Origin of the sequence: Pseudomonas sp. NY15364 (assembly GCF_048068235.1) — a bacterium.
Classification (GTDB): Bacteria; Pseudomonadota; Gammaproteobacteria; order Pseudomonadales; family Pseudomonadaceae; genus Aquipseudomonas; species Aquipseudomonas mendocina_D.
Genome location: NZ_JBLUPX010000024.1, coordinates 1 through 54,808 on the forward strand (window position 1 = coordinate 1; position 54,808 = coordinate 54,808).

A 54,808-nucleotide genomic window follows, 5' to 3' on the forward strand; every position below is an offset into this window, starting at 1 on the left:
TTGCCGATCTTCACCTTGGATATAGCCCATAAACGACAATGCCCCTATCGACCGATAGAGGCATTGTCTTCACCTTGCACTCAGACTGCTAGGTTTTCACACAGTCTGCTGGGCCGGTTTTTTAATGTACGCGAGAGATTGCGTGTTACTGATCGAACTCGTCCCAGCCGCCCATTTCCTTCCAGCGATTGACGATGCCGCAGAACAGCTCAGCGGTCTTCTCGGTGTCGTAGCGCGCCGAGTGCGCTTCTTTACCGTCGAACTCGATACCAGCGGTCTGGCAGGCTTTGGCCAGCACGGTCTGGCCATAAGCGAGACCGGCGAGGGTCGCGGTGTCGAAGCTGGAGAACGGATGGAAGGGATTGCGCTTGATACCGCACCGCGCCACCGCGGCATTGAGGAAACCGAGGTCGAAGCTGCTGTTATGGCCGACCAGGATCGCGCGCTTGCAGCCAGCCGATTTGATCGACTTGCGCAGGCCCTTGAAGATTTCCCCCAGCGCGTGCTCTTCGCTCACTGCCATACGCAACGGGTGATCGAGCTTGATGCCGGTGAATTCCAGCGCGGCTTGTTCGATATTGGCGCCTTCGAAGGGTTCGATGCGGAAGAAGTGGGTGTGATCCGGATACAGAAAGCCGCTCTCGTCCATGGCGATGGTGGTCGCGGCGATTTCCAGCAGGGCATCGGTGGCGCAGTTGAAACCGCCGGTCTCCACATCCACCACAACCGGCAGATAACCGCGAAAGCGCGCTGCCATGGGCGTGCGCGGGCCGGACGGCAGGCTCGGCTCGAGTTCGTCGTCGTAGTTGTCTTCGCTCACGCCTGAGCCTCCAGCAATTTCCAGCGCAGGGTTTCACCAGCGCGCAGCGGCACGACGCTGTTGTCGCCCAGCGGCAGAGTGGCCGGTACGGTCCACTCTTCGCGCACCAGGGTGATGCTGTCGCTGTTGCGCGGCATGCCGTAGAAGTCCGGGCCGTGGAAGCTGGCGAAGGCTTCCAGCTTGTCCAGCGCGTTGCGCTGTTCGAAGGCTTCGGCATACAGCTCGATGGCCGCATAGGCGGTGTAGCAGCCAGCGCAGCCGCAGGCGGCTTCCTTGGCATGCTTGACGTGCGGTGCCGAGTCGGTGCCGAGGAAGAACTTGGCGTTGCCGCTGGTGGCGGCGTCGAGCAGGGCTTCCTGGTGCACGTTGCGCTTGAGAATCGGTAGGCAATAGAAGTGTGGGCGAATACCGCCGACCAGCATGTGGTTGCGGTTGTACAGCAGGTGATGCGCGGTGATGGTGGCGCCGACGTTGGCCGAGGTGGCCTCGACGAACTGCACCGCGTCGCGGGTAGTGATGTGCTCGAACACTACCTTCAGTGTTGGGAAACGCTCGACTACACGGGTCAGGTGCTCATCAATGAAGGCTTTCTCGCGGTCGAACACGTCGATCTCGGCGCGGGTCACTTCGCCATGCACCAATAGCAGCATGCCGACTTCGGCCATGGCTTCGAGGGCCGGGAAGATCTTGTCGATGCTGGTGACGCCCGAGTCGGAATTGGTGGTGGCGCCGGCCGGATAGAGCTTGGCGGCATGCACGAAACCGCTGGCCTTGGCCGCACGCACGTCCTCGGGGCTGGTGTTGTCGGTTAGGTAGAGCACCATCAGCGGCTCGAAGCGGCTGCCAGCTGGGCGTGCAGCGAGAATACGCTGGCGATAGGCATCGGCCTCGGCGGCATTGCGTACCGGCGGTACCAGGTTGGGCATGATGATGGCGCGGCCGAAAGTGCGCGCGGCATCGCCGACGGTGTGTGGCAGCACCGCGCCGTCGCGCAGGTGAATGTGCCAGTCATCGGGACGCAGGAGAGTCAGGCGGTCGGACATGGAGGCTTCCAGGCGGGTAAAACGTGGCCGCATGGTAACTGAAAAGCGCCTGTTCGCGCTCGCGCCGACGCGACAATCGCACGCAGGGTGTCAAGTTTCCGCGCGCCTGACCGATACCCCATGAGAATGCCGTGAACCGCCGTGGAGTCGACCGTGCGTGCGCCCAATTTCCTTCTGATCAGCCTGCTGGCTGGCATGCCCTTGTGCCTGCCAGCGCATGCCATCAGCTTCCATACGCGGCTGGAAAAGGTGGAGTGGACGGTCGAGGGCGATCAGTTCGAATGTCGCCTGAGCCAGCCGATCAGCAATTTCGGCAGTGGCGAGTTCGTGCGTCGTGCCGGTGAGCAGGTCACCTTCCGCCTCAAGGCGCGTGAGCGCTGGATGGGCGCCGGCTCGGCAACCCTGCTGGCGGCAGCGGCGCCCTGGCAGCCGGGGCGCGGTGATATCAACCTGGGCGTCGTCAGCGTCGGCAACGGCGAAGTACCGTTCAACAGCTCGCAGGAGCAAGGCGCACGCCTGCTTACCGGCCTGCTGGAAGGGCGTAGCCCGGTGGTGCGCCATCGCACCCTCAATGGTGGCGATAACCTGGAAGTGCGGCTGCTGCCGGTCAAGTTTCACAAGGCCTATGATGATTACCAGGCCTGTACCGCCAAGCTGCTGCCGGTCAATTTCGATCAGATTCGCCAGGCGCAGATCGGCTTTCCCGGTGGCGGCATCGATCTCGATCCGATGGCCAAGGCCAAGCTCGATATCGTCCTCGACTTCGTCAAGGCTGACCCCACCATCAACAGCTTCCAGATCGACGGCCATGCCGACAACAGCGGCAATCGCCTGACCAATCGTGACCTGTCACGCCGCCGCGCGCTGGCCGTGCAGGAGTATCTGGTGGCCGGCGGCATACCGGCCGAGCAGATCACCATGCGCTTTCACGGCGAGCGCTACCCGCTGGTGCCGAACAACAATGAAGCCAATCGCGCCAAGAATCGCCGTGCGACCCTGCGCCTGGATCGTATGCCCGCGTCGGACGCCCCGGTACAGAGCGCACCGCAGACCGCTCCACCAAGCCCCCCGGTTGACCCGGCCGGAAGTACGCCCTCCTAGCAAAAAAGCCGATTCTTCCCGTCGCTTCGTCATCACAAGCTGTCGCGCCCCTGTAAATTGAGGCGCGAGGCCAGTAGAATCACGGGTTTTACCGTACAACCCGTGGAGTGATGGCATGGCGGACGTCAAAAAGGTAGTTCTGGCCTATTCCGGTGGCCTGGACACCTCGGTGATCCTCAAGTGGCTGCAAGATACCTACAACTGTGAAGTGGTGACCTTCACCGCCGATCTCGGCCAAGGTGAAGAGGTCGAGCCGGCCCGCGCCAAGGCTCAGGCAATGGGCGTTAAGGAAATCTACATCGACGACCTGCGCGAAGAGTTCGTCCGCGATTTCGTCTACCCGATGTTCCGCGCCAACACCGTCTATGAAGGCGAGTACCTGCTGGGTACTTCCATCGCCCGTCCACTGATCGCCAAGCGCCTGATCGAAATCGCCAACGAGACCGGCGCCGACGCCATCTCCCACGGTGCTACCGGCAAGGGCAACGACCAGGTGCGTTTCGAGCTGGGCGCCTACGCGCTGAAGCCTGGCGTGAAAGTCATCGCCCCGTGGCGCGAGTGGGACCTGCTGTCGCGCGAGAAGCTGATGGACTACGCCGAGAAGCACGCCATCCCGATCGAGCGCCACGGCAAGAAAAAATCGCCGTACTCCATGGATGCCAACCTATTGCACATCTCCTATGAAGGTGGCGTGCTGGAAGACACCTGGACCGAGCACGAAGAAGACATGTGGCGTTGGACCAAGTCGCCGGAAGCGGCGCCGGACACCCCCACCTATATCGAGCTGACCTATAAGGCCGGTGACATCGTCGCCATCGACGGCAAAGCCATGACCCCGGCCACCGTGCTGGCCGAACTGAACCGCATCGGCGGCGAGAACGGCATCGGCCGTCTGGACATCGTCGAGAACCGCTTCGTCGGCATGAAGTCCCGTGGCTGCTATGAGACCCCCGGCGGCACCATCATGCTCAAGGCCCACCGCGCTATCGAGTCGATCACCCTCGACCGCGAAGTGGCTCACCTGAAAGACGAGCTGATGCCGAAATACGCCAGCCTGATCTATAACGGTTTCTGGTGGAGCCCGGAGCGTCTGATGCTGCAACAGATGATCGACGCCTCCCAAGCCAATGTGAACGGCGTGGTCCGCCTGAAGCTGTACAAGGGCAACGTCATCGTCACCGGCCGCAAGTCCGACGACTCGCTGTTCGACGCCAACATCGCGACCTTCGAGGAAGATGGCGGCGCCTACAACCAGCAGGACGCGGCAGGCTTCATCAAACTCAACGCTCTGCGTATGCGTATTGCTGCAGGCAAGGGCCGCAAGCTGGTCTAAGCTCAGCCACCTGCGCCACAAGAACCCCGGCCATGTGCCGGGGTTCTGCTTTTTACGGGAGTGAATCTGATGAGACTGCTGCATACCATGCTGCGCGTCGGCGATCTGGACAAGTCCATCGCCTTCTACACCGAAGTACTGGGCATGACCCTGCTACGCCGTAAGGACTACCCGGATGGGCAGTTCACTCTGGCCTTCGTCGGCTACGGCGACGAGGCGCACAACAGCGTGATCGAGCTGACCCACAACTGGGGCGTCGATAGCTACGAGCTGGGCACCGGCTACGGCCATATCGCTCTGGAAGTCGAGGACGTCTACAAGGCCTGCGAGGACATCCGTGCGCGCGGCGGCAAGATCACCCGCGAGCCCGGTCCGATGAAGCACGGCACGAGTATCCTGGCTTTCGTCGAAGACCCGGACGGCTACAAGGTCGAATTGCTTTCGCCATCGCGCCGCGACTGATCGACAGATACTAAAAGCCCCGCAATTCGCGGGGCTCTTTCTGTGCGGCTCGACGTTCAGATATCGAAATCGTATTCGGCCAGCTGCTTGTGCAGGCGACGCTCTTCGAGGAAGTTGTCGATGATGCGGCGCTTGGTCAGGTTGGTCTTGGCGACTTCCACCGCAGGCTCGGCATCGTCTGCATCGTCCGCGACAAAGTCTTCGTCCAGCTCGAGGTCTTCTTTGTCTGTGCTCATTTCTTCCACTCCAGGCCATTTACTGGGGCCAATGGCGCACCTTATAGCGGCAAAAATTGAGCGGGTAAAAAAGATTTTTTCAATCAGAGGATCGCCAGATTCTATGGTCGATCAATCGTCGGAGGTTTTCGCCTTGTACTCGCACAGGTCTTCGATGCGGCAGGCGCCACAGCGCGGTTTGCGTGCGGTACAGACGTAGCGCCCGTGCAGGATCAGCCAGTGGTGGGCGTCGAGCAGATAATCCTTGGGCACGAACTTGAGTAGCTTCTTTTCCACCTCGACCACGTTCTTGCCCGGCGCAATGCCGGTGCGGTTGCTGACGCGGAAGATGTGCGTGTCCACGGCCATGACCAGTTGGCGAAACGCGGTGTTAAGCACCACGTTGGCCGTCTTGCGGCCGACACCGGGCAGGGCTTCGAGATCCTCGCGATTGTCCGGTACCACACTGCCGTGCTTCTCGATGAGCATGCGGCAGGCCTCGATGACGTTCTTCGCCTTGCTGTTGTACAGGCCGATGGTCTTGATGTACTCGGAAAGCCCCTCCACGCCCAGCGCATGGATGGCCTCTGGCGTATTGGCCACCGGAAACAGCCTGGCCGTGGCCTTGTTGACGCTGACGTCGGTGGCCTGGGCCGAGAGCGTCACCGCCACCAGCAGCTCGAAGGGCGTGCTGTAGGCCAGTTCGGTTTTCGGCTCGGGGTTGTCTTCGTGCAGGCGGCGGAAGATTTCCTGGCGCTTGGCAGCATTCATTCGATGACTCCGGTAACGCGAACGCGGCGGCTTTGGGCGGGTAGCTCGGGCGCGGCGGCCTTGGCTCGCTCGGCGGCGATCTGATCGATGCGGTTTTTGCAGGCGATTAGCAGGCCCAGAACGATGAACGCGCCCGGTGGCAGGATGGCCAGCAGGAAGCCGCGGTAATCGTGCACCAGGGTGAGTTTCCAATCGGCGGCGATGGGCCCGAACAGCAGGTGCATGTTGGCGAACAATGCGCCGGTACCGAGCAGCTCGCGGATAGCGCCGATCAGCACCAGTACGGTGCCGAAGCCCAGGCCCATCATCAGGCCGTCGTAGGCGGCGCGGGCCGGGGCGTGCTTGGCGGCGAAGCCGTCGGCGCGACCGAGGATCACGCAGTTGGTGGTGATCAGCGGGATGAAGATGCCGAGGATCTGGTACAGCTCGTAGGTGTAGGCCTGCATTAGCAGTTCTATGCAGGTGGTCAGTGCGGCGATGATCATGACGAAGGCGGGCAGACGCACAGCGGTGTTGACCACGCCGCGTACCAGCGACACGGCGGTGTTCGAACACACCAGCACCACGGCGCTGGCCAGGGCCAGGCCTAGGGCGTTGACCGTGGAGTTGCTCACCCCAAGTAGCGGGCAGAGGCCGAGCAACTGCACCAGCGCGGGATTGTTCTTCCACAGACCGTTGAGGCTGATTTCGCGATAACTGGTCATTGCTCGTCCTCCACCTGGCCCAGCAAATGGGCGCGGTGCGTGTCGAAGTAGCGCAGGGCGCCGTGCACGGCCTTGACCACGGCGCGCGGGGTGATGGTGGCGCCGGCGAACTGGTCGAAGTCGCCACGATCCTTTTTCACCGCCCAGCGCTCTTCGCCAGGGTCGTTCAGGGATTTGCCCTCGAAGCTGCGTATCCAGTCGCTCTTGGCCAGTTCGATCTTGTCGCCCAGTCCTGGGGTTTCCTTGTGGCTGAGCACGCGCACACCAGCCAGGCGGCCATCGGCGAAGATGCCGACCAGCAGGTGGATGGCGCCGCTGTAGCCGTCCGGAGCGGTCACCGGCAGGATCAGCGCGCTGGGCTCACCTCCCTTGAGTGCCAGATAGGCCGACTGCGGGCTGCGATGTCCCAGCTCGGGGGCGTTTAACTCGATGCGGTTATCCAGCAGGTGATTGTCGTAGCTGCCGGCCGGCAGAATCTCGGCCAGGGCGCGTACCTGAGCTTCGCGCTCGGCATTGGCGATACGCTCGGCTGTGCCCTGTTGCAACAGGGCGACGGTGCCGACCGTACCGATGGCGAACAGACCGAGAACCAAGGCGTTCTTCAGCATCGAGCGGCTGATTTCCGGCAGCATGCTCATTCTCCCAGCTTGAAGCCGCTATTGGGCTTGCGGTGGCCGTAGCTGCGCGGCCGGGTGTAGTAGTCGATGGTCGGCGCCGCCAGGTTCATCAGCAGCACGGCGAAGGCCACTGCATCCGGGTAACCGCCCCAGGCGCGGATGACATAGACCAGCACGCCAACGCCGATGCTGAACACCAGGCGTCCGCGATTGCTGGTAGCGCCGGATACCGGGTCGGTGACGATGAAGAAGGCGCCGAGCATGGTGGCGCCGGTGAGCAGGTGGAACAGCGGCGAACCATTGGAATCCGAACCGCTGCCGTTCCAGAACAGCAGGCTCATGACGAACAGCGCAACGAGCATGCCCACTGGCGCATGCCAGGTGATCAGGCGTTTATGCAGCAGATATAGGCCGCCGGCGAGGAAGGCCAGGTTGACCACCTCGCTGCCGGCACCACCGAAGTGGCCGAAGGCCGGGTTGGCGGCGCGCAGCTCGTCGATGGTCAGGCTCTTGTTCACTTTCAGCGCGTCCAGCGCGGTGGCCTGGGCCCAGCCATCGGGCAGGTTGGCAATGCCGAGGATGTGTTTGAGGCCGTCCAGCGTGGCGACGCCGTGTGGCGCAGGCCAACTGGTCATTTCCACCGGGAAGGAGATCAGCACCACCACGTAGCCGACCATGGCCGGGTTGAAGGGGTTCTGCCCGAGCCCGCCATAAAGTTGTTTGCCGAAGCCGATAGCGAAGCCGCAGGCGATCAGCGTCAGCCACCAGGGCGAGTAGGGTGGCAGGGCCAGGGCCAGCAGCACGGCGGTGACCAGGGCACTGTAATCCTTGAGGAAGAACGCGATCGGACGTTTGCGTGCCGCCAGCAGCGCAGCCTCGAAGCCCAGGGCGCAGAGGCTGGCCCAGACCAGATTGAACAGGGTGCCAGCGCCGAACAGCCAGGTCAGGGCGAGAATGCCCGGCACGGTGGCCAGCAGCACCTGCAGCATGACCTGCTGGGTACGGTTGCTGCCCGTGGCGTGGGGCGATGTGATGCGGGGCAGGGCCATCGGCGCTCCGGGGCGATTGTTACGGTTGGTAGTCGGCCAGCTTGCGCTCGGCATCGGCCAGGCGGGTACGTGCATGCTCCAGTGCGTCGGCTGCAGCGTTGTCGTCACGCTCCAGCTTGCGCAGGTCGGCTCGGGCGAAGGCCACTTCGGTCTTCAGTGCTTTCAGTTCGGCATCCACGCCGGGGCGTTCGGTGCGTACCAGAACCGGTGCCGGCTTGCCCGAGGCCGCTTCGGCGGCGTGCAGCGCTTGTTCAGCGGCGGCCAGGGCATCGCGCAGCGGTTGCAGTGCGGTGTCGTCGCTGCTGGCCTTTTCTGCCTTCTTCAGTTCGGCGCGTTTCATCGCCAGTTCGATCTTGGCTCTTTTCAGCACATCGTCGCCGGCGGGTTTGGCGGCTGGTGCCGGCGCCTGGTTCTGCAACTCGGCCAGGGCTTTCTCGGCGGCTTCGAGCTGCTGGCTTACACGGGCGATCTCTGTCTGCTGGTCGTCGTCCGGGTTCTCGATCTTTTCCAGCTTGCGCAGCTGGGCCTTGAGCATGGCGGCTTCGATCTTGGCCTTTTTCAGCGCTTCGTCACCGGCGGGTTTGGCCGCGGAGGCGGGTGTCTGGCTCTCCAGATCGGCCAGGGCCTTCTCGGCTGCTTCCAGTTGCTGACGCACGCGGGCAATCTCGGTCTGCTGCTCGTCGTCCGGGTTCTCAATTTTCTCCAGCTTGCGCAGCTGGGCCTTGAGCATGGCGGCGTCGATCTTGGCCTTCTTCAGCGCCTCGTCACCGGCCGGCTTGGGCGCGGAGGTAGGGGCAGCTGCCTGTGCGTCTGCCAGGGCCTTTTGCGCGGCTTCGGCAGCGGCGCGCAGCTCGCTGACCTGCGCCTGCAGTTCCGGCGTGTCGTGAGCGGCCAGCTGTTTTTCCGCCTTCTTCAGCGCGACCTGGGCCATGCTGGCTTCGATCTTGAGTTTCTTCAGCGCTTCATCAGCCGGCGCCGCTGCCGCTACAGGTGGTGCTTCGGCCTGCGCTGCCTTGGCGCGCGCAGCTTTCTCGGCGCGGGCCTTGCGTTCGGCTTCCTTCTGCTCCTCGGCGCGGCGCAGGCGTTCCTGGCGTTGCTCGAAGCGCTGTTTGGAGTGTTCGGCCTTGAGTTGCTTCTGCTCCAGCTCGCGGATTTCCGCCTTGGCCACACGGTAGTACTGCACCAGCGGGATGCTCGACGGGCAGACGTAGGCGCAGGCGCCGCACTCGATGCAGTCGAACAGGTTGTGCGCCTTGAGCTGTTCGTGCTCCTGGCCCAGAGCGAAGAAGTGCAGTTGTTGCGGCAGCAGGCTGGCCGGGCAAGCCTCGGCGCATTCGCCGCAGCGGATGCAGGGCATGGCCGGCGGTGGTGGCGGCAGTTCGGCGGCGGTGCTGGCCAGCAGGCAGTTGCTGGTCTTGATCAGTGGCATCTCGAGGCTGGGTAGGGTGAAGCCCATCATCGGCCCGCCCATGATCAGGCGATTGATCTTGCTCGGGTCGAGCCCGGCGAACGCCAGCAATTCGCCTACTGGCGTGCCGATCAGCGCCTCGACATTGCCGGGTCGCGCAAGCGCTTCGCCGGTGAGCGTGGTGATGCGCGAGATCAGCGGCTTGCCGAGCAGCACGGCGTCGTGGATGGCCACACAGGTGCCGACGTTCTGGCAAAGAATGCCGATATCGGCCGGCAGGCCGCCGCTGGGCACCTCGACGCCGGTGAGAATCTGGATCAGCTGTTTCTCGCCGCCGGACGGGTACTTAGTCGGGAACACCCGCACCTGATAGTCGCGGCCGGCGCAGGCAGCACGTACGGAGGCGATGGCCTCGGGCTTGTTGTCTTCGATGCCGATCAACACCTGCTGCGGCTGAATCAGGTGGGCCAGCACCTCGATACCAGCCACCAGCTCGGCGGCGCGCTCGCGCATCAGCACGTCATCGGCGGTGATATAGGGTTCGCATTCGGTGCCGTTGATGATCAGTGTGTGGATCTTCTGCGTCGGCCGCGCGGTGAGCTTGACCGCCGTGGGGAAGCCGGCGCCGCCCAGGCCGTTGATGCCGGCCTCGCGGATCAGCGTCAGCAGTTCGGCTGGCTCAAGGCTGCGGTAGTCGGCTGGCGGCGTCAGCTCGATCCACTCGTCCAGGCCATCGCTGTCGATGACGATGGCCGGCGCCAGCATGCCGGAAGCATGCGGATAAGGCTGTTCACCGATAAAGGCTATGGTGCCGGAAGTCGGCGCATGCAACGGCACACTGACGAAGCCATTGGCATTGGCGATCTTCTCGCCCTTGCGCACGCGCTGGCCGACCGCCACGCAGGGTTCGGCGGCAGCGCCGATATGCTGAGCGAGCGGCAACAGCAGGCGCTTGGGCAGCGGGGCCTGCTGGATCGGTGTGCGGTTGGACAGCTCCTTGCGCTCGGCTGGATGGATGCCGCCGGGGATTTCCCAGAACTTTTCCTGCGCCGTCATGCCGCCTGCTCCCGGTCACTGGCGATCAACTGGCCGGGTGCCAGCGGCTTGTCCCATTTCCAGCTTTGTACGGTGCTGCCAACTTCGATCATGTCGATGCAGTCCACCGGGCAGGGTTCGACGCACAGGTCGCAGCCGGTGCATTCGCTGACGATCACCGTATGCATCTGCCGCGCTGCGCCGACGATGGCGTCCACCGGGCAGGCCTGGATGCACTTGGTGCAGCCAATGCACTCGGCTTCGCGGATAAACGCGACCATCTGCGGCTTTTCGCCTTCCACCGCGTCCAGTGGTTCTGCTTCGACGTCGAGCAGATCGGCCAGGGCGGCAATGGTGGCTTCGCCGCCGGGCGGGCATTTGTTGATCTTGTCGCCGCCGGCGATGGCTTCGGCGTAGGGCTTGCAGCCGGGGTAGCCGCACTGGCCGCACTGGGTCTGCGGCAGCAGGGCGTTGATCTGCTCGGCAATGGGGTCGCCCTCGACCTTGAAGCGCACGGCGGCGAACCCGAGGATGGCGCCGGCGATCAGGCATAGCGCGAGCAGGGCGAGGACGGCGACCAGAACCAGGCTCATAGCTTGATCAGCCCGGAGAAGCCCATGAACGCCAGCGACATCAACCCGGCGGTAATCATGCCGATGGCCGCGCCCTGGAAGGATTTGGGTACGTCGGCGATGGCGATGCGCTCACGCATGGCGGCGAACAACACCAGCACCAAGGAGAAACCCAGGCCGGCGGCGAAGCCGTTGACGGTGGCGGTGATGAAGGTGAACTCGGCCTTGTTGGCGTTGAGCAGGGCGACGCCAAGAACGATGCAGTTGGTGGTGATCAGCGGCAGGAAAATGCCCAGCACGCGATAGAGCAGCGGGCTGGTCTTGTTCACCACCATCTCGGTGAATTGCACCACCACGGCGATCACCAGGATGAAGCTGATGGTGCGCAGAAACTCCAGGTCCAGCGGTTTGAGCACGTACTGCTGCACCAGGTAGCTGCACATGGCCGCCAGGGTCAACACGAAGGTGGTGGCCAGGGACAGGCCGATGGCAGTTTCGATCTTCTTCGACACGCCCATGAACGGGCACAGGCCGAGGAACTGCACCAGCACGAAATTGTTGACCAGGATGGCGCTGACCATGATCAGGACGAGTTCGGTCATCGGTTTGCCGTCGAATGCACAAAGGCCTTAGGAAAAGGGCGCCTATTATCGGGAAGCGCGTAGATGCAAACAAGCCGGCAGTGGCCGGCTTGTTCGACAGCATAAGCCTAGCGTGTGCTTACTTGACGCGCTGGCCTGGCTTGGCGCCGCTGTCCGGGCTGAGCAGGTAGATTTCCTCACCACCGGGGCCGGCAGCCAGGACCATGCCTTCGCTGACGCCGAACTTCATCTTGCGCGGTGCCAGGTTGGCCACGTACAGAGTCAGGCGACCTTCAAGCTTGCTCGGGTCCGGGTAGGCGGACTTGATGCCGGAGAATACGTTGCGTTTTTCGTCACCGATATCCAGTGACAGACGCAGCAGCTTGTCGGCACCTTCGACGAATTCGCACTTCTCGATCAGCGCGATGCGCAGGTCGACGGCGGCGAAGGCGTCGAAGTTGATCTCGGCTGCCAGCGGATCTTTGGCCAGTTCGCCATTACCCTGAGGTTTGGGCGCTTCGGCGGCGAGGTCTTCCTTGGAGGCTTCGATCATGGCTTCGATTTTCGGTTGCTCGATGCGGGTCAGCAGCGGGTTGAACGGATTCAACTGGTGGTTGGCCAGCGGCAGCGCCAGGTCGGCCCAGGACTGAGGCTTCACATTGAGGAAGGCTTCTGCCTCGGCGGCCAGCTTCGGCAGCACCGGCTTGAGCATGATCACCAGTTGGCGGAACAGGTTGATACCCAGCGCGCAGATCTGCTGCACCTCGGCTTGCTTGCCTTCGACCTTGTTCAGTGCCCAGGGCGCCTTGTCGGCGATCCAGGCGTTGGCGCGGTCGGCCAGCGCCATGATTTCGCGCATGGCGCGGGAGAAGTCACGCGCCTCGTAGGCATCGGCGATACTCGGCGCGGCGGCCTGGAAGGCATCCCACAGCTCGGGTTCCGGGTTGGCGGCGACCAGCAGGCCGGCATTGCCCTTGTGGATGAAACCGGCGCAACGGCTGGCGATGTTGACCACCTTGCCGACCAGGTCCGAGTTGACCTTCTGCACGAAGTCCTCGAGGTTCAGATCGAGGTCGTCGACGCCACGGCTCAGCTTGGAGGCGTAGTAGTAGCGCAGGTATTCCGGGTTCAGGTGATCCAGGTAGGTGCGCGCCTTGATGAAGGTACCGCGCGACTTGGACATTTTCTGGCCGTTGACTGTCAGGTAGCCGTGCACGTTGACCGCGGTGGGCTTGCGGTAGCCGGCGCCTTCGAGCATGGCCGGCCAGAACAGGGCGTGGAAGTTGACGATGTCCTTGCCGATGAAGTGATACAGCTCGGCGGTCGAGTCCTTGCCCCAGAACGCGTCGAAATCCAGCGCCGGGCGTTTGCTGCAGAGGTTCTTGAAGCTGGCCATGTAGCCGATCGGCGCGTCCAGCCAGACGTAGAAGTACTTGCCCGGCTCGCCGGGAATCTCGAAGCCGAAGTAGGGGGCGTCGCGGGAGATGTCCCACTCCTGCAGACCGCCGTCGAGCCACTCGGCGATCTTGTTGGCCACTGCTTCCTGCAGCGCGCCGGAGCGCGTCCACTGCTTGAGCATGGCTTCGAAGTCCGGCAGCTTGAAGAAGAAGTGCTGCGATTCCTTGAGCACCGGCACCGCGCCGGAGATGGCCGAGCGCGGGTTCTTCAGCTCGGTCGGCGAATAGGTAGCACCGCATTTCTCGCAGTTGTCGCCGTACTGGTCCTCGGTGCCGCATTTCGGACAGGTGCCCTTGATGAAGCGGTCGGCGAGGAACATGCCCTTCTCGGGATCGAAGTACTGGGTCACTGCGCGAGTGGCGATATGCCCCTTGTCGCGCAGCGCCAGGTAGATGGACGCCGACAGCTCACGGTTTTCCTCGGAGTGAGTCGAGTGGTAGTTGTCGAAGTCCACGCCGAAGTCGGCGAAGTCGGCCATATGCTCGGCACGTACGCCATCGATCAGTTGCTCGGGCGTGATGCCTTCTTTCTCGGCGCGCAACATGATCGCCGAACCGTGGGCGTCGTCGGCGCAGACGTAGATCGCCTGATTGCCGCGCAGTTTCTGGTAGCGCACCCACATGTCGGTCTGCACGTACTCGAGCATGTGGCCGAGGTGGATGGAGCCGTTGGCGTAGGGGAGGGCGCTGGTAACGAGAATCTTGCGGGCTTCGGTCATGGTGATCGGCTGCACTGGTAAATCGAGGGAAGTCGGCAACTATAAAGCAGCGGCAGGCTGCAAGCCACCTGCTGCAGGCAAGCATGCTCGATATGCCGCGCATGGTGCGGTGCTGCTGCTATGATGCCGGCCTGTTTTTCCGCTGCCTTCTGGAGTTCATGCATGAGTGCCGTCACCCGCGAAGCGGTCGAAGCCTGTCTGCGTCAGTTCACCGACCCCCATCTCGATCAGGACCCGGTCAGCGCCGGTTGCCTGCGTGAGGTTGACATCCAGGGCGCGCGTGTTTCCGTACGTCTGGAGCTGGGCTATGCCGCTGGTTTGTTCAAGAACGGTTGGGCGCAGATGCTGCAGATGGCGCTGGAAAATCTCGATGCAGTCGAGAGCGCGCGGGTGCAGGTCGACTGCGTAATCGACTCGCACCAGGGCCAGGCGCAGGTGCCGGCCCTGGCCGGTGTGAAGAACGTGATCGCCGTAGCCTCGGGCAAGGGCGGGGTGGGCAAGTCCACCACCGCTGCCAACCTGGCGTTGGCGCTGGCGCGTGAAGGCGCGCGGGTCGGCATTCTCGATGCTGATATCTACGGCCCCAGCCAGGGCATCATGTTCGGCATCGCCGAAGGCACGCGCCCGCAGGTCAAGGATCAGAAATGGTTCGTGCCGCTCGAGGCCCATGGTGTGCAGGTGATGTCCATGGCCTTTCTCACCGACGACAACACGCCGATGGTCTGGCGCGGGCCGATGGTCAGTGGCGCTTTGCTGCAGTTGATCACCCAGACCGCCTGGAACGATCTCGATTACCTGGTGGTGGACATGCCGCCGGGCACCGGCGATATCCAGCTGACCCTGTCGCAGAAGGTGCCGGTGGCTGGCAGCGTGATCGTCACTACGCCGCAGGACCTGGCGCTGCTCGATGCCAAGAAAGGCGTGGAGATGTTCCGCAAGGTGCACATCCCGGTGTTGGGCGTGGTGGAAAACATGGCCGTGCACATCTGCTCCAACTGCGGCCATGCCGAACACCTGTTTGGCGAGGGCGGCGGTGAGAAGCTGGCTGCGCAATATGGCGTCGAGCTGCTGGCCTCGCTGCCACTGTCGATGGCCATCCGCATGCAGGCCGATGACGGCAAACCGACCACGGTGGCCGACCCTGAAAGCCAGATCGCCATGATCTACCAGGACCTGGCGCGCAAGGTTGGCGCACGTATCGCCCTGGCGGGTAAGCCGGCGATGCCGAGCATCGAGATCAGCGAGGACTAAAAGCAGCCGCGCAGCGGCATCTGATGACCCTCTCCCATTTATGGGAGAGGGTGCCCGAAGGGCGGGAGAGGGTAGGCAGGCGACTCGTTTCTGGCTTGGCGATTTTCCGATCGCCCGCTTACGTGGGCATCCTGCGCAGCTCTACCACCCGACTTAGTTCAAGCGTCGGAGTATCGAATTTGTAGGAGCGGCGCCCCGCCGCGAATCAGAGCGGCGCACATTTAAAAAACTCGCCCCGGGGCGGGGCTCCTACGAAAAGCTGCTTTGCCAGCCTTTCCTGCTTCTGTAGGAGCGGCTGGGCGGCATTCCGCTTCAGCCGCGATCGCGGATAAATCCGCTCCTACAGGGCGTGCAAACACCCATAAAAAAGCCCCGCACTAGGCGGGGCTCTTTTCAAGCAGGTCAGCTCAGGTTAGACAACCTGAACTTCCTCAGCTTGCATGCCTTTCTGACCACGGGTGGCCACGAAAGTCACTTGCTGGCCTTCTTTCAGGCTCTTGAAACCATCGCTCTGAATGGCTTTGAAGTGTACGAAGAGGTCGTCACCGGATTGCGGGGTGATGAAGCCGTAGCCTTTCTCATCGTTGAACCACTTAACGGTGCCAGTCTGACGATTGGACATGTGATGTCTCCTAACAAAAGTAATAGCAGCCCTGGAAAAGCCCAGGCCGGGACTGAGTGCAACGAGTACTAGGAGTCGGACGATGTTTGGATCGAGATCTAGGCATCAAGTAGCGATTCGCGGTGACACATGCAGCACAGTGGGGACACCATACGTGTTTTTATCGCCAAGTGCGAATAGTCGATGCACCTTTTTTGCAAATAATCTCCGGCGCTGGAGGCTGCGCTCTTTGAAGCGTGGCGCCTGCATCGGTAAGATGCGCTCACTTTTCTTGCAATAGCCCACTCAGGACACCTCGCCATGAGCATCAAATCGGACAAGTGGATTCGCCGCATGGCCCAGGAACACGGCATGATCGAGCCCTACGTCGAGCGCCAGGTACGCGGTGCCGACGACAGTCGCGTCATCTCTTACGGTGTTTCCAGCTACGGCTACGACGTACGCTGCGCTGATGAATTCAAGGTGTTCACCAACATCCATTCGGCCATCGTCGACCCGAAGAATTTCGATGAGAAGAGCTTCGTCGACATCAAGAGCGACGTTTGCATCATTCCGCCTAACTCCTTTGCTCTGGCCCGTACCGTCGAATACTTCCGTATTCCGCGTGACGTGTTGACCATCTGCCTGGGCAAGAGCACCTATGCGCGTTGCGGCATCATCGTCAACGTCACGCCGCTGGAGCCGGAGTGGGAAGGCCACGTGACCCTGGAGTTCTCCAATACCACCAACCTGCCGGCGAAGATCTACGCCAACGAAGGTGTGGCGCAGATGCTGTTCCTGCAGTCCGACGAGGCTTGTGAGGTGTCCTATCGCGATCGCGGTGGCAAGTACCAGGGGCAGACCGGTGTAACCCTGCCCAAGGCCTGATCGAACCTCCTGATGCGAAGAAGCCGGGCATTGCCCGGCTTCTTCGTTTCTGCCCTCTGCGATCAAGGCACCAGCGGCAGCTCGCGCTTGTGGCGGGTGGCGTCGTAGGTGCGCACGATGGTGGCATAGGCCTCGACGCTGACGGTCTCACCATGCAGGAAGGCGTCGATCTCGGCATAGGTCACGCCATGGGCTTCCTCATCCGGCTTGCCCGGGCGCAGCTCTTCCAGGTCGGCGGTGGGCGTCTTCTGCACCAGGTGCTGCGGTGCGCCCAGGTGCTTGGCAATGGCGCGTACCTGGTTCTTCACCAGGCCGGATAGCGGAGCGAGGTCGCAGGCGCCATCACCGAATTTGGTGAAGAAGCCCATCACTGCCTCGGCGGCATGATCGGTGCCGATCACCAGGCCGTTGTTGGCGTTGGCGATGGCGAACTGGGCGACCATGCGAATGCGGGCCTTGACGTTGCCCAGTACGAAGTCGCGTCGGACATGGCTTAGTTGCTCCAGGTGGCTGACCTGCTGGTCCAGGCCGTGGACGCTATCAGCAATGTTGACTGTAGTGTTCTCGTCGGCACGGATGAATTGCAGTGAATCCTGTGCGTCATGCTCGTCATGCTGGGTGTTGTGCGGCAGACGCACGGCGATGAAGCGATAGGCGCTATCGCCGCTCTCGGCGCGTAATTCCTCGACCGCGAGCTGAGCCAGACGCCCGGCCGTGGTCGAGTCGACGCCACCGCTGATACCCAGCACAAGCACCTTGAGGCCGGAATTCTTCAGGGTGTTCTTGATAAAGGTCTTGCGCCGTTCGATTTCGGCGCTCAGCGCTGCCTCATCGGCGAACGGCGGCACTACGTCGAGAGCGGCGGCGATTTCGGCTTGGCGGTTGCTCATGTCTGGGTCCTCACTGGGTCACGCGAAAGACGTGTTTCAGGTAACTGACGAAATTCTCGTCGCGGCATTGGGTCTTGCCAGGCGTATCGGAAATCTTCGCCACCGGCTGACCATTGCAGGCGGTCATCTTGATCACGATGTTCATCGGAGTGACGCCAGGGATGTCGCAGGTCAGGTTGGTGCCGATGCCGAAGCTTACGTGGATTCGCCCGGAAAGCGCACGGTAGAGCTGCAGCGACTTGGGCAGGTCGAGCCCGTCGGAGAACACCAGGGTCTTGCTTTTGGGGTCGATGCCGAGTTTCTCGTAGTGGGCGATAGCTTTTTCCGCCCATACCAGTGGGTCGCCGGAGTCATGGCGCAGGCCGTCGAAGAGCTTGGCGAAGTACAGGTCGAAATCGGCCAGGAAGGCATCCATGGTGATGCAGTCGGTCAGGGCGATGCCAAGTAACCCGCGGTATTCGCGCACCCAGCAGTCGAGTGCGGCGATCTGGCTGTCGATCAGGCGCGGGCCTAGTTGCTGGTGCGCCATCAACCATTCGTGGGCCATGGTGCCAATGGGCTTGAGGTCGAATTCGCGGGCCAGGTGCACGTTGCTGGTACCGACGAAACGCCCGGGGAAGTCGCGCTTGAGGATATGCACCGCCTGCTCCTGCACGCGGTAAGAGAAGCGCCGGCGAGTACCGAAATCAGCCAGCTGGAAGCCGGCCAGTTCGCTCGGCGAGGCTTCGGCCTTGAGCCAATCGAGCTTCTCGTACAGGCGCTCGGCGGCCTGTTCGAGCAGCACTTCGCGGTAGCGATAGCGGTTGCGCACTTCGCTGACGATGGCCAGCAGCGGTACTTCGAAGAGGATCACGTGCAGCCAGGGACCGCGCAGGCGGATGTTCAACTGGCCGTCTTCGATGTTGGTGTGCACGTAGCGCAGGTTGAAGCGGAACAAACTCAGAAAGCGGATGAAGTCGGGCTTGATGAAGGGAATGCTGTCGAGAAAGGCGAGCTGGTCGACGCTTAGACTCAGCTCGCTGAGACGTTCGATCTGGTAGCGAATCTCGGCCAGGTAGGGCGTCAGATCCTCGCTGCTGCGGCAGCGGAACTCCCATTCCACTTCGGCGTTGGGGTAGTTGTGCAGCACCGCCTGCATCATGGTCAGCTTGTAGAAGTCGGTGTCCAGCAGGTTCTGCACGGTGCGCTCGGCGAAGATGCTCTCGCTCATCGCAGGTTCTCCTTGGCGAGGGTGTCATCCAGCTGTTCCAGGCTGGTGGCAAGTGTGATGCCCTGTTCGCGCATGGCGATGCAGGCGGTTTCGGCCGTTTCGCTGGCAATGGCTCGGCAGGCCGGCAGATGCACGATCACCTCGAAGCCGGCGCGGCGCAGCTGCAGGGCGGTGGTCTTGACGCAGTAGTCCAGGGCCAGGCCGCCGACCAGAACGAGGTCGACTTCATTTTGCCGGAGAAACTCGATCGCGCCCGTGCTGCGCTTCTCGGCCAGGTCGTGATAGCAGGCACCGTAGGGGTGCAGGTCCGGTTCGACGCCTTTCCACACGAAGTAGTCGTAATCCAATGGCGCGGGCAGGTCATCGAGCAGTTCGAAGCCGGGCGTACCAGGCACGCAGTGGCTGACCCAGGTCAGGTCTGCATTGGCCAGCGGCAGGGGGCGCAACATCTCATCGTGTTTATCGACGACCCAGGCCGCTTGCGGGCTATGGGCATCCTTGCTGCCGATGCGCAGCTGGGCGCGTGCGGCCAGTTGGTTCAGCGCAGGGACGATGGTGTCGCCCTCGGGCACCGGTAGCTCGTTGGGGCACAGTGGGGTAAAGCCTTTCTGAGCGTCGACGTCGAAGCTGGCGATCTTCATGGTGCGCCTCCTTCTCTTGGGTGAGTGACTACATATTTCATCTGATGAAATATGTAGTCAAGTGTTTTCGCCAAATCCTGCGTGAAAAAATATGAGTTATTGGTCAAGATGAAATAAGTACATGAGGGAGCAAGCAACAGGATGAGTGCAGTTGAGGTGCTGGCCGGGGTGGATATCGTCGCTCTGCGTCTGAGCGAGGAGGGGACGCTACAGGTGCTTTTGTTGCGTCGCCAGCGTGAACCTTACGCTGGGCAATGGGCGCTGCCGGGCGTGCTGGTCAACGGCCGTTGTGCCGATGCCAGCCTGGACGCCGCCGCTGCCCGTGCACTGGCCGACAAGGCGCGCCTGCAACCGCAGTATCTGGAGCAGGTGGCGACAGTTGGTAATGGTGTGCGCGATCCGCGCGGCTGGTCGCTGAGCACCTGCTATCTGGCGCTGTTGGCGTCTGATGCGGAGCCACAGGATGAAAACCTGCGGTTCGTCGAGTTGGCGGGCGTCATTGCAGGGGAACAGGCATTGCCGTTCGACCACACGCAGTTGGTGCGTCTGGCGGCTGAACGGCTGCGGGGCAAGTCGGTCTACAGCTCGCTGCCGCTGTACCTGCTGGCAGCGCGATTCACCGTGACCGATGCGCTGACGGCATTTCAGGCGTGTCTGGGTGAGCCTGTGCAACACACCACCTTGCGCGGGAGGCTGGAGCGGATGAAGGCGCAAGGCTGGATCAGTGATACCGGCGAGAAGAATTACCCGAAGATGGGGCGGCCGCAGAATCTGCTGGCGCATAGCCCGCACGCGGGTGAGGCGTTTATCTTCGACCGCAGCCTGCTGGCTTAGCAGACGTTCTCTGAATTGCAGGCAAAAAAATAGGCGCCAGAGGCGCCAGGGGAGCATTTCAATCGATGCATAGTCTCTGAACCTGCTTTGTCCGAGAGGTTCCATCCGGTGATGGAAAAAAGCCATCTTTTTCTTCGGGCAAAAGAAAAGGCGCCAAGGGCGCCTTAAAACGATGATCTATGGAGTAAGTCGAATATTCAGAGTGGGGCGCTGAGGCAAAGGTTCAGCGCCGCCCGACGAACGGTCATTACTTGGCCGGCATCAGCAACAGGCGCTGGTTGCCATAGACCTTGTCCAGATTTTCCGCCTTGAACGGGAAGCTCATGTAGCCGCCCTTGAGCCATGCCTCGATGCCGTCGGCGTAGTGTGGGCTGGCTGGGTTGCCCGACTGCCCTGAGCTGTTGACGCCGACCAACGGCTCGTCGGCGGCAAAATCCACCACGATACGCATGGCCGGGATGAGGAAGGTATTGAAGTCCTGGCCCCAGGCGTAAGCAGAGACGTTCAGCGTGCTGTGGTCGCCCCCGGCCGGATAGGGGCCGCGATCCAGATAACCTTTCAAGGCGTTGATGCTGCTGCGTTGACTGGCGCTCATGTAAGGCGCCATGCGCGTGGTATCGGTCACCCACTCATAGGTGTGCAGCTTGCCCCACTGCCAGTTGCGCCGCTCCGTGCCCAACCGGCTCTCCAGCAACTCGATGCTGGCGGCCAGGCTGCGCGCGAGGATAGTCGGTTTGTCTTCCTGCTCTGGCGTGCGGGTGTCATTCCAGAAGGGGCTGTCGGCACGGCCGAGCAGGTGATCGGCCTGCGCCGAGTAGGAGGTGTTGGCGGCTTGCACCAGCGCCTGCCAGGCCGGGCTGTCTTCCGGGCCCAGTTCGTCGAGGAAGATATGCCGCGCACTCTCATGCAGGAAGGCGCTGTAGATGGCGGCATCAGCAGAGCTGGCAGCGAGCTTGCCGTCGAACGCCAGCAGGCGTTTCAGCGCTTCGTCGGCACGTGCGCGTTGTCCAGCCGGCAGGGCGGCGATGGCCTGGCGCAACGAGTCGTGCATGGCCGGGTCGTTGAACATGGCCTGCAATTTGGCGACGAAGGGCGAGGTCTGGTCATACTGCATGGCGATCATGCTGCGGCCATCGTGACGACCGTTGCCGGCCAACTCGGCAATGCGCTCGGCGCGCTCCGGGTAGTACCAGGAGCTGGACAGCTGCATGCCGTAACCGGGTGGCACGCTGCGCTCATTGGCCGTACCCAGCCAACCTTGTGGCGGGTCCTGATCGTAGGGGTGGAGCATCGGGTCAGCGAAGCCATCCCAGGCGTAGCGTTCGTCCCAGCCGGGGGAGGGCAGCAGGCCACGACCTTCGCGGCGGTTCGGGTAGCGGCCGGTGACCTGCCAGCCAATGTGCTGGGCGTCGGCGAAGACGATGTTCAGCGGCATGGCGCGGATTTCCCGCGTCGCTTCGAAGGCCTGGTCCACAGACTGCGCGCGCGACAGGTCGAAGAAGGCGTCGAGGCTCTGGTCACGTTCGAACTGCGTGGTTTTCAGCGCCAAGCCGTAACCGCTCTGTAGAGTCAGGGGCTGCAGCATATGCTTGCGTTCGCCCAGCACCGAGTTGAGCAGCGGGCCGTTACGGGTCTCGTAAAGCGTTTCGCGAATCGGGCGTTGGCCCTTGATGAAGAAGGTATCCTGGCGTTCGGCGACCGGCAGCCATTTGCCGTCTGCCTGGTACATCAGGCGGCTGCCTTCGCGTTTAATGCGCTCCAGATAAATGTCCTGGTTGTCACCCATGACCATGGTCATGCCCCAGGCCAGCTTGCCGTTGTAGCCGGCGACTACTGCCGGTACGCCTGCCAGGGAGATGCCCGCGGCCTGGTACTTGGGCGAGCGGATCTGCACGAAGCTCCATAGCGAAGGCATGCTCAGCGGCAGGTGTGTGTCATTGGCCAGCAGGCTCTTGCCGCCACGGCTGCGCTGCGGGGCGATGGCCCAGTTGTTCGAGGCGGCGACGCCGAGCATGTGCTGTTCGGCGATCTGCGCTGCGGTGCGGGAAATTGCCTGCAGGCCCGGTAGCTGGCCCTTGAGGTCGAGACCGGCGAGTTTTTCTGCTTCGGCGAAGGGCAGCGGCTCGTCTGGGTAGATCGGCAGCAGCCAGGGCAGCTTGTCGGTGCCCACGCGCTGGGCCATGGTCAGCGCGGCGATCTCTTCCTGCATGTTCACCGCCAGACCGAAGTTGAGCAGGCAGAACAACAGCACCGAGTCCTCGGGCTTCCAGTACTCGGGACGGTAGCCGGATTCGGCCAGATCCATCGGCAGGCGATCGCGGTAGCGGAACAGATAGGCGTTGACGCCGCGCGAATAGACTTCGAAGAAACGCTTCAGGCGTGGCGAGGCGTCGGCGTAGAGAATTTCCGCACTCTTTTTCAGGTTGACCGCGCGCATGAACCGGTCCATTTCCAGCACGCCGGGTCCTGCCATTTCGGCCAGGCGGCCCTGAGCTAGCAGACGCATGCCGACCATCTGGCTGAGACGATCACCCGCATGCACGTAGCCCAGGGTAAACAGGGCGTCGTGGAAATTGCTCGATTCGATCAGTGGCATGCCGAGGGCATTGCGTCGCACCGATGCACTTTCTGCCACGCCCTGAATGCGCTCGACGCCGCGCGTCGGTGGCACGCTGTCGGCATAACGGCTATTAAGCAGGGACTGGCAGCCGGCGAGGCTGGTCAGTGAGGCGGCGAGAGTCAGGCAGGCCAGCGTGCGCATGGCGAATTTCCTTGGTGTGCGGACGGTCGAGGCCGGTCACGCAGGGACCGGCCACAAAGGCGCCAAGGTAATGAGGCCAGTGGAGCCTGGCAAGAGGCCTCAGACGCTCGTTTGAGGCTTCTTCAGCCCTTCATCGAGTAACCAGCGCGCGGCGCTGCGTGCGGCGGCCTTGTGCTGCAGTTCCAGCTCGTTGAAGCGTTTTTCGAAGCGGCGCCGTTCGGCCTTGTCCAGCGCTTTCCAGCCCGCATGCGTGGGTACTTCGGCGGTCGCCTCGAAGAGCAGATGGAACACCTGGCAACGGCTGTCATTGCTCAGGGCACTGTCATAGTTATCGAGCAGCACCTTGATGCGAATGGCGCCTTCGATCAGCGGCAGTTGCTCGTCGAGCAGGCTGCTGGCGAGAATGTTCAGATCGCCGCCGATACGTTGTTGGCGTTCTTGCTGTGCTTCGTCGCGCACGCGCTGGTTTGCCCATACGCGGCGCCACAGGTGCCAGGCATAGGCGGCCAGCGCCGCGATCAGCAGCAGGCCGGTCAGGAGCAGGGTGAGGCTCAGAGCATCCATGCGCGGTTCAGGCGCCGTGGCACTTCTTGAATTTCTTCTCGCTGCCGCACGGGCAAGGATCGTTACGGCCTACATCCTTCAACGCGTTGCGCACGGGCTCCTGATGGCCGTGGTTGCAGTGCGGGCCGTGCACATGGTCGTGATCGTGATGATCGTGGTCATGGTTGCAGTCAGGGCCGTGGACGTGGGGTTGGTTGCTCATGGTGTTACTCATGCAGGTTATTCGGGGATGAAATCGCCGGGAATTATCTCTCCATTACGCGCCATGTGCACGCTGCGGCCGAATAACATACCGGTTTTTACCTGGCCCTTGAGGCTATAGCGAATTGGCTCGTTCGGTTTTTCCAGCGCTTTGACGATCTGTCGCACATGACGCCAGAGGTTGGTGCGCACCGGTACTTCGAAAGTGTGACGACCGTGAGCGGGCACGGTGAACCACTCGTTGGAGTAGCCCTCGGCCAGTTGGATGCCGTTTAGATGGACGTTGTAGTCCAGCCCACGCACCGGCAGGCTCACGCCGTTGGGATTGTCGATTCGAAAGCGCAGGCGGAACTCCTGTTCGAGCAGCCTGGCCTTGACCACATCAACTTTGATGAGTTGGACGTCCGGGTCCTTGAAGCCACCTGTCATCCAGGTGGAGCATCCTGTCAGGCCTGAAAGCAGGCCAAAAAACATCAATAGGCTGATAATTCTTATCATTTGCGCCTGAGAAAGCATTTCATACCCCCGTTGCGGCTCAGTGTAACAAGCAAGCGCTTGGCTGCAACGGGTAAGCACTCATTATTTTCAAGGAGTTAGTGGGGTGGTCTGGTGCTGTCGAGGTTCGGGAGAGCATGAATGAGAAGCCTGCAGTGTCGGGGCAAAGGAACCTGCGCCATACTGAGCGGCGAATAGGACAGGAGTGTGACCATGAGTCGCTACGAGATCGCCTTCTCCGGGCAATTGGTGCCGGGCGCCCAGCCGGAGCTGGTCAAAGCCAATATGGCCAAGTTGTTCCAGGCCGATGCTCAGCGCGTTGCCCAGTTGTTCTCTGGGCGTCGCATCGTGATCAAGAACAACCTCGATGCCGCTGCCGCGGAAAAATACCGTGCGACCCTGGAGCGGGCCGGCGCTCGGGTCGAGGTCGTCGATATGGATGTGGTGATCGAGGAGATCGAGCTGGCTCCGCCACCGCCCGTACAGTCGGGACCTGCGCCGGTAGTCATCCCCGCTGCGACAAGGCCGGGTCGCCTGCAGGTCGCTCCACGAGATGAGTACATGGCCGCGTTCAGTGATGTGGATGCCCCGGATTTCGATATCGCTCCGGTGGGCAGCAATCTGCAAGACGCCAGACCCGACGCTGCAGCACCACAGGTTGATCTTTCGCAGTTCAGTCTGGCCCCTGTCGGTAGCGATATGGGGCAAGCCAAGCCTGCAGCTCCGGCTCCTGCGCCGGATACTTCGCACCTGAAACTGCAGGATTGATTGTCCTGCAGGCAATAAAGCGCCGTGAGCTGCCCAGGCAACCACGGCGTTTTTGCGCTCAGGGCTGCTAGCCCGCCTTGCACTTGGCCGCGGCCTCTTCAGGTTTGAGGTTACGCACGCTGGTGAAGAACAGCTCGCAGGTTTGCAGTTTCTCCGTCACCTGCCATTTCTCTGTGCAGGTATTGAGCGTCTGCTGCGGATCAACTGTCGGTTGCCGGCCCATGTTGGCCTGCCAACAGGCGGCGCTCAGGTCCTGCCCCATGACCTTGATCCCGGCTGCGTTGGCGGCAGCCTCGCTGCCCTTGTCGTTGGCCGGATCGGCCGCATACCAGATATAGCTTGGATGATTGGCGCCGAGCACGGGGACCTGCTGTCCAGGCCTCGCCTCTATCTGGCCGAGGCCCAGCACCGGCAGATTCACTCCGTATTGCTGAGTGATCCAACTGCGCACCGGCGCACCAAAGGCGACCATCGGCAGGCTGGTATTTCCCGGGCCGACGCTGAGCTCGCTGACCATGCGCCGTTGATAGCTGGTGAAGTAGCCATAGACGCCTTCCAGAACACTGCCGGCACTGGCTGGGGCGGCAATCGGAGCGATGTCGACGATGGTCTGATAAGCGGGTGTGTGTTCTGGTTGTACACCATTGAAACTGAGCAGAGAGGCCCAGCGGTCTGTGGTGCTCGAACGCAGGTAATCCTGAGCCTGGGTCAGTGAGTAGTCCGGTGGGAAGTGCAGCAACTCGACGCTCTTGCGGTTCTCCAGGGCCATGCCCAGGGGCAGGAAGAAGTACCAGTTGTACTGCCATTTACCGTCACGATTCAGCTGGCTGGCGCCCTGATAGGCCAGGTCACCGGTATCGAGCAATTGCAGCAGCGGCTTGCCATAGTCCGTTGGCGCGCCGTCGAAGATGGCATGAATGCGCTCCCCGTTGCGTGTTACGCGCACGTTGGCCTGGGGGTAACCATCGCGCGTCAGGCACTGTTGCAGGTAGTGTTCAACCGTCTGTTCCAGCGTCCAGTCGCGGTAGCAATCACGCTGCAGTTGTTCGGGTAGGCGAACAGGCGACTGACGCGCTGGCTGTCACCCAGATCCAGCGTTTCCCCTTGCAGCCCGCCGGGCTGGTTGGCGCAGCCTGCTAGCAGGCTGGCCAGGATAAGAGCGATACCACTTTTCTTGTGCATGGCTTTCTCCTTGTTGAGTGTCCTCGCGGGGCGTTTCAACTGAAGCAGAAAGCAGGATTAACGCCAATCAGGCACTCAGGTAGGGCGCACAGCACTTCTTGAACTTTTGCCCACCCTGGCAGGGGCACGGGTCATTGCGTCCGGCCTTCAGTGGCGCCGTCGGGTCGAGAAAGAACCAGCGTCCGTCCACCTGAACGAAAGCGGAGCATTCGCGGTGACGATGTTCGCCGTTGTCATCGTGCCAGCGGGCGACGAAGGTGACCTGGGCGTGTTCCGGCTTGCCGCCGAATACCTCGCTGCCTTCGACTTCCAGGCCCAGCCAGGTGCTCTGCGCACTCCAGGCAGCCATCGCGTCGTGGTCGAGCGCCTGTTGCTGGGCAGGCAAAGTGGTGGCGACCAGATAGTCCACCAGGCCCAGGACATAAGCGGTGTAGCGCGAGCGCATCAGCAGTTCCGCGCTGGGGGCGTGGGCCCCCGCATGATAGCGACCGCAGCACTGGCTCAGCAGGTTGCCGCTACCGCAGGGGCAATTGGGATCGAGTGGGTTCATCGCTCTACCACCAGTATTTGCCGAAGTTTTGTGGATTAGCCCAGAATTTTGCGTTCAACCAGTCGGGAACTTGCTTGTAATCAAGCAGATCATAGGTGAACAGATGCAGGGTCTGTCCCTCGCGCTGGAACTGTTCACTGGCTTGCAAAGCCAGGGCGAAAAGATCGGTTTCCTGCCAACCACATGCCTTCAGGTCGAGTAATACGGCGACCCGGCTGGCATTGAGGTTGCGGATGCCGCCCAGTAGTTGCAGTCCATCGCGTTTGGGTAAGTGCTCCAGACAGTCGACCAGAATTGCCAGGTCGAAGCGCTGCGCGGCCAATTCAGGCGCCAGGGGGGCAGCAGGTGCGGTGGTGACCTGACACTGCGGGTGGGCGCTGTGAAAGGCGCTGACTGCGGGTAGTTCGCTTGCCCCGAGCAACAGCAGTTTCTCGGGGGTATAGCGGGCAAGCAGTGCCGCAATGGCTTGCTGTGGAGTACGGGTGCTAAGGCTGGCGGTCATCGAACTTCCTCGAAAAGTCTGCAAAGACTAACGTGGTGTCGGTATCAGGCCTAGAGTGAGAGAAAATTATCCGCAGAAGCTGCTATAGCTGGCGGATTGTACAACTCCTGTCTTTACTACTATCGAGTCGGTTTTGGGCCGATGAACATTGGAGACCTAAAGTATGAGTATCACAAGGAACGCAGTACCCCTGATTCTGGCTAGTACCCTGCTGACCGGCTGTGCCGGCTTGCAGAAAACCGACTGGCCCACCTGCGCAGCTGTAGGCGGTGTGGGTGGTGCGGCGTTAGGGGCAATCGAAAGTTCTACCTGGGCAGGTGGTGGTGCGCTGGTGGGTGCCGGTATGGCCGCAGCCTATTGCTGGGTACACGGTGCTGAAGCGCAGCAGGTTGCCGTCGTCGAAGAAGAGGTCATGGTCGAGGAAGTCGCCGTGGCTGAGCCAGCCGAAGCCGTTCGTGTCGAGCTGGATGTCAAGTTCGACTTCGACAAGGCTCAGGTCAAGCAGGAAAGCTACGGCGATATCAAAGCCCTGGCTGACTTCATGAAACAGTACCCGCAGACCAGCACCGTGGTTGAAGGTCACACCGACTCCGTGGGCAGCGATGCTTACAACCAGGGTCTGTCCGAGCGCCGTGCCAGTGCCGTTCGCGACGTTCTGGTCAACCAGTACGGTGTCGAGTCCGGCCGTGTGCAGGCGGTAGGCTATGGCGAGAGCCGCCCGGTTGCCGACAACGCCACTGCTGATGGCCGTGCCATCAACCGTCGCGTAGAAGCCGAGGTCGAAGCTCAGCCGTAAGGCGCTTCGCTCAACCGGATAAGGCGTCACCCGAAAAGGCCCGGCCGATTTTCATCGGTCGGGCCTTTTCTTGTGTGGAATCTGCCGCTGACCGCGGCTTGCGCGCAATCTTCCTTGTACCTGCCCCTCCTCGCTGATAGTGGGCCGCGCCCATGACGGATGCAGCGGGGCACTCTGGCGTTCGCGGGTGATAAACAAAGTCGTTAAAAAATATTCGTCGCTCTGGTGGTCATTGTTGCGAGGGGGTAACGTGCAGCGCTAATTAGAAAATAGCTGCGCAAGAGGGCGGGGATGAAAACATTGTTGACGATGGGCAAGGCGCTGGCCTTGGCCTTCTGGCTGGTATTCGGGGCGGCGCTGGCCAAGAGTTTCGGTACCCCGTTCGAACAACTCGTCTATGTGCTCGCGGCCTTTCTTGCGTTGCTGCATGGCGTGCAACTGTGGCTGTTTTCAGACCTCCTGTCCGGTCGCGCTAGCCCCTGGCTGGATCGTCTACAGGTCCTGCTGTTCGGCATTTTCCATCTCTACCCGCTGAAGGTAGAGCACAAGTCCGAATGCATGGCAGCAGCGTTTGAGGAGGCTTCTCATGCGTAGTTTCACGCTGTTGCTCTGCCTGTTTGCGGGTACTTCACTTGCTGCTACGCAGGTCAAGGTGCCTTCCAATACCTTGATGCGCTTACCGGTCGCCAGCAGCAGTCTGCAGCTTGAGCGACTGGAGGTGGCGGATCAGGCCACCCTGATGATTCCTGCAGCGGTGACCGAGCTGCATATCGGCGAGTTGCTGATGGGCCGCGACGCACGTATTGGCGTAGCGCCCAGCGATCAGCCGCTGCGTCTGGTTGTTGAGGATGCCGATATCGGCCCGGGCGCCTGGATCAGCGCCAAGGGCGCCGCTGGTACGTACACGCGGCCGGCTACTCCTGGTCGGGAGATCAAGCTCAAGCTGCATAAGCTGACATTCGAATCGCTGACCTTGGATGTACGAGGTGGGCAAGGCAGACCGGGTTATGCCGGGCTCGATGGCGCGCATGGGCAGCCGGGTGGTTGCACCTGGGGCCAGGCCAGCGCTGGCTACGATGGTCAGGACGGTACTGATGGCCATGAAGGCGCACCGGGCGGCAAGGTGGTTCTGGAAGTGCCGCACTATGTCGAGGTCGAGCGCATGCAGGTGCTGCTCGATGGCGGCGCGGGTGGTGCAGCTGGTTCGGCGGGGCGCCCCGGCCGTGGCGGGGCCGCCAAGGGTTGCCTGGTCTATGGCGTAGAGGGGGCTGCCGATGGCAAACCCGGTCAGCCTGGGCGCGAAGGCGCTGCAGGTCGCAGTGGCGCCGTGCAGGTGTTTCGTTTCTGACCCTACCCAGCCCTCGTTCGCTCATTGCCAGCGAGGGCTGCGTCATCGATCAGAATGATGGACGCATGGCCACCAGCGTCATCAGTGCCAGGCCGATCAACAGATTGCTGCCTACGATCCTGCGAATTCGCCCCAGCACCTCGCCGCCTGCCGGCCAATTTTCGGTTTCCACGGCGCGCCGCAGCTCCGGTAGCTGCAGTGCTTGAATACGCAGGAACAGGGCGAGCATCACCAGGTACAAGCCCATCATGATGTGCACATAGCGCGGCGCTGCTTCGAAGCCGCTGTAGCCCATGTGCAGCATGCCCATGCCGGTCACAGGCAAGATCAGTACCGCCAGCCAGACCCAGACGAAGAAGCGTTTGAACACACTCAGCCACAGGCGCAGGCGTGCTGGCGGCTCCAGTGTTTCCACCGCTGCCGGGCGCAGAATCATCCAGGCGAAGAACATGCCGCCGACCCAGACGACGGCGGCCAGCAGGTGTAGCGCATAGAGCGGTGCGTAAGGTGTCATGCGGTATCTCCAGAGGGGCCGTTTGGCAGCTTGGTTGATTCGATTGGCACGCGAGTCTGCGCCAGATCGACAGGCGCGCTATGATAGCGACCGCTCCGCGAATACTGAAAATTTATCCAGCCTTTTTCGTTTCAGAATCCATGCTCAGTACCGAACTCAAGTCCCAGATCCAGGGCGCCTATTCGCGCTTTCTCGAGGCCAAATCGCTCAAACCGCGTTACGGCCAGCGGCTGATGATCGCCGAGATCGCCAAGGTGCTCGGCACCATCAAGACCGATGACGAGGGCAAGCGTCTGGGTGATCCTGCCGTGGTGGCGGTCGAGGCGGGCACCGGTACCGGCAAGACGGTGGCCTACAGCCTGGCCACCATTCCCACGGCCAAGGCCGCTGGCAAGCGCCTGGTGATTGCCACCGCCACCGTGGCGCTGCAGGAGCAGATCGTGCACAAGGATCTGCCCGACCTTTTGCGCAACAGCGGCCTGAACTTCAGCTTCGCCCTGGCCAAGGGGCGTGGCCGTTACCTGTGCCTGTCCAAGCTTGATCACCTGCTGCAGGACGGCGCCGCGCAGAGCGCTACCGCGCAGTTGTTCGAGGAAGAAGGTTTTCGCATCGATGTGGATGAACAGGGCCAGAAGCTGTTCACCGCGATGATCGAAAAGCTCGCCGGCAACAAATGGGATGGCGACCGCGACAGCTGGCCGGAGGAGCTGGAGGACGTGCGCTGGGCGCAGCTGACCACCGACCACAGCCAATGCACCAATCGGCATTGCCCGAACTTTCAACAGTGCGCCTTCTACAAGGCGCGCGAGGGCATGGGCAAGGTCGATGTGATCGTCACCAACCACGACATGGTGCTGGCCGATCTGGCCCTCGGCGGTGGCGCAGTGTTGCCCGACCCGCGTGAAACCATTTACGTATTCGACGAAGGCCATCACCTGCCGGACAAGGCCATCGGCCATTTCGCCCACTTTACTCGCTTGCGCTCGACCGCCGACTGGCTGACCCAGATCGACAAGAACCTGACCAAGCTGCTGGCGCAGAACCCGTTGCCGGGGGATCTCGGTCGGCTGATCGAACAGGTGCCGGAGCTGGCCCGCGAGCTGAAGACCCAGCAGCAATTCATGTTCACTGTTTGTGAAGAGATTGCCGACTTCAAGGCCGGCGAGGACATGGAAGGGCGCGAACGCCCGCGTCACCGCTTCGTCGGCGGCGTGGTGCCGGAGCACCTGACCGAGTTGGGGCTGGAGTTGAAGAAGGGCTTTTCCAAGCTCAACGACCTGTTCACCGGGGTTACCGAGCTGCTCAAGGAAGCCATGGATGGCGAAGGCGCCGTGGGCATCGCCAGCCACCAGGCCGAGGAGTGGTACCCGCTGTTCGGCAGTCTGATGGCGCGCGCCAAGGGCAACTGGGAGCTATGGCTGGCTTTCACCGCCGAAGACCCGGAGGAAAGCCCGCCGATGGCGCGCTGGTTGACCCTGGTCGAGAGCGGCGCGCTGTTCGATATCGAGGTCAACGCCAGCCCGATCCTGGCCGCCGAGACGCTGCGCCGTAACCTGTGGAATGTCGCCCATGGCTGCCTGGTGACGTCTGCGACGCTCACCGCGCTGGGCACCTTCGACCGCTATCGCATGCGTGCCGGCTTGCCCAAGGTGGCGGTCGCGGCGATAGTGCCAAGCCCCTTCCATCATGCCGATGCCGGCCTGCTGCGCGTGCCCGACCTGAAGGCCGACCCGCGTGAGGCTGCTGCGCATACGGCGGCCATCATCCGCGAGCTGCCGGGCCTGGTGGCCGGCAGTCGCGGGACGCTGGTGTTGTTCTCCTCGCGCAAGCAGATGCAGGACGTGTTCGACGGCCTGGATCGCGACTGGCGCAAACGGGTGTTCATTCAAGGCAACCTGTCCAAACAGGAGACCCTCAACAAGCACAAGGCACGCGTCGATTCAGGTGAGGAAAGCGTGTTGTTCGGCCTGGCCAGTTTCGCCGAAGGTGTCGACCTGCCCGGTGCCTACTGCGAGCACGTGGTGATCGCCAAGATTCCCTTCGCCGTGCCGGATGATCCGGTGGAGGCGGCACTGGCCGAATGGATCGAGGCGCGCGGTGGCAATCCCTTCATGGAAATCGCCGTGCCGGACGCTTCGCTGCGCCTGGTACAGGCTTGCGGTCGCCTGCTGCGCACCGAGGCTGATCGCGGCACTATCACCCTGCTGGATCGGCGTGTGGTTACCCAGCGCTACGGCAAGGCCATTCTCAATGCGTTGCCGCCGTTCCGTCGGCAAATCGACTGACTGATCTATTCACCGCCCCCTGTTGCGCTGCTCCAGCTCATCACCCAACCGCCCCAGCGTCGGCCGAATGCCGGCGCGGTGCGCGGCGCGGGCGATGGCGTGAGCGGCCAGCGGTGCGCTGGCCAGCAGAATCAGCAGGCCGATAAAGGCCTCTAGTGCCAGCTCGCCACTGCTGGCCAGAGCCACTGCGCCAAGTAACAGGACGGCGCCGAGCACGCCGGCCTTGCTAGCGGCGTGCATGCGGCTGTAGCTGTCGGGCAGGCGCAGCACGCCAATCGCACCAAGCAGAGAAATCACCGCGCCGCTCAGCACCAGCAGCGAGGCTAGCCAGGCTTGTACTTCGTTCATGGGCGCTCCTCGCTTTTTTCCGGCATTTGGCTGTGGGCATCGTCGAACAGAAAGGCAAAGGCTGCCGTACCGAGAAACGACACCAGTGCCAGCAGCACCGCGACGTCGATGAACAGCGCCTCGCCGCGCATCAGGCACAGCAGTGCCATGGCGGCGACCGCCAGCAGGGTGAGGGCGTCGATGGCCACCGCCCGATCCGGGCGGCTCGGGCCGCGCAGCAGGCGATAGAGGCTGATCAAACCGCTCAGTGCGAGCATGGCTGCAGCCAAGGGCAATACCCAGGCGGCGCCGGCCAGGTGCAGGGTCATGGCGTTACTCCTTCGGCTTTGCCGGCATCGAGCCAGGCCAACAGACGGCGTTCCAGCTCGATAAGGATTTCGGTCACGTCCTCACGGCGACGTGCATCGAGTGCGTGGATATAGAGCAGGCCTTGCTCCTCGTCATAATCCAGGGCCAGGGTGCCGGGGGTCAGAGTCAGCAGGGTGCCGAGCAGGGTGACCTTGTCCACTTCGCGGCGGGTCACCGGATAGGCGAGCACTGCTGGTTCCACGTCGACCCGGCGCGCCAGCACCAGAATGGCGACGTGGTAAGTCGCGAGAAATACCTGGGCGATGAACCACAGGCAGAAACTGACGCCATGTTCCAGGCTGCGTGCATAACGACCAAGGTGCTGGACGGCCAGCCCCAGCAGGCGAGCGATCAGGTACAACAGGGCGAAGGCCAGCAGGCCACCGCCCAGATGGCCGGCGCCGAGGCTCCAGGCCAGGCCAGCGCTGGCCAGCAAATGGATGACAAATAGCATCAGATACCTCCTGCGCCGGTGAAGGGTTGCAGATAGGCTTGCGGGTCGGCGAGCTGCGCGGCGGCCGCCACGGCATAGTCGATCAGCGGACCGGCGCCCAGGCCGATCAACACGGTTAGCAGCGCCAGGGCACTCATGCCCAGCCCGGCCGCGCGTATGCCGGTAACCGTTTGCAGCGCTTCTTCACCTCCTGGATGGGGCTTGAGGAAGGCTTCGTTCCAGATCTTGTTCATCGACAGCAGGGTGAACACGCCGGTCAGCAGGGCGATGCCCGCCGCCCACCAGGCAGCTGCATCCAGGCTGGCCTTGACCAGCAGGAACTTGGCCCAGAAACCGGACAGCGGCGGAATGCCCGCCAGCGACAGCGCCGGAATGGCGAACAGCAGTGCCAGCCAGGGCATGCGCTTATATAGCCCGCCCATGTCGGCCAGCCGCTCGGAGCCACAGATGCGCGCCGCCAGGCCGCCGATGAAGAACAGGTTGGCCTTCACCACGATATGGTGGATCAAGTAGAACACCGCGCCGGCCAGCGCCAGCGGGGTGGCCAGAGCAAGGCCGAGGATCATGTAGCCAACCTGGCTGACGATGTGGAACGACAGGATGCGCCGCACCTCGGTCTGCGCCGCCGCACCCAGCACGCCCACCAGCATGGTGGCGCAGGCGACCCACAGCAGCAGTTGATGCGGCAGGCCATGCTCCGGCCAGAGCAGGGTCACCAGGCGGATCAGCGCGTACACGCCGACCTTGGTCAAGAGTCCTGCGAACATCGCCGAAACGGCTGTCAGGGCGACGTGATAGGTCGCCGGCAGCCAACCGAACACCGGGAACAGCGCAGCCTTGATGGCGAACGACAGCAGCATCAGCAGCAGTGCCGGCGTCACCCCCGCTGGCGCCTCACCACTGCGCATGATCACCGCCAGCTCGCCCATGTTCAGCGTGCCGCTGGCGCCGTAGACCAGGCCGGCGGAGAGCAGGAAGATCAGTGTGGCGAACAGGTTCAGGGCCACGTAGGTCATGCTGCCGGCCAGCCGGCGGCTGCCACCGCCAAGCGCCATCAGGGCGAAGGAGGCGATCAGCAGCACCTCGAACCAGACGTACAGGTTGAAGATGTCAGCGGTAATGAAGGCGCCGCAGATACCGGTCAGCAGCCCCTGGATGAACAGGTGGAAGTCGCGGCCGATCTTGCTGTCGTTGTCCTTGGCCACGCCATAGAGCAGGGTGACTAGCGCCACTAGGGCGCTGATGGCGATCATCACCGCCGACAATCGGTCGATCACCAGGCTGATGCCGAACGGAGCCTCCCAGTTGCCCACCTGACCGCTGAGCACCACGCCTTGCGCGGCCTGCCAGACCAGCACCAGGCCGACGGCCAGCAGCAGGGCGGCGCCGCTCAGGCTGAGCACGCGCACGGCCAGCAGGTGGCGGCGCAGGATGATCGCCAGCAGCAGGCTGCACAGGGGGATGAGAATCGGTGCAACGAGTAACGCGTGATTCATCGGCGAGCCTCCGCGCCATGGGCGTCGTGTTCATGCTCGCTGTCGTGCCAGTCCGGTGCCGGTTGCTCGGTGATTGCGCTGACCGAGTCGGTGGTCTTGTCGCCATGCAGTTCGCGGGTGCGCTTGAGCAGCGCCAGGGCGAAGATGAACAGGCTGAAACCGATGACGATGGCGGTCAGCACCAGCGCCTGCGGCAACGGGTTGGCGGTGCTGACTGCGTTGCCAGCCTCGACGAATGCCGGGCGTTCGCCGAAGAAGCGCCCAGCGGTGAGAACCCCCAGGTTGATTGCATTACCCAGGACCACCACGCCCAGCACGACGCGCTTGAGGTTGCGATCCAGGAGCATCCACAGGCCCAGACCCGCCAGGCCTCCGGTAGTAATTGCGGCTAGCCATTCCATTACTGGCGAACTCCCGTGAGCTTGTCGATCATGTGCAGGGCGGAGCCGAACACGGTGAGGAAAACGCCGATATCGAAGAGCAAGGGCGTACCCAGCGGCAGCCCGCCGGGGAAGGTCCACAGGCCGGTAAGAAAGGCGCTGCCTGCGATCAGGCCAAGAATGCCGGCGCCCGCCGCACAACCCAGGCCGATACCGATCAGCTGCGCAGGCGCAACGGGCAGCACCCGGCGAATCTGCCCGTGGCCGTAGGTCAGCACCAGCAGGATCAGGCCGCAGGCCGCCACCAAGCCGCCAATGAAACCTCCGCCGGGCAGGTTGTGACCGCGCCACAGCACCAGCAGCGACGCGGCCATCATCAACCAGGCCAGCGGGCGCAGGCCTTGGCGTAGCAGCGGCGAGGTGAAGGCATCTTCACCGCTATGCTCGTTACCGAAGCGCCGGCCTGTGCCCAGCAGGCTGGCCGCAGCCAGGGCGGAGAGGGCGACCACGAGGATTTCGCCCAGGGTATCGAAGGCGCGGAAGTCCACCAGGATCACGTTGACCACGTTGTGCCCGTGGCCACCCGGCAAGCTGTTGGCCTGATACCACTGGGCGATTTCACCTGGCAGTGGCAGGCTTACCGCCAGCAGCAGGGCGCCGGTCACGCTGAGGCCGAAGAGAATCGCCACGCTGGCATGCAGGCGTCGCTTCCACGGTGCGCGTGCGCCGCTGGGTGGCACTGTGGGCATCTTGCGAAACGCCAGGGCGAGGAAGATCAGGCTGAGGGTTTCCACCATCAGCTGGGTCATCGCCACGTCCGGTGCATTGACCGAGACGAACACCAGCGCCAGACCCAGACCGCAAGCACCCAACGCCGCCAGCAAGGTCAGTCGGCCAGGCAGGAAGGCTGCTGCCACGCCACCAGCCAGAGCCAACAGGCAACCGGCCAAGCCCAGCGGTGAGATGGGGCTGTAGCTGCCCCGCAGCAGTTGCGGCAGAGCAGGCAACAGGCCAACCGCCAAGAGGCCGCCGACTGCCAGGGCCAGCAGCACCAGATGCTGGCGCAACGAGCCATGCTGAAAGCGCGCGGCGAGCAACCCAGCGAAATGGAATACGCGCTTGAGCAGGCGATCCCAGATCAGGTCGCCGCTGACGTTCCAGGCCGCGTTGGCGCGATCGAGCACTTGTCGCACTCGGTCGTGCATCACATAGAACAGCACGCCCAGCGACACAGTCAGCAAGCTGGCCACAAGCGCCGGGGTGATGCCGCCCCACAGATACAGGTGCACATCCACCGGGCCACGTGCCACGGCCTGTACCGCATTATTCACCAGCCAGGTTTCCGGCCAGGCATTCCAGGCACCGAGCAGGAAACCACCGATAGCCAGCAGCATCGGCCCCAGCCACATCGGCAGGCCAACTTCATGCGGCGTGCGTGGGTAGTCGCCACGCTTGCCGAGGAACGTCTGCAGGAAGACCAGGCCGGCAGCGGCAAATAGCAGGGCGTTGGTAAGGATCATCACCAGCGTCACCGCCCAGCCGATATGACCCATCTCGATCAGACCGGTGTACTTGAACTCCTTGGCGATGAAACCGAAGAAAGGCGGCAGACCGGCGTTGGAAAACGCCGCCAGGGCCACCGCCGCACCCGTCAGTGGCATGAAGCGGATCAGGCCGCCAAGGCGTGCCAGTTCACGGGTGCCGGTGGCGTGGTCGATGGCGCCGACTGCCATGAACAGTGCGCCTTTATAGAGAGAGTGCGCCACCAGATAGAGCACGAACGCCTGCAGGCCATAGCTGGTGTTGGTGCCGATCAGCATGGTCAGCTGGCCCAGCACGGTGACCGTGGTGTACGCCAGCAAGCGCTTGAGGTCGGTCTGGCGGAAGGCCAGGAAGGCGCCGAGCACGGCAGTGGCCGCGCCGAAGGTAATCAGCAGCGTGCCCCAGCCGACGGAGCCGCCGAGCACCGGGTTGAGGCGGGCCAGCAGATAGATGCCGGCTTTTACCATGGTTGCCGAGTGCAGGTAGGCCGACACTGGCGTCGGTGCGTTCATCGCGTTGGGCAGCCACAGGTGGAAGGGCACCTGCGCCGACTTGGTGAAGCAGCCCAGCAGCACCAGGGCGATGATCGCCGGCAGCAGCACATGGCCTTCGATCTGCTCGACGCTGAGGCTGGAGAATTGCCAATTACCGGTGGCGCCGCCGAGCAGGATCAGGCCCGCCAGCAGGGCCAGTCCGCCGCCGCCGGTGATCAGCAGCGCCTGCAGCGCCGCCCGGCGCGAGACGGCCTTTTCATGTTGGAAGCTGATCAACAGGAAGGAGGCGATACTGGTCAGCTCCCAGAATACGAACATCGCCACGAGGTCGTCGGCCAGCACCAGGCCGAGCATCGCCAGCATGAACACCAGCAGGTAGGCGTGAAAGCGACCGAGGTGGACATGACTGGACAGGTAGCTGCCGGCGTAGAGCACGATCAGGCTGCCGATGCCGCTGATCAAGAGGGCAAAAACCAGCGAGAGGCCGTCCAGGCGCAGGCTCAGGTTGATGCCCAGTGCCGGAATCCAGCTCAGGCTCTGCATCACCGCGCCACCGTCGGCGATCAGCGGAATCTGTTGGACGAACCAGACGAAGGCCGCCAGCGGCGCCACCATCAGCAGCCAACCTGTGCGAGCACCCAACAGGCGCGTCAGGCCGGGTGCCATGATGGCAGCCAGGGCGATCAGGGACAGTAGGTAGAGCACTCGTTTCTCCTGTGCCGAGCGTCGAATCCAAGGCGGCCTGACGACTACGTACGCACCTTAGCTGCGCTATTCAGGGCGTATTGGTCATATCAGGCCGCATTTGTTTCATCATAGGAAAAACCAATCGAACATCGCTATTTTATGAAGTTTCAGAACATTGCATGATGGGTGGCTGCCATCATTGGCAGTATTGAGATAAGCGGTGAAACAGGAGAGCAGCGTGCAGATTCAGGGCTATTTCGACTTGCGCTTCGAAGCGGTGAGGGACGCATTTGCCGCTCTGTTCGAGGACACACAGGAACGGGGCGCGGCCCTGTGCGTGAAGGTCGGCGGGGAAACCGTGGTCGACCTGTGGGCCGGGGTCATGGACAAGGACGGCCAGCAGGCCTGGCACAGCGACACCATCGCCAATCTGTTCTCCTGCACCAAGCCCTTCGCTGCTGTGGTGGCCCTGCAACTGGTGGGTGAGGGCAAGCTCGACCTGGATGCACCGGTGGCGCGCTACTGGCCTGAGTTCGCCGCCGCCGGCAAGCAGCGTATCAGCGTGCGTCACCTGCTCTGCCACCAGGCCGGCTTGCCGGCGTTGCGCCAGGCACTGCCCGCCGAGGCGCTATACGACTGGCAGACCATGACTAATGCGCTGGCGGCTGAAGAGCCTTGGTGGCCGCTGGGTGATGGTCATGGCTACGCGCCGATTACCTATGGTTGGCTCATCGGTGAGCTGATTCGCCGTGTCGAAGGCCGTGGCCCTGGCGAGAGCATCGCTGCGCGCATCGCCAAGCCGCTGGAGCTGGATTTCCACGTCGGCCTGGCTGACAGTGAATTTGATCGCGTCGCCCATATCGCTCGCGGCAAGGGCAATCTTGGCGACGCTGCAGCGCAGCGTCTGCTCAAGGTGATGATGAGTGACGCCCAAGCCATGAGCACGCGCTCGTTCACCAACCCGCCGTCGATCATGACCAGTACCAACAAGCCGGAGTGGCGGCGCATGCAGCAGCCGGCCGCGAATGGTCACGGAAACGCGCGCAGCCTGGCGGGCTTCTATGCCGGTCTCCTCGACGGTAGCCTGCTCGATGCCGAGCTGCTGGGTGAAATGACCCGTGAGCACAGTGTCGGTGACGACAAGACCTTGCTGACCCGCACGCGTTTCGGCCTGGGTTGCATGCTCGATCAGGCCGATGTGGCCAACGCCACTTATGGCATGGGGGCAAAAGCCTTCGGCCATCCCGGCGCCGGTGGCTCCAGCGGTTTTGCCGACCCGGAACGAGACCTGGCATTCGGTTTCGTTACCAACAATTTAGGACCGTTCGTCTTGATGGACCCCCGCGCGCAGAAACTTGCGCGACAGATTGCGGACTGTATCTGATTGAAACGGCTAAACTTGCGCCAACCGTTCAGTACCAACCATAACAGGCCGTTGAAAAACGTAGGCGAGGCAGCCAGTGCAAGGCAAAAACAGGCGAAAAAGCGGAGTTTACGAGTTGTAAATGAGCATTTTGAGCCTGTTTTTAACGCAGCAATGGCAACGCAGGTAGTTTTTCAACAGCCTGATAACGAATCGACCATTAGATCTGTTTGACCCCGGGGGCTACATGCGTGCCAACAAGATTTTTGCCTTTACCTGCTGCCTGCTGATCGCGGGCTGCGCCGGCTCGGAAAAGAAGGAAGTCGCCAAGCCGGCAGTGATGCCACCGCCTCAAGTGACCCGCGCTTGGCTCGACGAGTACGAGCCGAAACTGCGTGAAGCGGTCAAGGGCAGCCACTTCGAGTTCGAACGCCGCGAGAACCTGCTGGTGGTCACTGCTCCGGTGCAGGGCTCGTTCAATCCGGATCGCCCGCAGATGCTGCTGCCGGTCAGCTTGGGCCCGATCACTCGCGTGGCCAAACTGTTGGAAGCCGACGACGATGTCGCCGTGGTCGTGCTCGGCCATGCCGACACCAGCGGTGACGACGCGAAGAACCGCGAACTCAGTCAGCAGCGCGCGCGTGCCGTGACCTCGATTTTTCGTCTCAGCGGCCTCAAGCAGAACCGCCTGCAGGTCATGGGCCTGGGCTCCGACGCACCCCGTGCGGCAAACGACAGCGCGGCCGGCCGTGCGCTCAACCGCCGTGTGGAAATCCTCCTGACCTCGCGTGACACCATGCAGGGCCTGATCGCCAAGTACAGCCAACCGGCCAAGGCGGAGCTCAAGGATGCACCCAAGGTAGCTGCTGCAGATCAAGGAAAAGTGGGCAAGTCGGAGTAAGCTTGTGGGCATTTCCACCCTGAGCGGGCAGGCACTCGAATCCAGCGGATTGGTTTCTGGCCCTGCCCTGAGGAATTGCCATGACCCAAACCCTGGCCGATATGCGCCGCGACTATACCCGCGATGGCCTGAGCGAAGCCCAGGCCCCGCTGGAACCCTTTGCCCTGTTTCGTCAGTGGTTCGATGACGCGGTCAAGACCGAGCAATTGCCGGTCGAACCCAACGCCATGACCCTGGCCACTGTCGACGAAGATGGCCGCCCGCACTGCCGGGTGCTACTGCTCAAGGGGCTCGACGAACGCGGCTTCACCTTCTTCAGCAACTACGACAGCGCCAAGGGCCGCCAGCTCGCGGCGCGCCCGTTCGCCGCCATGACCTTCTTCTGGCCCAGCCTGGAGCGCCAGGTGCGCATCGAAGGCCGCGTAGAGCAGGTCACCCCGGCCGAATCTGACGGCTACTTCCAGGTACGCCCGCTGGGCAGCCGCATCGGCGCCTGGGCTTCGCCGCAGAGCAAGGTGATTCGCGACCGCGCCGAGCTGGAAAACCTGCTGGCGGAAACCGAAAGACGCTTCCTCAACCAGACGCCACACTGTCCACCGCACTGGGGCGGCTACCGCCTGCTGCCCGAGCGCATCGAATTCTGGCAGGGCAGGCCAAGCCGCCTGCATGACCGCCTCAACTATCGGTTCAAGGGTGAAGCCTGGATTCGTGAGCGGTTGGCGCCCTGACCATCAGCTACCGTCGAGCATGCTGTTCGCCAATAAGGCTGTACGAAACGAGCACATAAGATACCCTTGCGCCACGAACCAACCAGGACGCTGCGAACCGAACGATGGGTTTTGAACAATTAGCCGAGCTACGTGACCGCCTGCGCGCCGAGAAGCAGCAGGTACAGCAGGTAAAGACCGAAAGCGCGAAGCCGCAAAAACGCAAGCAGCCGCCCAAAGGTAAGGCGCGTGAGCAGGATCCTACCGTCGAGGCGATCTGGCGCTTGCAGAAGCACTTCCCCTTGGCCTTCCCGGTCAATCCGGCGCCCAAGGTGCCGTTGAAGGAAGGCATTCTCAAGGACGCCGAGCAACATCTGCAGTTGCTCGGTATCACCGTTGAGCAGCTCAAAGCGGGTATTGCCGCCTGGTGCCGCGGTGGTCGTTACTGGGCTGCCATGACCGAAAATGCACCGCGTCTGGATCTGCAAGGCCAGCCCGTTGGTATGGTGACGGCGGCGCAGGCGCTGCATGCCAAGCAGCAGGCCAGGCGGCACCGTGCCGAAGCTCGGCGCAATCAGGCCAAGGCGAAAGCTCCAGCGGACGACAAGGCCGTGGAGAGCGCTGCAGCACCTGCTGCGGAGTAAATCCTGGCTAGCTGAAGGTTTTGCCGGCGCTGCGAGGGATACCTCGTGAAGCGTCGCTGGCGCGCCTACAATGACGGCCTCATTCGCGAGGCCGTTTTTCATGCTCGAACTCGACTCTACCCTGGCGCAGCACATTGTCGACCGCGCCATGGCCATCCTGCCGCACAACATCAATGTGATGGATGCCCAGGGCATGATCATCGGCAGCGGTGACCCCAGCCGGCTGCACACCCGTCATGAGGGGGCGCAATTGGTGCTGGCCAATTGTCGCGTGGTGGAGATCGACGCTCAGGCGGCGGCGTGCCTGCGAGGTGTCAAGCCAGGTGTCAATCTGCCGTTGCTGCATGCCGAGCGCCTGATTGGCGTGCTCGGTATCACGGGCGACCCCGAGATCGTGCGGCCCTATGCCGAACTGGTGCGCATGGCAGCGGAAATGTTGGTCGAGCATCGCGTGCTACAAGCCGAGCGGCATTGGCAGCGGCACCAGCAGGAGGCCTGGTTGCGACAGTTGCTCGATCCCATGCTGCGTCTGTCCAGTCTCGAGGTCGATGCCGAACGTCTGGGCCTGCAACTGACCTGGCCACGACAGATGTGTCTGCTGCAACTCGATGGTGAGGGCGATCCGCTGCCGCGTCAGGCGCGTCTGCTCGCCGCATTGGGGGGCAAGAGTGAACATCTGGTGGCGCCGCTCGGGCGCCATGAACTGCTCTGGTGCCGGCCCTACAACGCCACCCGTGATGATCGTGCCTGGCTCCAGCAGGCTGACGAGCGCGAGTGGGGGGTAGGGTCGCTGGCGCTCAGCGATCCGCTGCATGATCTGACCGAGCTGCGCCAGGCCAGCCTGGCCCTGCGCGATCTTCAGGCCTATGGCCAAGCGCGCTTTCCCGATCGTCGCCTGCTACGCCTGGACGAATTGCGCCTGCCGACGCTGCTCTATGCCCAGCGCCACAGCTGGTTACTGCAGGGCTGGCTGGCGCCGTTGCGGCAGGTGCTGATGCAGGACCCGCAAGGCACGCTAAGGGCCACGCTGGAAGCCTGGTGCGCGCATGACGGCCAGGTGCAAACCTGTGCACAGGAGTTGGGCATTCATCGCAATACGTTGCGCTACCGCCTGGAGCGCATCGCCGAACTCAGTGGTCTGGATCTCAATCGGCTGGATCAGCGCCTGCAGCTATCTTTGGGGCTGGGCTTGCTGGAGCCTGCCGCGACAGCGCCGTTGAGCGTTCGGTAATTCATCTTCGCTGGTGAATACGAGGTGCTGGCTTTGTGCGATTGCACAGCCAATTGCACTCAGCTCTTGTTGTTTTGGTGCTGGCGCACAGGGCGATGCTGGTGCAGGCTGAGCCACAATGTGGCGCCTGTCGGCATTCCCATCCGGGCCTCGCGCCCGCCATAACAACAATGAGGAGACTGGTCATGGGCCTTGTCCTGATCCTGGTGGCACTGATTGCATTCATCGTGCTGTCCACTACCCGTTTGAAATTGCACCCCTTCCTGGCATTGCTGGCTGCTGCGCTGATCGCCGGCTTTGCCTATCAGCTGCCTAGCGGCGAAATCATCAAGACCATGACTGCCGGCTTCGGCGGCATTCTCGGTTACATCGGTATCGTCATCGTTCTCGGTACCATCATTGGCGTGATCCTCGAGCGCAGCGGCGCCGCCATTACCATGGCCGAGACGGTTATTCGTCTGCTGGGCCAGCGTTTCCCCACCCTGACCATGTCGATCATCGGTTACCTGGTATCGATTCCGGTGTTCTGCGACTCCGGCTACGTCATTCTCAACTCGCTGAAGAATGCCCTGGCTGCACGCATGAAGGTGTCCGTGGTGGCCATGAGCGTGGCCCTGGCTACCGGCCTGTATGCCACCCATACCTTCGTGCCGCCAACCCCCGGTCCGATCGCTGCGGCCGGCAACCTGGGCCTGGAAGCCTCGCTGGGCCTGGTGATTCTGGTCGGTCTATTGGTCGCTGCGGTCACCGCCGTGGCCGGTATGCTGTGGGCCAACCGTTTCCTCAAGCAGAACGACCACGACTTGCTGGAGGAAGCGCCAAGCGAGCTGCTCGCCGATAACGTCGATTTCGATGCACTGCGCGCTCGCTACGGCAAGCTGCCCAGCGCCTGGCAGGCGTTCTCGCCGATCTTCGTGCCGATCATCCTGATCTGCCTGGGCTCGGTCGCTGCTTTCCCGAGCAAGCCCTTCGGTACTGGCGCTTTCTTCGATGTGCTGAGCTTCCTCGGTCAGCCGGTTGCCGCGCTGCTGGTCGGTCTGGTGTTGGCGTGCTCGCTGCTCAAGGGCGAAGGCAAGCGTCAGCAGTTCCATGACTATGTCGCTCATGGCCTGAAAGAGGCAGCTCCGATTCTGCTGATCACCGGTGCCGGTGGCGCCTTCGGTGCCATTCTCAAGGCCACCGCGCTGACCGGTTATCTGGGCGACACCCTGTCGGCACTGGGCATCGGCCTGTTTATGCCGTTCCTGGTGGCTGCTGCGCTGAAGAGTGCCCAGGGTTCCTCCACCGTCGCACTGGTCACCACTTCGGCGATGGTTGCGCCTCTGCTGGGCAACCTGGGCCTCGACAGCGAAATGGGTCGCGTGCTGACGGTGATGGCCATTGGTGCTGGTGCGATGACCGTTTCCCACGCCAACGACAGCTTCTTCTGGGTCGTGACCCAGTTCAGCCGCATGAAAGTGGCGACCGCTTACCGTGCCCAAACCATGGCTACGTTGATCCAGGGTGTCGCTGGTATGGCCGCGGTCTGGCTGCTGAGTCTGGTTCTGCTGTAATCCGCTATACCGGCAGGCGACCAGAAGGTCGCCTGCCTCCTTTCGAGGTACCTATCATGAAAATCGTCATTGCTCCTGACTCCTTCAAGGAGAGCCTCAGCGCGCCCGACGTGGCTGCCGCCATCGCCCGCGGTTGGCAGCAGGTTTTTCCCGAGGCTGAATGTTTGCTGAGGCCAATGGCCGATGGCGGCGAAGGCACGGTCGATGCGCTGCTCGCTGCCGTCGGCGGCGAGCGCCGCGAGTGTGAGGTGCGTGGTCCGCAGGGTGAGCCGGTCAAGGCGCATTGGGGTTGGCTGGGGCAGGGCACAGCGGTTATCGAGATGGCTGCTGCCAGTGGCTTGCACTGGGTGCCACGTGAACAACGCGATGCTCGTCTGGCCTGCAGCTTCGGCACTGGCGAACTGATCCGCGAGGCGCTGGATGCCGGTGCTACGCGCATCATCCTGGGGCTGGGCGGCAGTGCCACCAATGACGCCGGTGCTGGCCTGTTACAGGCGCTGGGGATGCGCTTTCTCGATGTCCAGGGGCGCGAGCTAGCGCCGGGTGGCGCGGCTTTGGCTGGTCTCGACCAGCTTGATTTGAGTGGGCTCGACGCGCGTCTGCTCAAGGTGCAGATCGAGGTCGCCGCTGATGTCGACAATCCCTTGTGCGGGCCACGCGGTGCATCTGCGGTCTTCGGTCCGCAGAAGGGGGCGACGCCAGAGCATGTCGCCGAGCTGGATACGGCGCTCGGTCGCTTCGCCCGTATCGTGGCGGCGACGCTGGGCGAGGACCACGCCGAGTTCCCTGGTGTGGGCGCGGCGGGCGGTCTCGGCTTCGCTGCGCGTGCCTTCCTCAAGGCAAGCTTCCGCCCCGGTATCGCGCTGGTGGCCGAGCTGTCCGGTCTCGCTGCAGCAGTAGAGAACGCGGATCTGGTGATTACCGGGGAAGGGCGTATGGATGCCCAGACCCTGCATGGCAAGACCCCGGTCGGGGTAGCGCGCGTGGCGCGTGCGGCCGGGGTACCGGTCATCGCCTTGTCCGGTAGTCTGGGCGACAACTATCAGGCGCTGTACGACGCTGGTATCGAAGCTGCATTCAGCCTGGCGCCGGGGCCATTGTCCCTGGAGCAGGCGATGGCTGGTGCGGCGGCTGAGTTGCAGGCTCGCACCACGGATATCGCCCGTCTCTGGCGCCTCGCTCGATCCTGATAGGGCGAACCTCGCTGAACCTGATCTGTCTGAAGTAACTATTGGTCAGGCTCCGCCGTGACAGTTACGCTCGCCCGGCGTCTAATGGATTGAGATACCTCTGGAGGAATTGCTATGCGTAAACCCACTCTGCTCATTACCTCGCTGGCCGCGGTGTTGGCCCTCGGGGGCTGTCAGTCCAGTCTGACTGGCGATACCTACAGTCGCGATGAGGCCCGAGCGGTGCAAACAGTACGCATGGGAACCATCGAATCGCTGCGCCCGGTGAAGATCGAAGGGACCAAGACGCCGATCGGTGCCGGTGCCGGTGCTGTGGTTGGCGGTATCGGTGGTAGTGGCTTAGGTGGCGGGCGCGGCAGCGCTGTCCTGGCTGTAGTCGGTGCCGTCGCTGGCGGTCTGTTGGGCGCCGCTGCTGAAGAAGGTCTGACCCGTACTCAGGGTGTTGAGATCACCGTGCGTGAGGACGACGGCACCATGCGCGCCTACGTCCAGGAAGTCGAGCCGAACCAAGTGTTCCGCGTCGGCGAGCGCGTGCGCATCATGACCGTCAACGGCACCAGCCGCGTCACCCACTGATCGTGACAAAAAGCCGGAGCAACTTAGGTTGCTCCGGCTTTTTTTTGTCTGCCATCTCTGACGGCAACTCTTCAGGCTCGGACAAAAACGCTCGCGGCAATTTTTTGTGGCCTCGCTATAGTGATGGTCGGCTGCCAGCAGCGCGTGCATGTTACCAAGTGTGTTTAACGATAATTCAATGCATGACGTTGCGTTGATAGTTATGGATAATCGGCCGTTATGCTTGTGCCGACAACGACTTAGCTGATCCGTTGTGGTGCATGGAATATCACCGTCAGGGAGTTGCGACTCCAGTTTTCGTAGCTGGATCGCACGACCTGACGTGCCTGCATAAGGGGTTTTTCCGATGGCGCTTGCGCTGATTGTCGCCTTGCCATTTCTTGGTTTATTTCTGCCGGTACTCACCGAGCGCCTTGGACGCTCGGCCTGTGCTGCGGCTGCGGCACTCGCGCCCGTGGTGGCGCTGGTGCTGCTGTTCAACCACCAATCGGCGGTGTTCGCTGGTGAGGTGCTGCGGGTCAAGCTGGAGTGGCTGCCGCACCTGGGCCTGAACCTCAGCCTGCGCCTCGATGGCCTGGGCTTCCTGTTCGCCCTGCTGATTCTCGGCATCGGCCTGCTGGTCATCCTCTATGCCCGTTATTACCTGGCCAAGACCGAGCCGATGGGACGTTTCTTCGCGTTCCTGCTGCTGTTCATGGGCGCCATGCTCGGTGTGGTGCTGTCGGAAAATCTGCTGCTGATGTTGATGTTCTGGGAGCTGACCAGTCTGTCATCGTTCCTGCTGATCGGTTTCTGGGGCTCGCGTTCCGAGGCGCGCAAAGGCGCGCGCATGGCGTTGGCAATCACCGGTGGCGGTGGTCTGGCGCTGCTCGCCGGTATTTTGCTGATCGGTCACATCGCCGGCAGTTTTGAGCTGTCTCAGGTGCTGGCCGCCGGCTACGCGATTCGCGCGCACGAGCTGTATCCGTTGGCGCTGGTGCTGGTTCTGCTGGGTGTGTTCACCAAATCGGCGCAATTCCCGTTCCACTTCTGGCTACCGCACGCCATGGCGGCGCCGACGCCGGTATCGGCCTATCTGCACTCGGCGACCATGGTCAAAGCCGGGGTATTCCTGCTGGCACGCCTGTACCCGGCGCTGGCTGGCTCCGAGTGGTGGTTCTACATGGTCAGTCTGACCGGTCTGGCCACGTTGCTGGTGGGGGCGTGCATGGCGCTGTTTCAGCATGACCTCAAAGGCCTGCTGGCTTATTCGACCATCAGCCACCTGGGCCTGATCACCCTGCTGTTCGGCCTGGATACCCGCCTGGCTGCGGTAGCGGCGGTGTTCCACATCATCAACCACGCCACCTTCAAGGCCTCGCTGTTCATGGCGGCGGGCATCATCGACCACGAAACCGGTAGCCGCGACATGCGGCGCATCAACGGTTTGTGGAAGTTCATGCCGCATACGGCAGTGCTGGCGATGGTGGCGGCTTCGGCCATGGCTGGCGTGCCGCTGCTCAACGGTTTTTTGAGCAAGGAAATGTTCTTCACCGAAACCCTGCACCAGCACCTGCTGGGTGGTTTCAATTGGGTGATTCCGGCAGCGGCAACCCTGGCCGGCGTGTTCTCGGTGGCCTACTCGCTGCGCTTCATCCACGACGTATTCTTTAACGGCGAGCCGATCGACCTGCCCAAGTACCCGCCGCACGAGCCACCGCGCTACATGAAAGTGCCGGTTGAGGTGCTGGTCTTCCTCTGCCTGCTGGTCGGCATCGTGCCAGCCTACACGGTAGCGCCGTTGTTGGCCGCCGCCGCCGCTTCGACCCTGGGTGGCGAGCTGCCTGAGTACAGCCTGGCGGTCTGGCACGGCTTCAACCTGCCGCTGCTGATGAGTTTCGTTGCGCTGTTCGGTGGGATCATCGTCTACACCTGCCGCAAACCGCTGTTCCGCTGGTACGAGGGGCTGCCCAACCTGGATGCCAAGGATGCCTTCGATCAGGTGGTGCGTTACATGACGCGCCTGTCCGTGCGCATCACCGTGCTGCTGGAAAGCGGCTCGCAGCAGCGCTATCTGGCCTGGATGCTGGGCAGTGCCCTGACTCTGGTGATCATCGCGCTGTCGCCGCTCGAGCAGTTGGCCGGTAGCGTGCCGATGACTCCGCTCGATCCGATGACCGTCACCGGCATGCTGATTCTGATGGTCACCGCCGTACTCACCGTGGTCTTCCATCGTCGTCGCCTGGTGGCGCTGATGATCCTCAGCGCTGCCGGCCTGATGGTGGCATTGGCCTTCGCCCGTTTCTCGGCGGCGGATCTGGCGCTGACCCAGTTGTCGGTAGAGGTGGTGACCATCATCCTGCTGATTCTCACCCTGTACTTCATGACCGACCGTACCCCGGCGGAGTCGAGCAGCCTGCGTGGTCTGCGTGATCTGACCCTGGCGTTGGGCAGCGGCACCATGGTGGCGATGCTGACCTATGCGGTGCTGACCCGTCCCTATCAGAGCATTTCGTCGTTCTTTCTCGAGAACAGCGTCTCCGGTGGTGGTGGCACCAATGTGGTCAATGTGATCCTGGTGGACTTCCGCGGCTTCGATACTCTGGGTGAGATCACCGTGCTGGCGATTGCTGCCATCGGTATCTACGCGCTGCTGCATGGCCTGCACCTGCCGCATCCGACCCATGACAAGAACGGTCGTCCGTGGTCGACCGACGCGCATCCGATGATCCTCGACAACCTGGCGCGGGCCATGCTGCCGATGGCGCTGCTGATTTCGGCGTTCATCTTCCTGCGCGGGCACAACCTGCCGGGCGGCGGCTTCATCGCCGGCCTGATCACTTCGGTGGCGCTGATTCTGCAGTACATCTCCCATGGTGTGACCTGGACTCAGGAACGCCTGAAATTCAGTTATCACGCCACCGCCGGCTGGGGCGTGCTGATCGCTGGGTTGACTGGTCTGGGTAGTTGGCTCTTCGGCTCGCCGTTCCTGACTTCGGCATTTGGCCATTTCCATATTCCGCTGATTGGCGAAATCGAACTGGCCACCGCGATCCTCTTCGATCTTGGGGTGTATCTGGCCGTTGTCGGCGCCACCCTGCTGATCCTTTCCAATATCGGCCATGTCAGTCAGGACGAGTCGTGCAAGGAGGTCATCTGATATGGAGGCAGTATTCGCAATTACCCTCGGGGTGTTGGCTGCCAGCGGCGTCTACCTGCTGCTGCGGGCGCGCATTTTCCCGGTGGTGATGGGGCTGACCCTGATCTCTTACGCGGTCAATCTGTTCATCTTCGCCATGGGCCGGCTCGGCACGGGCGTGCCGGCGGTGATCGGCAAGAGCGCCGAGTATGGTGATCCGTTGCCACAGGCGCTGGTACTGACCGCCATCGTCATTGGCTTCGCCATGACTGCGTTCGTCGTGGTGCTGGCCCTACGTGGCATGGGTGAGCTGAAAACCGATCACGTCGATGGCGAGGAGCCGCGCGCATGAGTCACGCCATCATCCTCCCCATTCTGCTGCCGATGTTTTTCGGCGCGTTGTTGCTGGTCGGCCACGGCTGGTCGCGTGAGGTGAAGCGGGGTATTTCCCTGATCGGCTGCCTGGCGCTGCTGCCGGTGTGTCTGTATCTGGTACTGCTGGCTGGTGCGGGGCAGTTGCAGGTTTATGCGTTGGGCAACTGGGTGGCGCCGTTCGGCATCATGCTGCTGCTCGATCGCTTCAACGCTGCGCTGCTGTTGCTTACCTCACTGCTCGCCTGCTTCGCCCTCATCTACGCCTGCCGTGGCGATGATGAGCGTGGGCCGAACTTTCATGCGCTGTTCCAGTTCCAGTTGCTGGGCATCAATGGTGCGTTCCTGACCGCCGACCTGTTCAACCTGTTCGTGTTTTTCGAGATCCTGCTGATCTCGTCCTACGCGCTGCTGCTGCATGGCAACCGTGCCAATCAGGTCAAGGCCGGCGTGCATTACGTGGTGCTCAACCTGCTGGGCTCGTCGTTCTTCCTGATCGGCGTCAGCCTGTTGTACGGCCTGATCGGCACTCTGAACATGCCGGACCTGGCAGCGCGCGTAGCCAGCGCCGATGTCGCCGATGCACCGTTGATCAAGGCCGCGGCCTACCTGTTGCTGATCGTCTTCGGCCTCAAGGCTGCCGTGCTGCCGTTGTGTTTCTGGCTGCCACGCGCCTATGCCGCGGCGCCCGCTTCGGTGGCGGCGTTGTTCGCGATCATGACCAAGGTTGGCTTCTACGCCATCGTCCGCGTGTTCACCCTGGTGTTCGGCGAAGAGGCTGGGCCGCTGGCCAACCTAGGCCATGAGCTGCTCTGGTGGATGGCGCTGCCGACCATTGCCTTCGGTGTGATTGGTGCTCTGGGTGCGCGACAGTTGCAGGCGTTGCTGGCGTATCTGGTGGTGGTCTCGGTGGGCACGCTGATGGCTGGCTTCGCCATGGGTAACGTAGCGGCATTGAGTGCTGCGCTTTATTACATGGTGCATAGCACGCTGATCAGCGGTGCTTTGTTCCTGCTGGCCGGCCTGGTGGTCGCCCAGCGTGACAGCGCCGGTGGCGATCTGCAGCAGGAGCGTGTGCTGCGTCAGCCGTTGGTGCTGGGTTGCATGTTCTTCTTTGCCTCAATCTCCGTGGCCGGGTTGCCGCCGTTCTCTGGTTTCCTCGGCAAGATGCTGCTGCTACGCGCGGCCGAGCCAGGCTGGCAGGCCTGGAGCCTGTGGCCGGTGATTCTGATTGGCGGTCTGTTGACCTTGGTGGCGCTGAGCCGCGCCGGTACCAGCCTGTTCTGGCTGGGCCATGGCGCGGATGCGTTGCCGTCGGAAGCCGAGCCGGCTGATCGTATCAGCCTGCTGGCGGCGTTGGGCCTGTTGCTGGCCAGCCCGCTACTGCTGATCGCTGCTGCCCCGATAATGGCGTATCTGGAGGCTGCCGCAGCGCAGTTGCTCGATCTGCAACCCTATCTGTCGATCATTGCCGGAGGTGCGGCATGAGGCGTTTGTTCCCCCACCCGCGGATGATGCTGGTGCTGACAGTGCTCTGGCTGCTGCTGGTCAACACCCTCAACCTGGGGCATATCCTGCTCGGGCTGTTTCTGGGGTGGTCGATCGTGCACCTGTGCGGCGATTTCTTGCTGACCGTGCCGAAAGTGCGCAAGCCCCTGGGTCTGCTGCTGTTCATTGGCAAGGTGTTCTACGACATCGTGGTGGCCAACCTGCAGGTGGTTAAGCTGGTGCTCGGACCGAAATCGCGTCTTGAACCGGCATTCGTCGAGGTACCGGTGGAGATAGAGGACGAGTTCGTCCTGTCGGCCCTGGCCTGCATCATCTCGCTGACGCCTGGCACCGTCTCTGCCGGCCTCAGCTCTGACCACAAGACACTGCTGCTGCACGGGCTCAACGTGCCGGATCGCGACGAGCTGATCGCCGAGGTCAAGAGTCGCTACGAAAAGCCGCTGCTGGAGATTTTCGAATGCTCGAGAACGTAGTCTTTCTGTGCATGGGCATCCTCACGCTGGCCATGTTGCTCAATGTCGCGCGTCTGGTCGAAGGGCCAAGCGTGGTGGATCGCGTCCTGGCCCTGGATACCCTGTATATCAACGCGCTGGCGCTGATCGTGCTGTTCGGCATCTGGCTGGCGTCGGACCTGTTCTTCGAAGCCGCACTGCTGATCGCAGTGATGGGCTTCGTCGGTACGGTTGCGGTGGGCAAACACCTGCTGCACGGCGACATCATCGATTAAGGGGGGAATGACCATGCCGTTCTGGCTGGAACTATTGATTTGCGCTTGCCTGATCCTGGGCAGCCTGTTCGCCCTGGTCGGTGCCATCGGGCTGTATCGCCTGCCGGATTTCTTTACCCGTCTGCATGGTCCGACCAAGGCCACCACGCTGGGGGTCGGCGGTACGCTGATCGCCTCGATGCTGTTCTTCGCTCACCACACAGGCAGCCTCAGCCTGCATGAGTTGCTGATCACGCTGTTCCTGTTCCTCACTGCGCCGGTCAGTGCGCACATCCTGTCCAAGGCGGCTATGCAGCAGAAGGTCGAGCTGTCCGAGCAGACCCGTGGTCAGCCGTGGGACGATGATCACTGATTCACTGTCAGGTACTTCTTGTGCCTGGCTGTCACTGTCGCCAGGCAATTCCCAGGCCTAGACTGCGCTCTGAAATCAAGTTCAGGGGGCGTTGGGTGCATGAGCGAGCTGGTCATTCGTCAGGCCGTTGCCAAGGATATCGAAGCGCTCTGCGCGTTGATTCTCGAGCACGGGCCCAATCCCTGGAATCATTTACCTGAAGTCGAAGTTCGCCAACATCTGCAGGATATTGAGACGAACGCGACGCTGGCGGTGTTGGCCGAGGAGCAGGGGCGACTGCTGGGGTTCGTCAGCTATCGTTTGACGCAGGATTTCGCCGCTCATCAACCTGCGGCGCGTGCCGGGCAGTTGCATGGCTATATCTGCGAGGCGGTGGTGCATCGCGACTGCGCGGGTCGCGGACTTGGTGCTCATCTGCTCACGGAGGCGGTGCAGGACTTATGGCGTCGGGACGTGTGCGACGTCTATATCGATCGCCACGAAGAGAATGCCGCATCGGCAGGGATGATGCGCAAGGCCGGTTTCAGTGAGCTGCTGACCTATGCCGACCCGGCGCGTCGTCCGAATGGCTCGCGGCGTTCGACGCTGTGCTGCCTGCGCCGCGAGGGCCTTTGACGCTTCTACGGCTGCGCGCTATCGAGACTGACCGATATCCGTGGGTTAGGTGCCTGTCACCTATCCTGATGAGCCCGCACGGTCCGTTGCGCCGTAACCCACCATTGGCGCAACGCACGACCATCGCCTGGTGGGTTACGCGGCGCACTGCGATGGCGCTGATCGGACATTCTCAGGCTTGGCGCCGCTAACCCACCCTGTGGGGTGCGTGATCCGAATAGGGCTTAGCTATTCAACCCAAGCATATCCTTGGCCACTGCTTCGGCCACACGAATGCCGTCGACGCCAGCAGAGAGGATGCCACCAGCGTAGCCGGCGCCTTCCCCGGCCGGATACAGGCCCTTGAGATTCAGACTCTGCAGATCATCGCCACGGGTGATGCGTACCGGCGATGAAGTGCGCGTTTCGATGCCGGTGAGTACCGCATCGGCCAGGTCGAAACCCTTGATCTGCTTGCCGAAGGCCGGTAGCGCCTCGCGGATGGCCTCGATGGCGAAATCCGGCAGCGACGGCGCCAGGTCACCCAGTTTCACGCCCGGCTTGTAGGACGGCTGCACCTCGCCAAGGGCGGTGGATGGCGTGCCCTTGATGAAGTCGCCGACCAGTTGCCCGGGCGCCTCGTAGTTGCGACCACCGAGCACATAGGCGTGCGACTCCAGGCGCTCCTGCAGTTCCACGCCAGCCAGCGGGCCGCCTGGGTAGTCCTGCTCGGGGGTGATGCCGACGACGATGCCGGCGTTGGCGTTGCGCTCGTTGCGCGAGTACTGGCTCATGCCGTTGGTGACCACGCGCTCCGGCTCGGAGGTGGCGGCGACCACAGTACCGCCCGGGCACATGCAGAAGCTGTAGACCGAGCGACCGTTGCTGGCGTGGTGCACCAGCTTGTAATCGGCAGCGCCGAGTTTTGGGTGGCCTGCGTATTTGCCCAGGCGGGCGCGGTCGATCAGCGACTGCGGGTGTTCGATGCGGAAGCCGACCGAGAAGGGCTTGGCTTCCAGGTACACGCCGCGGGCATGGAGCATGCGGAAGGTGTCGCGCGAGCTGTGGCCGAGGGCGAGCACCACATGGCGGCTGAGGATCTGCTCGCCACTTTCCAGTACTACGCCGGTGAGCTGATCGTCTTCGATCAGCAGGTCGCTGACACGCTCCTGGAAACGCACTTCGCCGCCGAGAGCCTTGATCTCTTCACGCATGGTGGCGACCACGCCGGTCAGGCGGAAGGTGCCGATATGCGGCTTGCTGACGTAAAGGATCTCGTCCGGCGCGCCAGCCTTGACGAACTCCTGCAGCACCTTGCGCCCGTGGTGATGCGGGTCCTTGATCTGGCTGTACAGCTTGCCGTCGGAGAAGGTGCCTGCGCCGCCTTCGCCGAACTGCACGTTGGATTCCGGGTTGAGCTGGTTCTTGCGCCAGAGGCCCCAGGTGTCCTTGGTGCGTTGGCGTACTTCCTTGCCGCGCTCGAGCACGATAGGGCGCAGGCCGGCCTGCGCCAGGATCAGAGCGGCGAAGATACCGCAGGGGCCGAAACCGACCACGATCGGGCGTTCGTCCAGCGGCGTTTCAGCTTTGCCCACTGGTTTGTAGGCGATGTCCGGTGCCGGGCCGACATGCTTGTCCTCACTCAGGCGAGCGAGCAGGGCGGCTTCGTCTTTCACCTCGCAGTCGATGGTGTAGATGAACGGCATGTCGCCGTACTTCTTGCGCGCATCGTAGCTGCGCTTGAACACGCTGAAGGTCAGCAGGTCATTGTCGGCGATGCCCAGGCGCTGGACGATAGCCGGGCGCAGGGCATCATCGGCATGGTCGAGGGGCAGTTTCAGTTCGGTCAGGCGAAGCATGGGCGGTGTCCTGGTTGGCCGGTGGTGATCCGGCAAGGTGAAGAAGGGGCGCGATTGTACGGGATTCGCTGCCCGGATGGAGGAGGCCGGCAATCTCGAACGACTGACGGCTTTGCTCCGTTGAGCGTAGGTGAACGATGTCTTCAACGCTGCGCAAGTACGGGTTCAGCTACGCTGGCGTTCGATCGCGCGCCC

At 62.6% G+C, this 54,808-nt stretch carries 55 protein-coding genes and 2 pseudogenes (1 of these 57 cut by a window edge); 26 read left to right on the top strand and 31 right to left on the bottom strand.

The genetic code is table 11. The features are described 5' to 3' along the window. Positions 1-145 precede the first annotated feature (145 nt). Together rnt and pyrC are read right to left on the bottom strand one after the other, a co-directional pair. Positions 146-820: a ribonuclease T gene (gene rnt / locus ACNFCJ_RS18030; protein WP_099522109.1), complete on the bottom strand. Its 675-nt coding sequence runs from the start codon at positions 818-820 to the stop codon at positions 146-148. Next, positions 817-1,863 (bottom strand): dihydroorotase, encoded by a 1,047-nt coding sequence (gene pyrC / locus ACNFCJ_RS18035; protein WP_059391924.1) that lies wholly within the window; start codon positions 1,861-1,863, stop codon positions 817-819. Before pyrC ends, rnt begins: the two co-directional genes overlap by 4 nt. Before the next feature lie 153 nt (positions 1,864-2,016). On the opposite strand from pyrC, the gene ACNFCJ_RS18040 reads away from it, so the two are divergent. From ACNFCJ_RS18040 to gloA, 3 genes are all read left to right on the top strand, one after another. Further along, positions 2,017-2,964 carry a flagellar protein MotY gene (locus ACNFCJ_RS18040; RefSeq protein ID WP_416772822.1) on the top strand — a complete coding sequence of 316 codons (948 nt, stop codon included), beginning with the start codon at positions 2,017-2,019 and terminating at the stop codon, positions 2,962-2,964. A 115-nt stretch (positions 2,965-3,079) separates the two neighbouring features. Then, positions 3,080-4,297: an argininosuccinate synthase gene (locus ACNFCJ_RS18045; protein WP_143506765.1), complete on the top strand. Its 1,218-nt coding sequence runs from the start codon at positions 3,080-3,082 to the stop codon at positions 4,295-4,297. 69 nt (positions 4,298-4,366) lie between these two features. Then, a complete protein-coding gene (gene gloA, locus ACNFCJ_RS18050; protein WP_143506764.1) occupies positions 4,367-4,759 on the top strand; it encodes a lactoylglutathione lyase in 393 nt (130 codons plus the stop codon). Positions 4,760-4,815: 56 nt separating this feature from the next. Here gloA and ACNFCJ_RS18055 read toward each other — a convergent pair whose 3' ends face one another. From ACNFCJ_RS18055 to metG, 9 genes are all read right to left on the bottom strand, one after another. Beyond that, positions 4,816-4,995, bottom strand: coding sequence for a PA3496 family putative envelope integrity protein (locus ACNFCJ_RS18055; RefSeq protein WP_004423730.1), 180 nt, complete (start codon positions 4,993-4,995; stop codon positions 4,816-4,818). Positions 4,996-5,106: 111 nt separating this feature from the next. Continuing rightward, on the bottom strand, positions 5,107-5,745 hold the full coding sequence (nth, locus tag ACNFCJ_RS18060) for an endonuclease III (RefSeq protein WP_416772824.1): 639 nt from the start codon (positions 5,743-5,745) through the stop codon (positions 5,107-5,109). Further along, positions 5,742-6,449 carry an electron transport complex subunit E gene (locus tag ACNFCJ_RS18065; RefSeq protein WP_416772826.1) on the bottom strand — a complete coding sequence of 236 codons (708 nt, stop codon included), beginning with the start codon at positions 6,447-6,449 and terminating at the stop codon, positions 5,742-5,744. The genes nth and ACNFCJ_RS18065 overlap by 4 nt, the downstream gene beginning before the upstream one ends. Further along, complete coding sequence (gene rsxG / locus ACNFCJ_RS18070) at positions 6,446-7,081, bottom strand: electron transport complex subunit RsxG (protein WP_416772827.1); 636 nt, start codon at positions 7,079-7,081, stop codon at positions 6,446-6,448. The genes ACNFCJ_RS18065 and rsxG overlap by 4 nt, the downstream gene beginning before the upstream one ends. A 2-nt stretch (positions 7,082-7,083) precedes the next feature. Beyond that, on the bottom strand, positions 7,084-8,115 hold the full coding sequence (locus ACNFCJ_RS18075; protein ID WP_416772829.1) for an RnfABCDGE type electron transport complex subunit D: 1,032 nt from the start codon (positions 8,113-8,115) through the stop codon (positions 7,084-7,086). 19 nt (positions 8,116-8,134) lie between these two features. Then, on the bottom strand, positions 8,135-10,579 hold the full coding sequence (gene rsxC, locus ACNFCJ_RS18080; protein WP_416772831.1) for an electron transport complex subunit RsxC: 2,445 nt from the start codon (positions 10,577-10,579) through the stop codon (positions 8,135-8,137). Continuing rightward, the gene (rsxB, locus tag ACNFCJ_RS18085) at positions 10,576-11,151 is read right to left on the bottom strand and encodes an electron transport complex subunit RsxB (RefSeq protein WP_017361671.1); all 576 of its coding nucleotides are present in this window, start codon (positions 11,149-11,151) and stop codon (positions 10,576-10,578) included. Before rsxB ends, rsxC begins: the two co-directional genes overlap by 4 nt. Next, positions 11,148-11,732 (bottom strand): electron transport complex subunit RsxA, encoded by a 585-nt coding sequence (rsxA, locus tag ACNFCJ_RS18090; RefSeq protein WP_013714594.1) that lies wholly within the window; start codon positions 11,730-11,732, stop codon positions 11,148-11,150. Before rsxA ends, rsxB begins: the two co-directional genes overlap by 4 nt. A gap of 118 nt (positions 11,733-11,850) precedes the next feature. After that, complete coding sequence (gene metG / locus ACNFCJ_RS18095; protein WP_416772834.1) at positions 11,851-13,887, bottom strand: methionine--tRNA ligase; 2,037 nt, start codon at positions 13,885-13,887, stop codon at positions 11,851-11,853. Positions 13,888-14,049: 162 nt separating this feature from the next. Here metG and apbC point away from each other — a divergent pair, with 162 nt between their 5' ends. Beyond that, entirely contained in the window at positions 14,050-15,138 is a 1,089-nt protein-coding gene (apbC, locus tag ACNFCJ_RS18100; RefSeq protein ID WP_416772836.1) for an iron-sulfur cluster carrier protein ApbC, read from the top strand. A 412-nt stretch (positions 15,139-15,550) separates the two neighbouring features. Here apbC and ACNFCJ_RS18105 read toward each other — a convergent pair whose 3' ends face one another. Next, positions 15,551-15,760: a cold-shock protein gene (locus tag ACNFCJ_RS18105; protein WP_004423761.1), complete on the bottom strand. Its 210-nt coding sequence runs from the start codon at positions 15,758-15,760 to the stop codon at positions 15,551-15,553. Between the two features lie 300 nt (positions 15,761-16,060). On the opposite strand from ACNFCJ_RS18105, the gene dcd reads away from it, so the two are divergent. Then, positions 16,061-16,627, top strand: coding sequence for a dCTP deaminase (dcd, locus tag ACNFCJ_RS18110; protein WP_004423764.1), 567 nt, complete (start codon positions 16,061-16,063; stop codon positions 16,625-16,627). Positions 16,628-16,689: 62 nt separating this feature from the next. Here dcd and nadE read toward each other — a convergent pair whose 3' ends face one another. The 3 genes from nadE to ACNFCJ_RS18125 are packed head-to-tail and all read right to left on the bottom strand — an operon-like array spanning position 16,690 to position 19,368. Further along, positions 16,690-17,517 (bottom strand): ammonia-dependent NAD(+) synthetase, encoded by an 828-nt coding sequence (nadE, locus tag ACNFCJ_RS18115; protein ID WP_416772839.1) that lies wholly within the window; start codon positions 17,515-17,517, stop codon positions 16,690-16,692. 10 nt (positions 17,518-17,527) lie between these two features. After that, positions 17,528-18,727, bottom strand: a complete 1,200-nt coding sequence (pncB, locus tag ACNFCJ_RS18120) for a nicotinate phosphoribosyltransferase (RefSeq protein ID WP_416772841.1) — start codon at positions 18,725-18,727, stop codon at positions 17,528-17,530. Then, complete coding sequence (locus ACNFCJ_RS18125) at positions 18,724-19,368, bottom strand: nicotinamidase (RefSeq protein ID WP_416772842.1); 645 nt, start codon at positions 19,366-19,368, stop codon at positions 18,724-18,726. Before ACNFCJ_RS18125 ends, pncB begins: the two co-directional genes overlap by 4 nt. Positions 19,369-19,509: 141 nt before the next feature. Between ACNFCJ_RS18125 and ACNFCJ_RS18130 the strand changes: the two genes are divergently transcribed. Further along, on the top strand, positions 19,510-20,202 hold the full coding sequence (locus tag ACNFCJ_RS18130) for an NUDIX domain-containing protein (protein ID WP_279534586.1): 693 nt from the start codon (positions 19,510-19,512) through the stop codon (positions 20,200-20,202). Between the two features lie 247 nt (positions 20,203-20,449). Here ACNFCJ_RS18130 and ACNFCJ_RS18135 read toward each other — a convergent pair whose 3' ends face one another. From ACNFCJ_RS18135 to ACNFCJ_RS18150, 4 genes are all read right to left on the bottom strand, one after another. Continuing rightward, the gene (locus tag ACNFCJ_RS18135; RefSeq protein ID WP_416772844.1) at positions 20,450-22,963 is read right to left on the bottom strand and encodes a penicillin acylase family protein; all 2,514 of its coding nucleotides are present in this window, start codon (positions 22,961-22,963) and stop codon (positions 20,450-20,452) included. A gap of 99 nt (positions 22,964-23,062) precedes the next feature. Continuing rightward, entirely contained in the window at positions 23,063-23,527 is a 465-nt protein-coding gene (locus ACNFCJ_RS18140) for a DUF2489 domain-containing protein (RefSeq protein ID WP_416772846.1), read from the bottom strand. Between the two features lie 7 nt (positions 23,528-23,534). After that, entirely contained in the window at positions 23,535-23,729 is a 195-nt protein-coding gene (locus ACNFCJ_RS18145) for an SEC-C metal-binding domain-containing protein (RefSeq protein WP_039964455.1), read from the bottom strand. A 17-nt stretch (positions 23,730-23,746) separates the two neighbouring features. Beyond that, positions 23,747-24,244 carry an LEA type 2 family protein gene (locus tag ACNFCJ_RS18150; RefSeq protein ID WP_179576023.1) on the bottom strand — a complete coding sequence of 166 codons (498 nt, stop codon included), beginning with the start codon at positions 24,242-24,244 and terminating at the stop codon, positions 23,747-23,749. A 192-nt stretch (positions 24,245-24,436) separates the two neighbouring features. Between ACNFCJ_RS18150 and ACNFCJ_RS18155 the strand changes: the two genes are divergently transcribed. Continuing rightward, entirely contained in the window at positions 24,437-24,991 is a 555-nt protein-coding gene (locus tag ACNFCJ_RS18155) for a hypothetical protein (RefSeq protein WP_416772849.1), read from the top strand. A gap of 67 nt (positions 24,992-25,058) precedes the next feature. Here ACNFCJ_RS18155 and ACNFCJ_RS18160 read toward each other — a convergent pair. From ACNFCJ_RS18160 to ACNFCJ_RS18170, 3 genes and pseudogenes are all read right to left on the bottom strand, one after another. Beyond that, positions 25,059-26,173, bottom strand: a pseudogene (locus ACNFCJ_RS18160) (hypothetical protein). 67 nt (positions 26,174-26,240) lie between these two features. Beyond that, a complete protein-coding gene (locus tag ACNFCJ_RS18165) occupies positions 26,241-26,723 on the bottom strand; it encodes a YchJ family protein (RefSeq protein ID WP_125879429.1) in 483 nt (160 codons plus the stop codon). A 4-nt stretch (positions 26,724-26,727) separates the two neighbouring features. Further along, positions 26,728-27,225, bottom strand: coding sequence for a DUF6231 family protein (locus ACNFCJ_RS18170; protein WP_125835619.1), 498 nt, complete (start codon positions 27,223-27,225; stop codon positions 26,728-26,730). A gap of 442 nt (positions 27,226-27,667) precedes the next feature. Between ACNFCJ_RS18170 and ACNFCJ_RS18175 the strand changes: the two are divergent. From ACNFCJ_RS18175 to ACNFCJ_RS18185, 3 genes and pseudogenes are all read left to right on the top strand, one after another. Next, a pseudogene (locus tag ACNFCJ_RS18175) lies at positions 27,668-28,021 on the top strand (OmpA family protein); the annotation flags it as partial. A gap of 291 nt (positions 28,022-28,312) precedes the next feature. Continuing rightward, complete coding sequence (locus ACNFCJ_RS18180) at positions 28,313-28,615, top strand: DUF1145 domain-containing protein (RefSeq protein WP_416772851.1); 303 nt, start codon at positions 28,313-28,315, stop codon at positions 28,613-28,615. Continuing rightward, a complete protein-coding gene (locus tag ACNFCJ_RS18185; protein WP_416772853.1) occupies positions 28,608-29,369 on the top strand; it encodes a collagen-like protein in 762 nt (253 codons plus the stop codon). Before ACNFCJ_RS18180 ends, ACNFCJ_RS18185 begins: the two co-directional genes overlap by 8 nt. 49 nt (positions 29,370-29,418) lie before the next feature. Here the strand turns inward: ACNFCJ_RS18185 and ACNFCJ_RS18190 are convergent, their stop codons facing one another. Next, complete coding sequence (locus ACNFCJ_RS18190) at positions 29,419-29,883, bottom strand: CopD family protein (RefSeq protein ID WP_416772855.1); 465 nt, start codon at positions 29,881-29,883, stop codon at positions 29,419-29,421. Positions 29,884-30,023: 140 nt separating this feature from the next. On the opposite strand from ACNFCJ_RS18190, the gene dinG reads away from it, so the two are divergent. Beyond that, a complete protein-coding gene (dinG, locus tag ACNFCJ_RS18195; RefSeq protein ID WP_416772856.1) occupies positions 30,024-32,168 on the top strand; it encodes an ATP-dependent DNA helicase DinG in 2,145 nt (714 codons plus the stop codon). A gap of 9 nt (positions 32,169-32,177) precedes the next feature. On the opposite strand, the gene mnhG is transcribed toward dinG, so the two are convergent. The 6 genes from mnhG to mbhE are packed head-to-tail and all read right to left on the bottom strand — an operon-like array spanning position 32,178 to position 37,935. Continuing rightward, a complete protein-coding gene (mnhG, locus tag ACNFCJ_RS18200) occupies positions 32,178-32,516 on the bottom strand; it encodes a monovalent cation/H(+) antiporter subunit G (protein WP_416772867.1) in 339 nt (112 codons plus the stop codon). After that, positions 32,513-32,824: a monovalent cation/H+ antiporter complex subunit F gene (locus ACNFCJ_RS18205; RefSeq protein WP_004423813.1), complete on the bottom strand. Its 312-nt coding sequence runs from the start codon at positions 32,822-32,824 to the stop codon at positions 32,513-32,515. The genes mnhG and ACNFCJ_RS18205 overlap by 4 nt, the downstream gene beginning before the upstream one ends. Further along, entirely contained in the window at positions 32,821-33,318 is a 498-nt protein-coding gene (locus ACNFCJ_RS18210) for a Na+/H+ antiporter subunit E (RefSeq protein WP_416772870.1), read from the bottom strand. The genes ACNFCJ_RS18205 and ACNFCJ_RS18210 overlap by 4 nt, the downstream gene beginning before the upstream one ends. Then, on the bottom strand, positions 33,318-34,814 hold the full coding sequence (locus ACNFCJ_RS18215) for a proton-conducting transporter membrane subunit (protein WP_416772872.1): 1,497 nt from the start codon (positions 34,812-34,814) through the stop codon (positions 33,318-33,320). Before ACNFCJ_RS18215 ends, ACNFCJ_RS18210 begins: the two co-directional genes overlap by 1 nt. Beyond that, positions 34,811-35,215: a sodium:proton antiporter gene (locus ACNFCJ_RS18220; RefSeq protein WP_416772874.1), complete on the bottom strand. Its 405-nt coding sequence runs from the start codon at positions 35,213-35,215 to the stop codon at positions 34,811-34,813. Before ACNFCJ_RS18220 ends, ACNFCJ_RS18215 begins: the two co-directional genes overlap by 4 nt. Continuing rightward, entirely contained in the window at positions 35,215-37,935 is a 2,721-nt protein-coding gene (mbhE, locus tag ACNFCJ_RS18225) for a hydrogen gas-evolving membrane-bound hydrogenase subunit E (RefSeq protein WP_416772876.1), read from the bottom strand. Before mbhE ends, ACNFCJ_RS18220 begins: the two co-directional genes overlap by 1 nt. A 220-nt stretch (positions 37,936-38,155) precedes the next feature. Between mbhE and ACNFCJ_RS18230 the strand changes: the two genes are divergently transcribed. The 15 genes from ACNFCJ_RS18230 (at position 38,156) to ACNFCJ_RS18300 (ending at position 52,775) form a co-directional block, all read left to right on the top strand. Continuing rightward, complete coding sequence (locus ACNFCJ_RS18230) at positions 38,156-39,301, top strand: serine hydrolase domain-containing protein (protein ID WP_416772912.1); 1,146 nt, start codon at positions 38,156-38,158, stop codon at positions 39,299-39,301. 226 nt (positions 39,302-39,527) lie between these two features. Further along, the gene (locus ACNFCJ_RS18235; RefSeq protein WP_143506740.1) at positions 39,528-40,181 is read left to right on the top strand and encodes an OmpA family protein; all 654 of its coding nucleotides are present in this window, start codon (positions 39,528-39,530) and stop codon (positions 40,179-40,181) included. 80 nt (positions 40,182-40,261) lie between these two features. Beyond that, complete coding sequence (gene pdxH, locus ACNFCJ_RS18240) at positions 40,262-40,909, top strand: pyridoxamine 5'-phosphate oxidase (RefSeq protein ID WP_099522075.1); 648 nt, start codon at positions 40,262-40,264, stop codon at positions 40,907-40,909. A 104-nt stretch (positions 40,910-41,013) separates the two neighbouring features. Then, complete coding sequence (locus ACNFCJ_RS18245; RefSeq protein ID WP_106732964.1) at positions 41,014-41,532, top strand: ProQ/FinO family protein; 519 nt, start codon at positions 41,014-41,016, stop codon at positions 41,530-41,532. A 100-nt stretch (positions 41,533-41,632) separates the two neighbouring features. After that, complete coding sequence (locus ACNFCJ_RS18250; RefSeq protein ID WP_143506739.1) at positions 41,633-42,763, top strand: sugar diacid recognition domain-containing protein; 1,131 nt, start codon at positions 41,633-41,635, stop codon at positions 42,761-42,763. A 185-nt stretch (positions 42,764-42,948) separates the two neighbouring features. Continuing rightward, positions 42,949-44,316: a GntP family permease gene (locus tag ACNFCJ_RS18255; protein ID WP_416772880.1), complete on the top strand. Its 1,368-nt coding sequence runs from the start codon at positions 42,949-42,951 to the stop codon at positions 44,314-44,316. 56 nt (positions 44,317-44,372) lie between these two features. Further along, complete coding sequence (locus ACNFCJ_RS18260; protein WP_256834956.1) at positions 44,373-45,506, top strand: glycerate kinase; 1,134 nt, start codon at positions 44,373-44,375, stop codon at positions 45,504-45,506. Positions 45,507-45,620: 114 nt separating this feature from the next. Beyond that, a complete protein-coding gene (locus ACNFCJ_RS18265; protein ID WP_004423834.1) occupies positions 45,621-46,082 on the top strand; it encodes a membrane protein in 462 nt (153 codons plus the stop codon). A 346-nt stretch (positions 46,083-46,428) separates the two neighbouring features. Continuing rightward, a complete protein-coding gene (locus ACNFCJ_RS18270) occupies positions 46,429-49,221 on the top strand; it encodes a monovalent cation/H+ antiporter subunit A (RefSeq protein WP_416772882.1) in 2,793 nt (930 codons plus the stop codon). Position 49,222: 1 nt separating this feature from the next. Then, positions 49,223-49,552: a Na+/H+ antiporter subunit C gene (locus ACNFCJ_RS18275; RefSeq protein WP_099522068.1), complete on the top strand. Its 330-nt coding sequence runs from the start codon at positions 49,223-49,225 to the stop codon at positions 49,550-49,552. After that, the gene (locus ACNFCJ_RS18280; protein WP_416772884.1) at positions 49,549-51,060 is read left to right on the top strand and encodes a monovalent cation/H+ antiporter subunit D; all 1,512 of its coding nucleotides are present in this window, start codon (positions 49,549-49,551) and stop codon (positions 51,058-51,060) included. Before ACNFCJ_RS18275 ends, ACNFCJ_RS18280 begins: the two co-directional genes overlap by 4 nt. Then, complete coding sequence (locus ACNFCJ_RS18285; protein ID WP_143506734.1) at positions 51,057-51,554, top strand: Na+/H+ antiporter subunit E; 498 nt, start codon at positions 51,057-51,059, stop codon at positions 51,552-51,554. Before ACNFCJ_RS18280 ends, ACNFCJ_RS18285 begins: the two co-directional genes overlap by 4 nt. Further along, positions 51,539-51,808, top strand: coding sequence for a K+/H+ antiporter subunit F (locus tag ACNFCJ_RS18290; RefSeq protein WP_013714638.1), 270 nt, complete (start codon positions 51,539-51,541; stop codon positions 51,806-51,808). The genes ACNFCJ_RS18285 and ACNFCJ_RS18290 overlap by 16 nt, the downstream gene beginning before the upstream one ends. Before the next feature lie 13 nt (positions 51,809-51,821). Then, the gene (locus ACNFCJ_RS18295) at positions 51,822-52,160 is read left to right on the top strand and encodes a Na+/H+ antiporter subunit G (RefSeq protein WP_041769702.1); all 339 of its coding nucleotides are present in this window, start codon (positions 51,822-51,824) and stop codon (positions 52,158-52,160) included. A gap of 99 nt (positions 52,161-52,259) precedes the next feature. Then, positions 52,260-52,775, top strand: a complete 516-nt coding sequence (locus ACNFCJ_RS18300) for a GNAT family N-acetyltransferase (RefSeq protein WP_416772887.1) — start codon at positions 52,260-52,262, stop codon at positions 52,773-52,775. A gap of 224 nt (positions 52,776-52,999) precedes the next feature. On the opposite strand, the gene ACNFCJ_RS18305 is transcribed toward ACNFCJ_RS18300, so the two are convergent. Then, the gene (locus ACNFCJ_RS18305; protein ID WP_416772889.1) at positions 53,000-54,613 is read right to left on the bottom strand and encodes an NAD(P)/FAD-dependent oxidoreductase; all 1,614 of its coding nucleotides are present in this window, start codon (positions 54,611-54,613) and stop codon (positions 53,000-53,002) included. A gap of 165 nt (positions 54,614-54,778) precedes the next feature. Next, positions 54,779-54,808: the final stretch of an MFS transporter gene (locus tag ACNFCJ_RS18310; RefSeq protein WP_416772891.1), read on the bottom strand. The gene runs 1,179 nt beyond the window's last position; 30 of the gene's 1,209 nt are visible here — the last part of the coding sequence; the start codon falls outside the window, past its right edge — the gene reads right to left on this strand; its stop codon occupies positions 54,779-54,781.

Bases quoted from the DNA above. Each gene is read 5' to 3' on its own strand.
- pyrC (WP_059391924.1), bottom strand. From the start codon at position 1,863: ATGTCCGACCGCCTGACTCTCCTGCGTCCCGATGACTGGCACATTCAC.
- ACNFCJ_RS18045 (WP_143506765.1), top strand. From the start codon at position 3,080: ATGGCGGACGTCAAAAAGGTAGTTCTGGCCTATTCCGGTGGCCTGGAC.
- gloA (WP_143506764.1), top strand. From the start codon at position 4,367: ATGAGACTGCTGCATACCATGCTGCGCGTCGGCGATCTGGACAAGTCC.
- ACNFCJ_RS18055 (WP_004423730.1), bottom strand. From the start codon at position 4,995: ATGAGCACAGACAAAGAAGACCTCGAGCTGGACGAAGACTTTGTCGCG.
- nth (WP_416772824.1), bottom strand. From the start codon at position 5,745: ATGAATGCTGCCAAGCGCCAGGAAATCTTCCGCCGCCTGCACGAAGAC.
- ACNFCJ_RS18065 (WP_416772826.1), bottom strand. From the start codon at position 6,449: ATGACCAGTTATCGCGAAATCAGCCTCAACGGTCTGTGGAAGAACAAT.
- rsxG (WP_416772827.1), bottom strand. From the start codon at position 7,081: ATGCTGCCGGAAATCAGCCGCTCGATGCTGAAGAACGCCTTGGTTCTC.
- ACNFCJ_RS18075 (WP_416772829.1), bottom strand. From the start codon at position 8,115: ATGGCCCTGCCCCGCATCACATCGCCCCACGCCACGGGCAGCAACCGT.
- rsxC (WP_416772831.1), bottom strand. From the start codon at position 10,579: ATGACGGCGCAGGAAAAGTTCTGGGAAATCCCCGGCGGCATCCATCCA.
- rsxB (WP_017361671.1), bottom strand. From the start codon at position 11,151: ATGAGCCTGGTTCTGGTCGCCGTCCTCGCCCTGCTCGCGCTATGCCTG.
- rsxA (WP_013714594.1), bottom strand. From the start codon at position 11,732: ATGACCGAACTCGTCCTGATCATGGTCAGCGCCATCCTGGTCAACAAT.
- metG (WP_416772834.1), bottom strand. From the start codon at position 13,887: ATGACCGAAGCCCGCAAGATTCTCGTTACCAGCGCCCTCCCCTACGCC.
- apbC (WP_416772836.1), top strand. From the start codon at position 14,050: ATGAGTGCCGTCACCCGCGAAGCGGTCGAAGCCTGTCTGCGTCAGTTC.
- ACNFCJ_RS18105 (WP_004423761.1), bottom strand. From the start codon at position 15,760: ATGTCCAATCGTCAGACTGGCACCGTTAAGTGGTTCAACGATGAGAAA.
- dcd (WP_004423764.1), top strand. From the start codon at position 16,061: ATGAGCATCAAATCGGACAAGTGGATTCGCCGCATGGCCCAGGAACAC.
- nadE (WP_416772839.1), bottom strand. From the start codon at position 17,517: ATGAGCAACCGCCAAGCCGAAATCGCCGCCGCTCTCGACGTAGTGCCG.
- pncB (WP_416772841.1), bottom strand. From the start codon at position 18,727: ATGAGCGAGAGCATCTTCGCCGAGCGCACCGTGCAGAACCTGCTGGAC.
- ACNFCJ_RS18125 (WP_416772842.1), bottom strand. From the start codon at position 19,368: ATGAAGATCGCCAGCTTCGACGTCGACGCTCAGAAAGGCTTTACCCCA.
- ACNFCJ_RS18130 (WP_279534586.1), top strand. From the start codon at position 19,510: ATGAGTGCAGTTGAGGTGCTGGCCGGGGTGGATATCGTCGCTCTGCGT.
- ACNFCJ_RS18135 (WP_416772844.1), bottom strand. From the start codon at position 22,963: ATGCGCACGCTGGCCTGCCTGACTCTCGCCGCCTCACTGACCAGCCTC.
- ACNFCJ_RS18140 (WP_416772846.1), bottom strand. From the start codon at position 23,527: ATGGATGCTCTGAGCCTCACCCTGCTCCTGACCGGCCTGCTGCTGATC.
- ACNFCJ_RS18145 (WP_039964455.1), bottom strand. From the start codon at position 23,729: ATGAGCAACCAACCCCACGTCCACGGCCCTGACTGCAACCATGACCAC.
- ACNFCJ_RS18150 (WP_179576023.1), bottom strand. From the start codon at position 24,244: ATGCTTTCTCAGGCGCAAATGATAAGAATTATCAGCCTATTGATGTTT.
- ACNFCJ_RS18155 (WP_416772849.1), top strand. From the start codon at position 24,437: ATGAGTCGCTACGAGATCGCCTTCTCCGGGCAATTGGTGCCGGGCGCC.
- ACNFCJ_RS18165 (WP_125879429.1), bottom strand. From the start codon at position 26,723: ATGAACCCACTCGATCCCAATTGCCCCTGCGGTAGCGGCAACCTGCTG.
- ACNFCJ_RS18170 (WP_125835619.1), bottom strand. From the start codon at position 27,225: ATGACCGCCAGCCTTAGCACCCGTACTCCACAGCAAGCCATTGCGGCA.
- ACNFCJ_RS18180 (WP_416772851.1), top strand. From the start codon at position 28,313: ATGAAAACATTGTTGACGATGGGCAAGGCGCTGGCCTTGGCCTTCTGG.
- ACNFCJ_RS18185 (WP_416772853.1), top strand. From the start codon at position 28,608: ATGCGTAGTTTCACGCTGTTGCTCTGCCTGTTTGCGGGTACTTCACTT.
- ACNFCJ_RS18190 (WP_416772855.1), bottom strand. From the start codon at position 29,883: ATGACACCTTACGCACCGCTCTATGCGCTACACCTGCTGGCCGCCGTC.
- dinG (WP_416772856.1), top strand. From the start codon at position 30,024: ATGCTCAGTACCGAACTCAAGTCCCAGATCCAGGGCGCCTATTCGCGC.
- mnhG (WP_416772867.1), bottom strand. From the start codon at position 32,516: ATGAACGAAGTACAAGCCTGGCTAGCCTCGCTGCTGGTGCTGAGCGGC.
- ACNFCJ_RS18205 (WP_004423813.1), bottom strand. From the start codon at position 32,824: ATGACCCTGCACCTGGCCGGCGCCGCCTGGGTATTGCCCTTGGCTGCA.
- ACNFCJ_RS18210 (WP_416772870.1), bottom strand. From the start codon at position 33,318: ATGCTATTTGTCATCCATTTGCTGGCCAGCGCTGGCCTGGCCTGGAGC.
- ACNFCJ_RS18215 (WP_416772872.1), bottom strand. From the start codon at position 34,814: ATGAATCACGCGTTACTCGTTGCACCGATTCTCATCCCCCTGTGCAGC.
- ACNFCJ_RS18220 (WP_416772874.1), bottom strand. From the start codon at position 35,215: ATGGAATGGCTAGCCGCAATTACTACCGGAGGCCTGGCGGGTCTGGGC.
- ACNFCJ_RS18235 (WP_143506740.1), top strand. From the start codon at position 39,528: ATGCGTGCCAACAAGATTTTTGCCTTTACCTGCTGCCTGCTGATCGCG.
- pdxH (WP_099522075.1), top strand. From the start codon at position 40,262: ATGACCCAAACCCTGGCCGATATGCGCCGCGACTATACCCGCGATGGC.
- ACNFCJ_RS18245 (WP_106732964.1), top strand. From the start codon at position 41,014: ATGGGTTTTGAACAATTAGCCGAGCTACGTGACCGCCTGCGCGCCGAG.
- ACNFCJ_RS18250 (WP_143506739.1), top strand. From the start codon at position 41,633: ATGCTCGAACTCGACTCTACCCTGGCGCAGCACATTGTCGACCGCGCC.
- ACNFCJ_RS18255 (WP_416772880.1), top strand. From the start codon at position 42,949: ATGGGCCTTGTCCTGATCCTGGTGGCACTGATTGCATTCATCGTGCTG.
- ACNFCJ_RS18260 (WP_256834956.1), top strand. From the start codon at position 44,373: ATGAAAATCGTCATTGCTCCTGACTCCTTCAAGGAGAGCCTCAGCGCG.
- ACNFCJ_RS18265 (WP_004423834.1), top strand. From the start codon at position 45,621: ATGCGTAAACCCACTCTGCTCATTACCTCGCTGGCCGCGGTGTTGGCC.
- ACNFCJ_RS18270 (WP_416772882.1), top strand. From the start codon at position 46,429: ATGGCGCTTGCGCTGATTGTCGCCTTGCCATTTCTTGGTTTATTTCTG.
- ACNFCJ_RS18275 (WP_099522068.1), top strand. From the start codon at position 49,223: ATGGAGGCAGTATTCGCAATTACCCTCGGGGTGTTGGCTGCCAGCGGC.
- ACNFCJ_RS18280 (WP_416772884.1), top strand. From the start codon at position 49,549: ATGAGTCACGCCATCATCCTCCCCATTCTGCTGCCGATGTTTTTCGGC.
- ACNFCJ_RS18285 (WP_143506734.1), top strand. From the start codon at position 51,057: ATGAGGCGTTTGTTCCCCCACCCGCGGATGATGCTGGTGCTGACAGTG.
- ACNFCJ_RS18290 (WP_013714638.1), top strand. From the start codon at position 51,539: ATGCTCGAGAACGTAGTCTTTCTGTGCATGGGCATCCTCACGCTGGCC.
- ACNFCJ_RS18295 (WP_041769702.1), top strand. From the start codon at position 51,822: ATGCCGTTCTGGCTGGAACTATTGATTTGCGCTTGCCTGATCCTGGGC.
- ACNFCJ_RS18300 (WP_416772887.1), top strand. From the start codon at position 52,260: ATGAGCGAGCTGGTCATTCGTCAGGCCGTTGCCAAGGATATCGAAGCG.
- ACNFCJ_RS18305 (WP_416772889.1), bottom strand. From the start codon at position 54,613: ATGCTTCGCCTGACCGAACTGAAACTGCCCCTCGACCATGCCGATGAT.